The organism is Litorilinea aerophila (genome assembly GCF_006569185.2).
Taxonomy (GTDB): Bacteria; Chloroflexota; Anaerolineae; order Caldilineales; family Caldilineaceae; genus Litorilinea; species Litorilinea aerophila.
Genome location: NZ_VIGC02000003.1, coordinates 1 through 57,671 on the forward strand (window position 1 = coordinate 1; position 57,671 = coordinate 57,671).

Consider the following 57,671-nt stretch of genomic DNA (forward strand, 5'->3'; position numbering starts at 1 on the left):
GTCTCTTCCAACGCACCCTTGCCATTCCAGCCGCCCTGACCAATCAACGTCTGGAATGACACGATGTGCTGATGGTTTTCAGTTGTTAAGGTTCTCAATTCCCAACACGATGTGCTGATGTACGACATCTACCGACTACTGTCTACTGTCTACTGTCTACTGTCTACTGTCTACCATCTACCCTGCCCATCCTTGACCTACGCCGGACTGATCTTCAGCACCAGTGGGAAGCCCGTGGCCGGGCGCCCACTGACATCGACCCGCAGCCCATCCTGCTCCTGGTGCCAGGTGACCGGCTGGGGACTGCCCAACAGTTCCACCTGACCGATCCGGGGTGGACGTGTGGCGGCCTGGGTGCCCAGGGAATGGACGACCACCTGACCGTCGGCGGGCCAGTCCAACACATGGGCGTAGAGGGTGTTGCCCCGGGTGGTAAAGCGGATATCCGCGCTGGTGAAGCGGGCCCGGCGGGTGTCGGTGAAGGCGCCCTCCAGCACCTGGGTGGGGCCTTCACCGTGGGTGATCCAGGGGCGGGTGCCGTAGATGGCTTCGCCGTGGACCTGGAGCCAGCCGCCGATCTGGCGCAGGATCTCCACCTCCGGTTCCGGGATGGTGCCATCGGCCCGGGGGCCCACGTTGAGCAGCAGCGCGCCGTTTTTGCTGACCACGTCGATCAGGTCGCAGACGATGTCGTTGGCTTCCTTGTAGTCGTGATCCTGGATGTAGCCCCACGAATTCTTGGAGACCGAGGTGTCGTTCTGCCAGAAGAGGCCCCGGATGCTGCGCACCTGCCCCCGCTCGATGTCAAAGACCGCGGTGCCGGCGGGGAAGGCGTCGTACTTGTGGTTGATGGCCACCCCCTTCCCCCATGAGGCCGCCATGTTGTAGTAGTAGGCAGCGAACTTCTTCAGATAGGGCTTGAAGGCCAGGTTCATGATCCACCAGTCGAACCAGAAGAGCTGGGGTTGGTACTTCTCCACCAGCTCGCAGCAGCGCAGCAGCCAGTCCTCCAGAAAGGCCTGATCGGGGCTGTTGGCCAGGTATTGCTCGTGGGGGCGGGGATGTCGGGCCGGCCCATAGAAATCCTCGTACTGGGGATCCTGCACGTCTGAGTCAAACTCCCGTCCGCCGCCCATGAACCACCAGTGCTCGGCCCGGTGGCTGGAGACACCGAAGACCATCCCCTCCTCGCGGACCGCCTCTGCCAGCTCGCCGATGAGATCCCGTTTTGGGCCCATCTGGGCCGCGTTCCAGCGGGAGAGGTCGCTGGCGTACATCTGGAAGCCGTCATGGTGCTCGGCTACAGGTACCACGAAACGGGCGCCGGCCTCCTTGAACAGCCGGGCCCAGGCCTGGGGATCGTACTGCTCCGCCTTGAAGAGGGGGATGAAGTCCTTGTAGCCGAACTGGCGGTGGGGGCCGTAGGTGGCCAGGTGATGCTGGTATTCTCGGGAACCCTGGAGATACATGTTGCGGGGGTACCACTCGTTGCCGAAGGCCGGCACGGCATAGACGCCCCAGTGGATGAAGATCCCGAATTTGCCATCCTGGTACCAGTCCGGCACCTGGTAGGCTTCCAGGGAATCCCAGGAGGCGTTGAATGGGCCGGCGCTGATGCGGTTTTCAATCTGCTGAAGGCGGTCGGTGGTCATGGTAGTGGCCTCATCCTTTGTTGAATGTGTTGAATGCGTTTTCTGGCGGGCAATTCATGGGGGGCACCGTTGCCTGGGCAACTGGATACTTCCTGGTGCGATGGGTTCGACATAGGACCGAATGGAGGGCGGAAAGTTGCAAGGCAGAGAGCCGGCATGCCATCATCGGCTCACGGAGATTGTACGCGAGGGGGTGGGGCCTGTCAATTCTGATACGGTACGCGTACCATACGGGGTGGGTACCGGTGTACCCTGGGACTGCTATGTGGATGGCATCTGCCAGGATAGTGCCTGTCATGGTCTCTTTGTGTGGTAAAATAACTTTTACCATGATCACTTCGGTGCGCGCCCGTCTGAGCCTGCTCTTTTTTCTATTCTTGCTCCTGGTCCTGGCCTCGGTCACGGTGACCTACGCCGTCGTGGCAAGCCAGCACCATGATGCGCGACTGATCAACCTGGCCGGCCGCCAGCGCATGCTTTCCCAACGGATGGCCTGGTTGGCCCTCGTCGCGCCGACTGACCCCATGCTGGAGGCCGACCGCCAGCGCTTTACCCAGACCCTCGATGCGCTGCGTCAGGGCGGCACAACCCTGGATGTAAACGATCAATGGGTGGTGCTGCCTCCACCCGATAACCCGGCGATGCAGGCAGCACTGACGGACGTTTGGCACGCCTGGCTGCGTTTTAGCGTGGAGCTGGACCGCAGGATTGCAGCCCCTGGAGAACCCAACGTTGCGTTAACGGATGCGGCGCTGGTGCTGCTCGATACGCTGGACGTGGCTGTGGCACAGTTCACCGTGCAGGCTGAGGCAAAGGTGCGGCGCCTTCAGGTCATCCAGTTCATCTTTTTGCTTCTGGCCCTTCTGCTCTTGTGGATGGGATATCGGGTCACGCGGCAACACGTGGTGGATCCGCTGGCGTCCCTCGGCGAGTCTGCACAGCAGATAATCGCTGGCGAAATGGAAAAGGCTATCCCCTCCTTTGTGGATGAGGAATTACGTCAACTGGCCACTGTGTTGGACACCCTGCGCGTCGAGGTATTGGCGAGTCGACGCCAGCTGGAGGCACGTGTGGCCCAGCGGACCCAGGAATTAACCACTGCCTTTGAGTTTAGCCAGGAAATTGTGGCCCAGCTGGAGCTGGATAGCCTACTCAAGTCAGTGACCAACCGCGCCCGCTCGCTCTTGAATGGCCGCGCGGCTGCCCTCTGTCTGCTCGATGAACAGGGCACGACACTGCGCCTGGCAGCCAGCAGCGGCGTTGACCAGGCCAGGCCCGAACTGCGTCAACCCGCCACAGCAGACCTGCCTGCCAGGGTCATCGGTCAGGGCCAGACGGTGGTAGCTGAGACCGCGTGCGCCCGCTGTGGATTTCTGCGCGGGCTGGTCGGCGCTCACTGTGTGGCTACACCCTTGTGCGTGGGTGACGAAATCCTGGGCTCGCTCTGCGTAGTACGTTCTGGACAGGAGGCCTTCAGTCCCGAGGAGCAGACGGCGTTGGCACTTTTGTCCAACACCGCTGCGGTTTCCATTGTCAATGCGCGCCTGGTGGAGAGTGACCGTCGCCAGGCCCGACAGCTTGCCATCCAACAGGAGCGCGCCCGGCTGGCTGCTGAACTCCACGATAACCTGGCCCAGACGTTGAGTTTCCTCAATTTCAAGGCGGAGAGACTGAACGAGCTGATCGTCGAGGGTGCTATGGTCAACGCTGCTATGGAACTGGCCCAGATGCGGGGGGCCACCAGCCGGGCCTACAGCCAGGTGCGTGCCGCCTTAACCGGTCTCTACGCGGGCGAGCCCGAAGGACGGCCCCTGGCTGCGCAACTGGTCGCCTGTGTGGAGGAGTTGCGGACCGTCACCAGCCTTCCCATCGAGCTGGTGATTGCCGATGAGGACGCACTGGCCTTACCGGCCATTGCTCAACAGCAGGTGCTCCACATCGTGCGTGAAGCGCTGACCAATGTCTGGCGGCACGCGGAAGCCCAGCATGTGTGCGTGCACGTTGCTCAGATGAATGGTCAGGCATGTTTCAGCGTGCGGGATGATGGCCGCGGCTTTGACCCCGCATGTGTGGATAGTATGTCCCACATGGGGATAGCCATCATGCGGGCGCGCGCTGAACGTAGCGGTGGCTGTTTTACCGTCCGTTCTCGGCCAGGCGCCGGCACTGAAATCCTGGTCACCTTTACACTGCCCGCCAGTGCACAGCCGGCAGGAGAGGCATGATGGGTAGATGGTCGATTTTGCTGGCTGATGACCATGAGCTATTCCGGACCGGGCTGGCCGGATTGATCGATGGTCAGCCCGACCTGCAGGTAGTGGGGCAGGCCGGCGATGGCTTCGAGGCCTTGACTCTGGCGCGTACGCTCCACCCTGCCCTGATCGTGATGGATATCTCCATGCCGGTTTGCGATGGGCTGGAGGCCACCCGGCTAGTGCGCGCCATGCCTGAACTGGCCGATGTCCGCATCCTGATGCTGACCGTCCACGACGAGGACGAGAAGCTCTTTGAGGCTATCAAAGCCGGTGCTAATGGCTATCTGCTCAAAAATACCACTTCCGGGGAATTCTTGCGTGGGGTGCGATCTGTGCTGGCGGGCGAAGCCATCCTGCCCCCTCGGCTGGCAGCCAGGCTGATGGAGGAATTCGCCCGACTGGCAACCCGCTCTCCATCTGAGGAGAATCGCCAGCGGAATAGCCTGTCGGTGGACAACGCCCTGACCGTACGGGAACTGGAGGTGCTTGCGCTGATCGCCACGGGCGCATCTGATCGCCAGATTGCTGATCAGCTTTTCATCAGCCTTCATACCGTCAAAACCCACGTCCGCAATATTCTTGCCAAGCTGCACGCGGCGAACCGTCACGCCGCCGTAGACCAGGCGCGGCAGCGAGGTTTGCTCTAGCCCCTTCTGTCCAATCTGACCAAGAACTAATTCTTTCCTCCAAGAGCGATCGTGAAGATCGCTCTTTTTTCATGCCTGATTCTGATTGTGAGGGATAGCCCTTCACCTGTTTTGTTTTCTATACTGGGCAAGCATAGAGACCACAGGAGGTGCAGGGAAAATATGAGCGCTGCCGTACACAGAGTTCTGATCGTTGGCGACTCCCTCTTTGCTGAAGCCGTCGACCAACTGTTGCGACACAACCAGGCGTTGGAGGTGACGGGAATTGTGATGAATATGGCCGAAGCCTTGTCACAATTGTCCCTGACATTGCCGGATGTGGTCCTGGTATTGAACAGCGGCGGAGAAACGAGGCTGGATCCCTGTTCATTGTTAGTTGCCTATCCCGACTTGCCGGTCCTGTACGCCGATCTCACCGGCGCGGATTTCCGCATTCTTCGCAGTCAACCCATCGGTAGCCGAGCCGCTGACTTGCTGGCGGCCATTCAGGCCCTTCCCATTCGGAGGTGACAATATGACTGGATTGTCTCGTCGAGATTTTCTCAAGGTGTCGGGTGGCGCCGCCCTAGGGCTGGCCATGGCAGGTACACCCCTGGAGTGGCAGCTGTTGCAGCCGGTTAACGTGGAGAATCCGCTGGCAACCTACCCCAATCGAGGGTGGGAACAGGTCTACCGGAACCAGTACAGCTACGATTCGTCCTTCACCTTCGTCTGCTCGCCCAACGACACCCATGCCTGTCGGCTGCGCGCCTTTGTGCGTAACGGCGTCATCTTGCGCTGCGAAACCAACTATGACGTGGAGCGCTACAGCGACCTTTACGGCAATAGGGCCACTGCCCACTGGCACCCGCGCGGCTGCAAGAAGGGCCAGACCTTCCACCGTCGCGTCTATGGACCGCACCGCCTCAAGGGGCCGCTCATGCGCAAGGGGTGGAAGGAGTGGGCCGACGACGGCTTCCCTTTGCTGACGCCGGAGAACCAGGAGAAATACAGGTTCACCTCCCGTGGAACGGACGAGCTGCTGCCGGTGGACTGGGACACGGCCTATCGTTACATCGCCAAAGGCATGGTGGCCATCGCCCGCCGCTACTCCAGCGAGGAAGGCGTCGAGCTGCTGCGCCAGCAAGGTTACCCCGAAGAGATGATCGAGGCTATGGGCGGCGCGGGCACCCGTACCTTCAAGTGCCGCGGCGGCATGGGCCTGCTGGGCGTCATCGGCAAATACGGCATGTACCGCTTTGCCAATGGCCTGGCCCTCCTGGACGCGCACATCCGCGGGGTCGGCCCAGAGGAAGCAAAAGGCGGTCGCACCTGGTCCAATTACACCTGGCACGGCGACCAGGCACCCGGCCATCCCTTTGTCACCGGCCTCCAGGCCTCGGACGAAGATTTCAACGACCTGCGCAACTCTCGGCTGCACATCCAATGTGGCAAAAACCTCGTGGAAAACAAGATGGCCGAATCTCATTTCTTCGTAGAGTGCATGGAGCGGGGCGCCAAAATCGTCACCATCACACCGGAATATTCGCCGCCCGCCACCAAGTCGGACTACTGGATCCCCATCCGCCCTGCCACCGACACGGCCCTCTTTCTGGGCATCACCCGTTGGCTCATGGACAACAACCAGTACGATGACGACTTCGTCAAGCGCTTCACCGACCTGCCCCTGCTGGTGCGGCTGGACACGCTCAAGCGGCTGCGCGCCGACGAACTCTTTCCCGACTACCGACCCGGCCTCCACCCGGAGGGGCCGAGCTTTAAGCTCCAGGGCCTCAAACCAGAGCAGTACGAGCGGCTGGGCGATTACGTCGTGCGCGATGCGTCGGGCGAGTTCAAAGCTCTCACGCGCGACGACGTGGGCGAGGTGCTGGCGCAGAAGGGCATCGACCCGGTGCTGGACTGGAGCGGCGTGGTGACTCTGGCCGACGGCAGCGAGGTCGAGGTGATGACGCTGTGGGCCATGTACCGGGAACATCTGCAAGACTATGATCTGGATACCGTGGCGGAGATCACCAATGCCCCACGGCATCTCATCGAGCAACTAGCTAAAGACATCGCCACCATGAGCCCGGTGGCCCTCCACATCGGCGAAGGCATCAACCACTGGTTCCATGCCACCCTGGCCAACCGGGCGCAGTTCCTCCCCCTCATGCTCACGGGCAACATCGGCAAGCCGGGCGCCGGTTGTTACACCTGGGCGGGCAATTACAAGGCTGCGCTCTTCCAGGGCTCGCCGCAGACAGGGCCGGGCTTCAAGGGGTGGGTGGGCGAGGACCCCTTCAACCCCAACCTGGACCCCAACGCGCATGGCCGCGACGTCGTGGCCCACAGCTACACCAAAGATGAAGAGCCGGCCTACTGGAATCACTCGGAACGGCCCCTGATTGTGAATACCCCCAAATACGGCCGCAAGGTCTTCACGGGCCAGACCCACATGCCCACGCCCACTAAGGTGCAGTTCTTCACCAACGTCAACTTGCTGAACAACGCCAAGCACCACTACGAGATGATCAAAAATGTGAACCCCCACGTGGAGCTGATCATCACTGTGGACATTGAAATGACCGCCACCGTGGAGTATGCGGACTTTGCCCTGGCCGCCAATTCCTGGGCCGAGTTTGAAACATACGAGATTACCGCTTCCTGCTCCAACCCCTTCCTGCAGATTTGGAAGGGCGGCATCCCGCCCCTTTATAACACGCGCGACGACGCCCGCATCCTGGCCGAGGTCTCGGCGGCGCTGGCCGACGAGATCGGCGAGCCGCGGCTGCGAGATTACTGGAGGTTCATACTAGAAGGACGGCCCGAAATTTACATTCAGCGCCTGCTAGATTCGTCCCTGACCACCAGCGGCTACCGGGTCGAGGACATCATCGCCGGCAAATATGGCGAACCAGGCGCTGCCCTCATGCTTTTCCGCACCTATCCCCGCATCCCCTTCTGGGAGCAGATCCACGACTCCGTACCCTTCTACACCGACACCGGCCGCCTCAACAGCTACTGCGATATCCCAGAGGCCATCGAGTATGGTGAGAACATCATCAGCCACCGGGAGGGGCCAGAGGCCACGCCCTACCTGCCCAATGTCATCGTTACCCGCAGCCGTTTCGTGCGGCCAGAGGATTACGGCATCCCCGCCGACCATATGGGCTGGGAGGAGCGCACGGTGCGCAACATCGCCTTGCCCTGGAATCAGGTCAAAGAGACCAAAAATCCACTGTGGGCGCAGGGATTCCACTTCTACTGCCTGACCCCCAAGACGCGGCATCGCGTGCACTCCTCCTGGAGTACGGTGGACTGGACCATCATCCTGGACTCGAATTTCGGTGACCCTTACCGGGCGGATAAACGGCTGCCCGGGCCGGGCGACCATCAGCTGCACATGAACCCGCAGGCGGCCAAGGATCTGGGCATCGAGGACGGAGACTATGTGTATGTGGACGCCAACCCCGCCGACCGGCCCTACATCGGTTGGAAGCCCGACGATCCCTTCTACAAGGTGGCGCGGTTGATGCTGCGGGTTAAGTACAATCCGGCCTATCCCTACCACATCGTCATGCTCAAGCACGGACCCTTCATGGCCACTGAAAAATCGGTGAAAGCCCACGAAACCCGACCCGATGGTTTGGCCAAATCAGAGGGCACGGGCTACATGGCCAACCTGCGCTATGGTTCGCAGCAGTCCGTGACGCGCGACTGGTCCATGCCCATGCACCAGACCGACACCCTCTTCCACAAACAGAAGACAGGCATGCAGTTCATCTTTGGCGGCGAAGCCGACAACCACGCGCTCAACACCGTGCCCAAGGAGACGCTGGTGCGTATCGTCAAAGCTGAGGACGGCGGCCTGGACGGCAAGGGGCCGTGGGAGCCGACCAAGACCGGCTACACCCCGGCGCATGAGAACGAGTTTATGCTCCGCTATCTGGCGGGCGAAACGATCGAGGTGACCACATGACCGACGCAAGCCTGAACGTCTGCATCAATTGTGGCCGCAACGAAGCGGAGATTCCGCTGACTTCGTGGCGGCTGGCGGGAGAGATTTTCTGGATCTGCCCGGACTGCCTGCCCTTTCTGATCCATCGGCGCAGCGAAATCATGCCGAAATGGAGGCTGGCGGGATGGAAGGTTCAACAGAATGAGGGAGAAAGTGATGCCAAAAGATGAATTTGCCGTTGAAGACCCGATGGCGCTGGTGGGAGTGGTGTTGCCCGGTGAACCCGGGATGTTGGAGGCTATGGCGGAGGCTATCGTCGAGGAGTATGTGCGGCTGGGCTGGGACGAGCCGCGGCTGTTTGTCCTCTTCGTCAACCCCATGTTCATGGCCACCCATCGCATCTATCGACAGAAGGGTGAGGCCTACGTGCGGGAGCTGATCCGTCGGGTGCAGGCCCGGTGGGTTATTCCAGAAAGATCAGGGTCGTTGAGGTAGCCACTCGATGGGGATAAGATTGATCGGCGAGAACAGGACTGGCACTTCTCCCTTTTCGGCCTGCACCAGCCATGCCTCCACCTGCGCTACTCCGGTCTCGTCTTCGAGGTAAGCGAGCAGCGCAAAGCTGAAGATATAGGGAGCGTAGTCATGTTCTACTTCCAACGCAATCAGGAATACATTACCGACGATAAGTATCACAAACGTTAGGTCAACTAGAGGAGACACCCATGCCTGACGTCTACAACTGGCAAATCGGCCGCACCATGACCTATCCGTACCCCGAGGCGCATCCCAACCGGCAGTTTGTGGCCGTCTTCAACATCAACCGTTGCATTGGCTGCCAGACCTGCACCGGCGCGTGCAAAGCCACCTGGACCTTCTCCCGTGGGCAAGAGTACATGTGGTGGAACAACGTGGAGACCAAGCCCTATGGCAGCTATCCCCAACATTGGGATGTCAAAGCGCTCAAACTGCTCGATGAAGCCCATCAGGCCGCCGGCGTCAGGCCGAATTGGGATCGCACCCAGGCCAACGCGAAGGCGCCCTACGGCGTCTATAACGGCTTGACCTTGACCGAGGCTGCCGGCCCCAACGAGGTGGTGCTGGGCTATCTGCCCACTGAAGCCGAATGGCGCTCGCCGAATTTTTACGAAGATACCTCCACCGCCTACAAGGGCGGCCCCTTTGGCCTCAGCCCCAACGGCGCCGCGCTGCCTGAACACCAGGCCTGGTTCTTTTATCTGATGCGCATCTGCAACCACTGTACCTACCCGGCCTGCCTGGCTGCCTGCCCCCGCAAGGCCATTTACAAGCGGGAGGAGGATGGCATCGTCCTCATCGACCAGGAGCGCTGTCGGGGCTACCGCAAATGTGTGGAGGCTTGCCCCTACAAAAAATCCATGTATCGAGGCACCACCCAGGTCAGCGAGAAGTGCGTAGGCTGCTATCCGCGCGTCGAGGGCAGCGACCCCCTCAGCGACGGCGTGCCCATGGAGACCCGCTGCATGGCTGTCTGCCCGGGCAAGATCCGCCTCAACGGCCTGGTGGAGGTGGCCGAAGATGGCTCCTGGGTGGAGACGCCCCACCATCCCCTATACTACCTGGTGCGCATCGCTCAGGTGGCATTGCCCCTCTACCCCCAATTCGGCACTGAACCCAACATTTACTACATTCCCCCGCGCTGGGCACCCCGAGCCTATCTGCGCCAGATGTTCGGCCCCGGTGTCGACCAGGCCATCGAGCGTTACATCGCACCTTCCCGGGAACTTCTTGCCGTACTCCAGCTCTTCCGCACCACCCAGAAGATGATCTTTCGCTTCGAGATCGAGGAAGGACCCCTGGTTCGAGAAGTGGAAGTCAACGGCAAAGCCTGGCAAATGTACAATGACACGGTCATCGGCTTCGATGCCAAAGGTCGCGAAGCGGTGCGGCTTAGCGTGGTCGAGCCCTTGTATGAACGCCCGGCGGAGCGCCTGAACTCGATTTAAGTCTACACATTTCGGCGCCATGGATGAAGCCCCTAAAGCCCAGGAGAATCAAGTTCCCAACCAGGAGCATACCATGCAGATAGATCAGAGTATTGAATTGCGGCCAGGGATGGACGAAACAGTCCGCAGGCGTGCCGAGCAAGCCGTCTATCGCGCGCAGGTGTATGCTTTTCTCGCCGCTGTCTATCTCTATCCGATTAAAAATTGGAGCGAAGATTTGCCGCTGGTCGCTGCTGCTGCCGCGCGAGTGGACGGCGCCCCAGAGTGGCCGGCGTTGCAGCCGATGGAACTGAATGCGTTGCAGGCCGCGTACCGTCGCGCCTTTGGCGCCACTGGTTCCCTGTGCTATGAGACCGAATACGGCCTGCCCCATGAGTTTCGCCAGGCCCAGGAACTGGCCGATATTGCCGGCTTCTACCGTGCCTTCGGCTTCTCTGTAGGAAACGTGGTGCGGGAACGGCCAGATCACCTGGCCACGGAGCTGGAGTTCATGCACCTTTTACACTGGAAGGAAGCCCATGCCCTTTTGAGGGGTATGACCGAGCAGGCAGACCAATGTGTGGAGGCCCGCTCCAGCTTTATCGGTGCACACCTGGGCACATGGGTGGACCTTTTCGCCCAGAGCCTACTCCTCAACAGCCAGGAGCTCCCTTATAGCCTTCTGGCCTGGTTCACGGCGGCTTTGGTTCAGGCTGAAGCGACAGCCCTGGGCATCCCCTTGATTCGCCGCAGCCGACAGGATGTCCGTCCCACTCCCTTCGATCCCGATTTTTCCTGCGCTGCCTGTCCCCTGGTGGACCTGGTGCACTGATAGTGTCGCAAGCCTAGACAGGAGTGAACCATGTGGATCCACAGTCGACTCTCCATGTTTTTGGTGCTTGGCCTGGCGTTGGCAAGCCTCTTTTTTCAGGTACCTTTGGCCAGTTCCCAGGGCTTGACCATCACAGCCGTCGCCGTGGAGGGGGATCTGCCCATGGAAGAGCCTGATGCTGCCCTATGGCAACAGGCCACCGCCGTGGAGGTGCCCCTCAGCGCCCAGATGATCACCCGCCCTATCCTGCCGGATACCAACATCAAATCTATCACCGTACGGGCGTTACACAATGGCCAGTCCCTGGCTATGCTGTTGGAGTGGGCAGATGCCACCCGCAATGATTCAACCTTGGGGCTGACAGAATTCCGGGACAGTGTGGCTATCCAGTTCCCCCTGATAGAAGGTCAGCCGTTTTTCTGTATGGGGCAACAGGGGGGGGATGTCAATATCTGGCATTGGAAGGCCGACTGGCAGGCGGAATTGCTGGCTCGCCGCAGCCTCCAGGATGTCTACCCCAATATCTATGTGGACACTTATCCCTTCACCGAGCCGTCGGACAACCTGTATCGGGCCGCCTACGTAGATCCCAACTATCGCACGGCTGAAGCAAGCGGGAATCTGCTGGCCCGCTCGGCCCATTCGTCACCGGTGGAAGATCTGGTGGCTGGCGGCTTTGGCAGCCTTACCAGCCAGCCGCTGGAAGGACAAAACGTACAGGGCTATGGGGAATGGCGCGATGGTGTCTGGCGGGTGATCTTCAGCCGAAGCCTCATCTCTGCCGATGCGGGGGACGTCGTCTTGGCCCCAGGTAAGAACTACTCCGTGGCCTTTGCTGCCTGGGATGGCGCCAACCGGGAGCGCAACGGCGTCAAGTCTACATCCCAGTGGGTCTCCTTGCAACTGGCGGCGCCCGTTGTCACCGGAGGTGTGCCGGAGGGAACGACAGCTGTCACCCCTTTGCCGGCCATGAGACTGCCGCTATGGGCCTGGCTCGCCATCCTGGTTCTGTTGACCGGTGTGGTGGTTGTGACCCTTTTCTATTTCTATCTCGGGGAGAAGTCATAAGCCATGTCGGCATTGATTCGCACGATGAAGATGATGGGGCGGTCAGGCCAACGGCCAAAAAACGGGCACAACAACTCCATGGCACCGCCAGGGTCGATCCCCTGGCCCTCTCTCTGGCGCCTGCTGGTGGTGGCCATGATGGTGGACTGGTTGGTGACACGGACCTTCACGCGGCTGGCCATCTACATGCCCAAGACGTCGGCCATGATCGAGGGCTTTTGGTGGCTCAATTGGGGGGGACAGGCGGGCTCTGCCGTTGCCGCTGTGGCAGCGCTGGCCTGTCTGACGGGGGTGGCCCTGGCGGAATGGCGTGGACGGAGAAATCCCTGGCTGTCGGGCATTGCAGTCGGGCTTGGGGTCCCAGGAGTTCTCTTTGGTCTCTGGGCCCCTGGCCCGTGGCTGTTGTTCTTCCACGGGTTGACCCTGGCTTTTCTGCTGGGGCTGGGTGTACGCATCATGCGCCTGCGGGGGCCATGGGGAACGCACCTGGCCCTGATAACGCCGGGGCTGGCCATGGGAGCAGCGACACTGTATCAGGCCATACCTGCGCTCTATGTGGTTCTCCAGTGGTCGGGCCCCCCACCCTGGAGTCTTCACCTTTTTTACGCCGGGGAGGCGCTGGTGGTTGCCGGCGCCGGAGCTCTATGGTGGGTATATGGCCGTAGCAGCGACTTTAGACTGTGGTGTCTGGCGGCCTTACCGGTTTTGTTGGCTACCTTTGTCTACCTGGCTGCGCCGGCCATGACCGCAACGGTGATTATTTGGTCCCACGGAGTGACGCTCTTCCTGCCCTGGTGGCTGTATGGAGCAGCCCTCTGGCTATGGGGCGTGACCCTGCTGTGCCTCTGGAAACAGGGAGCGGAGGCACAATGCTGTGCCCTCCTGCTGTTGATGGCGTCCGGCTACGCGCCTCAGCTCAGTAGCCAGCTTGTGGGAGGGCTCTTAAGTTTATGGCTGTTTGAGCACAGCGTTTGGGCGGGCAGTTGGAACCCGCGTGCGGACACGCGAGAACATGCGTACACGCGACACGCGATCTGGATTTGACATCCCCTTGATAATAGGGTAGTATGGTGATTACAAGATGTTGTGGGTTTGACGCAAGTGTGTAGAAGCGGTGCCTTGGATAGCAGTCTGGGTGTACGAACTCTAGCATTTGTTGGAAAACGCAACGTTTTGTGCGAAACAAGTTTTGTAGTATCTAGGAAACAACAAGGAGTTTTCCAACAATGACTAGCGAACGTGTAACTGGCACCGTCAAGTGGTTCAACGATCAGAAGGGTTACGGCTTCCTCTCCCACGATGGTGGCAAAGATGTCTTTGTCCATCACTCTGCCATCGTTGCTATGGGCTATCGCACCTTGAATGAGGGCGACCAGGTCGAGTTCTCCATCGAGAACGGGCCTAAGGGCCCAGCAGCCGTCAACGTCCAGAAGATCTAAGAGCATCTTCACGACGAGGCTGAAAGAAACAGGTCCAAGCGGTGAAACCACAGGGACCTGTGACAGATAAAAATGACTGCCGGACCGTGGTCCGGCAGTCGTTTTTTGATGGCCCCTGGGCCTCTTCGGCAAGACCCCGGTCATCCTTCAAAGGTATTGGGGGCCAGGATAGGTGCCGGGCAGTTCACCACAAAGCCCTCCGGGTGGGTGTCCGGCACGCCGTTGAACTCCTCCAGATCTCCCGCAGCGATCAATTCCCGCACTTCTGCAGACGAGCGCAGAACCCGGGCCTTGCTCTCGTCCTTCCACAACACCGTGTAGTGATCCCAGAAGGGGCTCCAGGCGGGCTGGCCGGCCTTGTTGTCGAAGATGGCCGGCTGGAAGCCCATCACCCCTGGTCCCTGGATGCCGTTGCCAAAGACCCAGATTTCGTCGGTGCCCCCTTTTTCCTTCAGCTGCTGCATGGGCACCGAGGCCGGCACATTCATCATAGGGGCCATGGGCGCAGATGACGTGTCGGTTAAGATGTAGCGGCTGCCCGGGAAACATTGATGCAGCTTCATGGTCACGGTCATGTGCTCCAGGTCCGGCTCGTCGATCAGCTGGCCGCCGGGTAGCACCTCCTTGAGCTCCGGATCGACGGTAAGGCCGCCTCCAGGCCACCGGATCAGGGGATAGTTGACGAATAGTAGGCGTGGTTCCAGGCGCGCCTGGCCGGCCTCTACCGCGCCCAGGAGCGCCTCCTCCGATTCCAGGACGAGACTCTCATCCTCCACGGTCACGTCGAAGACCTGAAACAGAGAACTGTACTGTTCATCCCCAGGAATCATGGAGAGGACCGGCAGACGATCGCCCCCCAGCCGGTAGTACTTGTTGAGCTGTTCGATCCCCTGGGCCGCGTTGAGCAGAGGCACATAGACCAGCCCCACTTCTTGCGCGAAATTTGGGTCTGAAGCATCGGTGCGGATGTAGTAGACCGGTTCGCCCTGGTAGCGACCTTCGTGTAGCCGGAAAGTCACGGAGCCGTAGGGTCCCTCCCAGCCTTGGGGCTCCAGGTGATATTCCACCACATCTCGCACCAAGACCTGGACGTCATCGTGGCCGGCGTCCGCCGTGGCCGTGGCCTCGTGGGTTGCCTCCGCGGTCGCCTCGCCGTGGGCTTCCGCGGTGGCTTCTTGGGTCGGGTGTTCCTCAGAGGTGGCTGGGGCCACCGTTGGGGGGGCACAGGCCACCAGCAGCAGCCCGCCGGTGCCGGTCAGGCTCCAACGCAGGAAAGTCCGTCGAGAGAGGGGTGGATGAGTGGAGTGGGTCGGCATACTTCCTCCTTGTTTTGTGAACGCAAGCTGGAAAACCGTTTTGCCCATCGCCTACCCGTGTGCGAACCTGGATGGCTGCTGGGGAAGCAGGCCAGGCCGGGCACAGGAGGGGATGAGCCAGCCGTGGGGTGGATCGATCAGGAGGAGGTGCACCGTTTGAGGGCCGCTTGCCGGATGCCCGCTGCCTCGTGTACAATACACACGCCTCGGACGACGCGTTCCAGCGTCCTCCGGTGCACCCCGCAGTGTCCACCGGGTCCCGGCCAAAGGCTGGTGGGCACTGCGCCCCTTCTGCCTACCTTATCCGATTCTGGCTGCCCGGTTCGTAGGGGAACCTACGTTACCTGCACCGTTTTTTCTCAACCACCTAACGGGAGGAACGTCTTATGCAACGCTCGTCCAGAATTTCCCTTTTCCTGACTCTGTTCACCGTCCTGGCTGTCCTGCTGGCCGCCTGCGCCACAGTCCCGGCGGCGCCCACGGGCAATACCCAGGCGTCCGACACCCAGGCCGCCGGTGAATCCACTGCGGAAGCCCCGGCCCGGGAAGGGGGCTTCGTCATCGGCGTTAGCAACACCCTGGTGGGGAACGGCTGGCGCGAACAGATGATCTGCGCCATCAAGGCCGAGGCCCGGGCCAGCGGTGTGGTGGACCGGGTCGTGGTCGTGAATCGCAACGGCGGCCCCACGGAACAGATCGCAGACCTGGAAGGGCTCATCTCCCAGGGCGTGGATGCCATCATCCTCAATCCCACGGACCGGGAGGGCCTGAACGCGGTGATTGAGTCCGCCATTGCCCAGGGCATCGTGGTGGTGGCCGTGGATCAGGCCGTGACGGCCGAGGGCGCGTACATCGCCACCAATGACCAGGTGGCCTACGCCCGGCTGGGCGCCGAGTGGCTCTTCGAGAAGCTGGGTGGCTCCGGCAAGGTGGTGGAGATGCGGGGCATCGACGGCGTGCCCGCCGATACGGACCGGCATAACGGTTTCCTGGAAGCCCTGGCCAAGTATCCGGACATCGAGGTGGTGGCCGAAACTTTCACCGGCTGGGACCCCTCCACCGGCGCGCAGCAGGCCCTGGACTTGATCACCACCATGGAGATCGACGGCATCTGGACCTCTGGCATCGACTACCCGGTGGTGGAGCAGTTCCAGGCGGCCAACGTGCCCTTCGTGCCCATCGTCGGCGCGGACAACAACGGCTTTATCAAGCAGCTGCTGGAGCTGGCTGACCAGGGCCTGGTGGGCGCCGCGGTGACCAACCCGCCCGCCATCGGCGCGGTGGGGACCTCCATCGCCATCGACGCGTTGATGGGCAAGAACCCCCCCCGAGAGACCATCCTCACCCCCAAGGTCTTCTCCACCGACAACCCCGAAGAGCTGGAAGCCCTCTACGCGCCGGATGAGCAGCCGGGCTGGAGCACTTACGTGGATATTCCTCCCTACACCCACTACAACGGCAGCGCGGATGTCTCCGCCTGCAAGGGGCCGGGCGAGTAGGGCATGATGGGAATGGGTAACGGGTGATCCGTAGGGCGGAGGACCAGGGACGGCATCGATGTAGTCGTCGAGCCGTCCTTATCGGTCCTCCGTCTTCTGTTCTCCGTCTTCCGTGCTTCGTCGTCCGTCGCCTGTCCAACCACGACTCAAGGAACGAGACGATTCCCATGAGCGATCCAAATCTCCTGCTGGCCACATCCGGCATCGCCAAATCCTACGGCCCGGTGGTGGCGTTGACGTCCGTGGACTTCGCTGTCCGCCCCGGCGAGATCCACGCCCTGTTGGGCGCCAACGGCGCAGGCAAGAGCACCCTGGTCAAGATCCTGGCCGGCGTCCAACCGGCAGATGCCGGGACGGTCTACATCCGGGGCCGGCCCGTCCATTTCCGCACCCCGCGCGAGGCCATGGCCGCGGGGGTCGCCACCGTCTTTCAAGATCCATCCCTCATCCCCGACCTCACCGTCCGGGAGAACCTCCGCCTCAGCGACGTGGGCGAGGAGACCTTCCGGCGCTGGCTGGACCGGTTCGACCTGGGCGCATTGGATCTGGATGCCCTGGTGCGGGAGCTGCCCCTGGACATCCTGCGCATGGCGGATTTGGCCCGGGCCCTGGCCCGGGAGCCCCACGTGTTGCTGCTGGACGAGATCACCGCGGCCCTGACGGCTGAACAGGCGGAGCGGATCTTCGCCCTGCTGGCCGACTGGCGGGCGCAGGGGCGTTCGGCTGTGCTCATCACCCACCGGCTGGCCGAGGTGATGCAGGTGTGCGATCGGGCCACCATTCTGCGGGATGGCCGCAACGTGGCGCTGCTGGAAACCCGGCAGGTGAACGAGCATCGGCTGGTGGAGGCCATGCTGGGCGCGCCGGCGGAGTCCACTGCGGCCGCGGCGGGGCCTGCCAGCCGGGCCGACCGCAGCCAGGTCGCCTTTGAGGTGCGGGGGCTCAGCGCCGGCGACGCGGTGCAGGATGTCTCCTTCTCGCTGCACGCGGGGGAAATTTTGGGCCTGGTGGCCCTGGAAGGGCAGGGGCAGGATCGGCTCTTCGAAGTGCTGGCCGGCGACCGGCGTCCCTCGGCCGGGGAGATCTGGGTGAATGGCCGGCCTCGCCGCTTTGCGTCTCCTGCGGATGCGGTGCGGGATGGTGTGGTCCTGGTGCCTGGCGACCGGCTACTGGCGCTGCTCCCTAACCAGTCGGTCCACCATAACCTGGCGCTGCCCCTGTTCAACCGGGTGACGCGCTGGCTGGGCATCCCAGCCGATGAGCCCCGGCGTGTGGCGGAGGCCATCCGCCGGCTGGCCATTGATACCCGCGCCGCCTCTCAGGTGCGTCGGCTGTCGGGCGGCAACCAGCAGAAGGTGGTCATCGGGCGCTGGCTGGTGGCCGGTTTTCGCACCCTGCTCTGCTTTGACCCGACCCGGGGGATCGACATCCAGACCAAGCGGGAGATCTATGCGTTGCTGCGGGAGCTGGCTGCCAACGGCGCTGCCATCCTCCTCTACACCAGCGAACTGGCGGAGATCCCCCTGGTTTGCGACCGGGTGCTCGTCCTCCACGCGGGCCGCATTGTGGACGAGCAGGACGCGGCTACGGCGACCGAGTCTTCGTTGCTGACGGCGGCCCACGGCCTTTCCTACGAATCCTTCCACGAATCTCGTCCTGATGGGCATGATGTTGAGGTGTTGGCATGACGGTTGTCACCTTGTCGGGCCGTGGCCCTTCCTGGGGGCGGGCCCTGCTGCGCAACAGTTGGGTATTGGGCGTCTGGCTGTTGCTGGCTGTGCTGCTCTTTTGGTACTCCACCCTTATCCCCCGCTTTGGCCAGTTCCAGGTGGTTTCCATCAGCAAAAATAGCCTGCCCCTGGTCTACCTGGGTGTGGGCCAGGCCATCATCGTCATCGCAGGTGGCATCGACCTGTCCCTGGGGGCTCTGTTGTTGTTGGGCAATGTGCTGGCTGCTCGCTTCATGGAAGGTCAGCCCATGGGCGTGGTCCTGGCTGTCGGGCTGGCGATTGTGGTGGGGCTGGCCGTTCTCAATGGTTTCACGGGCTACATCATCAGCGTCTCTCGGGTGCCGGACATTGTGGTGACCCTGGCCACCAGCTACATCTGGTCGGGCCTGGCCCTGTGGATCCTGCCTTCGCCCGGCGGGGGGACGGCCCCCGGCTTTCGCTTTCTCTTCACCGGCTCGCCCTCGGGCATCGGCGGTGTCTTCTACATGCCCTTGCTCATGATGGCGATTCCGGTGCTGGGGGTCTTCCTGTTGTCCCGGCGCACGCGGTTGGGGCTGAGCTTGTATGCGGCCGGCAGCGATGCCAACGCGGCCCGGCTGGCCGGCCTGGACGTGCGGCGGGCCAAGATCGCCTCCTATGCCATTGGCGGCGCCCTGGCTGCCCTGGCCGGCCTGGCCACGGTAGCCATCACCGGGACCGGCGACCCCCGTTTCAGCGTGGGGGCCAACGCCACCTTGAACAGCGTGGCCGCGGTCGTCCTGGGGGGCATTGCCCTCACCGGCGGTGTGGGCAATGTATTGGGGGTGGTGGCGGCTGCGACCATCCTCATCATGCTCAACCCCATCCTGAGCGCGGTGGGCATTGATCCCAACAGCGCCCAGGTGATCCAGGGGGTGTTGATTGCCGGCGTGATGATGGTGGGTGGACTGGTAACCATTCTGCGGGAAAGGGCAACATGAACGAACCAACCGTATCGGCCCGGGCGAGTACGCCGGAGCGGGGAAGGGCCAGGTCTGGCCGACGATGGCGGGAACTGGCTGCCGAACATCCCACCTGGGTGCTGACCGGCGTTCTGGTTTTCCTCATCTTGTTGACGGGCAGCATTCAGCCCAACTATCTCTCCGTGAGCGGTGCGCGCAATACCCTGTTACAGGCCGCGCCCCTGGGCATCCTGGCCGGCGCCCAGACCTTGCTGATGCTCACTGGCGGCATCGACCTGTCGGTGACCATGATTGCCACTGGCTCTGCCTACGTGGCGGCCAACCAGTCGCCCAATGGCGCGGCTGTGGCCATTCTTCTGGGGATCGCGGTGGGTCTGATCGCGGGCAGCGCCAACGGGGTTGGCGTGGCCGTTTTCCGGGTGAATCCCCTCATCATGACCCTGGCCATGTCGGGGATCCTGTTGGGGCTCTTCACCGCGTGGACCCAGACCATCCTGCAGGGTTCCACCACGGTGGCGCCGTTCATCAAGCTGATGGGGGGTGGCTCCTTTTTGGGCAACCGCATCCCCTACAGCGTGGTGGTCTGGCTACTGGTGGCGGTGGTGCTCATCTGGCTGCTGCGGCGGACGGGCTGGGGGCGGCTGCTGTATGCGGTGGGGGACAACGAAGTGGCGGTGCGGCTGGCGGGCGTGCGGGTGTGGCAGGTGCGCATCAGCGCGTACGTGGCTGCGGGCGTCCTGAGCTCCATCGCGGGGATCCTGCTGGCGGGGCGCACCGGCGCGGTGGATCTGCAGCTGGCCAACGCGTTTCTCCTGCCTTCGGTGGCTGCGGCGGTGATCGGCGGCACCTCCATCTTCGGCGGCGTGGGCCGCTACGAGGGAACCATTCTGGGCGCGCTGATCTTGAGCGTGCTCAACTCCATGCTGACCTTTCTGAACGTGGGGCAGGCCATCCAGCAGATGGTCTACGGGTTGATCGTCCTGGCCCTGGCCTGGGGCTATGCGGGCCTGACCCGGCAGAACTGAGGGAGAGGGATAAGGAGGAGAAAATGTCAGGCACCAAGTCGCAAAGCGAAAGGATTCCGAAACAGGTGGAGCCGCGCTACCTGGAGATTACGGCATGAACCGATGCGGTATGCCGGGAACACCTCAACGAAGAGATTGCGTATGAGCGAGGCCTGATTCCGTACATCCCGGCAGAGCGTGAGGGTCAGTAAACGATCCACACCGATTGCCAGGGGCCTTCGCCCCGAAAACCCACCGGAGCAGACACTGCCCTGCGGCAGGCTGCGCCGGGGTACGGATCACCGTCTGCATCTGCTACCCCGTAAGGAGCTCATCGCTATTCCAGAGGCCAAAGATGAATGCTGATTCCTATTCTATGTCTGATGTGCTCTCCCAATACGTTGCAACACACCAGGTATCTGAAGAGCTGGCGAACATATTAGTGGAACTGGCAACGAATGGCATCCCGCCTGAAAACCCCCAAGAATTGATAAGTAGGATCAAGCTATTAAATAGGATCAAGCTATGGCGCGAGACCGATTACAATCATCAAAGCCAGGTGCTCGATATGGTTCTCTATTACATAAGGACCTGCATTCGAGACCATGAGCTATCCCAAGTTGAAATGGACGATCTTCAAGACCTCTTACTCCTTTTTCGAGTTAGGGAGGGCGATTTCTACCGACTTCGGCGTGGCGAAGTCGTCGAGTTACTCAAGATGGAGGTGGGCCGGCTCATTTTAGATGGACATCTGGAGGAGGAAGAGGACTTTTATCAGACACAGCTACAAAAGGTGTTAGGGTTAAGCTATGATCAATATGTCGGATTGACCAGGGATTATGTGATGGAAATCCTGGAGATAATAAGTGCATCCCCCCAGGCTGACCCACGTCAGATCAGAATCATTAAGACAGCGTTTCTGATTCCACACTGAGTTAGGAAGATGCCGTCCGTAGAATGTATGCCTGAAGCGTATCTATCCTCCTAGAGTTTTTCTTCCCCCTGGCATTTGCCCTATCCGGTTCTGTCTTCTGTTAATGTCAACCGTTGAGTATGAGCCCGAAGCGACGGGAATGTCACTCCGTTTATGGCAAATCTCAGGTTTTTCCCCGAAAGGTTGGCACGCCGTGACGAATGAAGTTCGCCCACCTCAACCAGGGAAACGCCGGTTGCTGCGAATGATATTGCTGCTATCTGCGCTGGTGACGTCGCCACTGCTTTGTTACGGCGCGATTTTGATGGCGGACCTTTTGCCCTCCTCGCTGTTGCCCTCTGGCCTCGATTTTTTTGTGAACCTTTTCGAAGCCCGGGCGGAAGTTCAGAACAGAACCGGGGAGACGCTGTATGTTACCGCCATCACCACCACGTATGGGCGCCCCATGGTCATCTCCCAAAACATAGCGTTCCGACAGCGAGATATTCCACTGCAGCCAAACACGTCGGTCGTGCTGACATATGACTCTGCGGATTTGCCCCTCTCTGGCATTGCAGTATGTCGGGTAGGGGATGACTGTAGACTATTGGTCGTTAACGGCACGGGCAGGTACTCTGTGGATTCTGTTGAAACTTTATCGCGGTTAGATCCGGGCTGGCTCGCTGCGATCCGGTCACATCCCCTGTACAATGACCGCGCTGTGCAAGCTCTTGCCCTGAGCCTGCTGCCGATCCTGTTGCTCTTCGCCTCGTGGTACGTTGGCCGCCTGGAAAGACAGATCGCAGGTTAGTACCCAAATCCTGGCCTCCGGTTATTGGGCCGGGCAGCACACCCTTTTGTCGAGCCCCCTTTTTACACGAAGGAGCCACTCCCATGAATGCGGACGAATTACGTTCCATCCAGGCCCCGCTCAAGGACCGCTACCGCCAATCCCCGGATGCCGCGCTGGTCACGTTGCGGGCCCAGGGTCGACTCGCCGAAGGCGTGAGTTGTAAGATCGAGACCGGTAAAGCGCTTGTGACGGCCGGCTTGCACCCGGCCACCGGGGGGAGTGGGCTCCATGTCTGCTCGGGGGATATGCTGCTCGAGGCCCTGGTTGCCTGCGCAGGCGTCACCCTCAACGCAGTGGCCACGGCCCTCGGCATCGAGCTGCGTGATGCCTTGCTGCAGGCCGAAGGCGATCTCGACTTTCGCGGCACCCTGGGCGTGTCCAAGGAGGTTCCCGTCGGCTTCCAGAATATCCGCCTCAAGATGACGCTGGACACCGATGCATCCGATGAACAGTTGGCCACGTTGCTGCGCCTGACCGAGCGCTACTGCGTTGTCTACCAGACTCTCCTATCGTCGCCCACGGTGACCGTCACGCGACAGCGTGTTGACGCCTGAGGGCAGCGCCGTCAGCTGCTCACGCCTTGTCCCATCGACTATCCCAACACGCAACCCACCAACCCAATGAGGTGCCATGATGCATACAATGTTTGAGGAGAGCCCATCCCCTGGTTGCGCTTTGCACCCCGTTTTTGCGTAGATTCCACATCCTGGTAGAATGGATGTCGTCAGCGGCTCTCCTGCCATTCCACCTGTGGCAATCCCGGGATGTGGCGCGGCCCCCCAGTACCTTGTTGGATTTCACCGGTTCCATCGGCGCACTCCAGATGCGATCCAGAATGGCGGCCGGTGTTGCACAGCTACGGCCTCGCTGCAGCCCGGAAAATGACAGTCCGGCGTAATGACCATGGCAGAACGCGGCAACATGGCCCCCGGACAGAACCTCGTCGAATTCTGCGTGGATTCCTGCCGGGGGTGGTTACCCTTGTGCACTGTGAGCCACTCCAAACCAGCCAATCAAAAGGGATCATATGCCGATACCAAAAGTCATAGGACAACCTGAGTCGACCCAGCACCTCCTGATGGGCATCAATGCACTGGCGGATCTGTTGGCGCCGACGTTGGGGCCGGTGGGTGGCGTAGTGGCCAATCAGCGGGACCACCAGCGGCGCCCAGAGCTGCTGGACGATTCGGCCACCACGGTGCGCCGGATCCTGAACCTGGGCGATCCCCGGGCCGATGTGGGCGCCATGCTCATGCGCAGCCTGGTCTGGCGGGTGGTCCAGCGGGCGGGGGACGGCGGCGCCACGGCCGCTATCCTGGCCCGGGCCATGTACACCGAGGCCATTCGCCTCATCTCCGCGGGCGCCAACCCCATGCGCCTGGCCCGGGGCGTCAACCTGGCGGTGGACGCAGCCACCCAGGCCCTGAAGCAGCAGGCCCGCCCGGTGACCCACGAAAACGAGCTGGCCGCCGTGGCCCTCACCGTCATCCGGGAGCCCGCCCTGGCCGCCGTCCTGGGCGAGATGAGCTACCTCCTGGGGCCGGATGCCCACGTCACCATCGAAAAATACGTGGCCTCCTACCTCCAGCAGTTCTACCACCCCGGCGCCAACTACCGGGCCCAGATCGCCAGCATGTACCTCTACACCGATCCCATCCACAAGCGGGCCATCATCCCCGGCGGGCTCATCGCCCTGGTGGATGGCAAGCTGGAGAATGTGGACCAGATCGCAGCCCTCCTCAATGCCGCGGTCAAAGCCGGCAGCCGGGCCCTCACCATTGTGGCCGGCCACTTCAGCGAAGATGTCATCGGCGTGATGACGGCCAACTGTCAGGCTCAGGAAAAGGACGAGAAAAAGAGGCGCAACAAGCTGGCCCTGGTGGGCGCCAAGTTCAAGGATGTGGGCGAGGCCCGGCGGGCCGCCTACGATGACCTGGCCCTCCTCACCGGCGCCACCGTCCTGGGCCGGGGCTGGACCAAGCCCGTGGAGCAGGTCCAGCCTGAGGACCTGGGCAAGGTCCAGCGGGTGGAAGTGGACGCCGACGCCATCCACGTGGTGCCTGAATGGCAGACCTCTGCCCAGGCCCAGGCCAAGGTGGCGGAGCTACGGCGCCAGCTGGCTGCCATGCCCCTGGACGACGAGGATCGCCCGGTCCTGGTCAAGCGCCTCTCCGCCCTGAGCGGTGGCATGGGCGTCTTGAAGATCGGCGCCGAAAGCAAGCTGGACCGGGAAGTGCGGGCAGAAAACGCCGAGCGCACCCTGAAGGTGCTCTCCAAAGCCCAGCTCAGCGGTGTGGTCCCCGGAGGCGGCGCGGCCTACCTCCACTGCATTCCCGCCCTGGATGAGCTCCAGGCGGAGGACGACATGGCCTTTGGCGTGCAACTGGTGCAGCGGGCCCTGGTCGCACCTCTGCGCCAGATCCTGGAAAATGCCCACGTCTCGGCCCCCGGCGTGGTCATCGACCAGGTGCGGCAGGCCGGCCCCACCGCCACCTATGACGTCTTCAACAGCCAGGTGGTGGACGCCTTCGAGGCCGGCATCCTGGATGTGACCGACGTGCTCATCACCGTGCTGCAGACCGCAGCCAGCGGCGCCATGATGGCGACCACCACCGATACCATCGTCTACCACCGCAAGCCTCAGGAAGCGTTGAGTCCATAACCATGCCTATCATCCTGTCCCTTTCCAAAAATCAAGATACCCTCTGGGCCGCGGGGCCCGAAGGCCTGTTCCGCGTCACCGACGCCGGCCTGGAAGCGGTCCCCCAGCCCCAGGAACACCTCTACTGCTGCTGCGCCATCCACGACCGCATCCTGGTGGGCGGCCTGCCCCACGGCGTGGCCTACAGCCTGCAGATGGGGGAGAACTGGCAGGCCGGCTGGATGGACAACGTGGAGGCGCCCGTGGTGGCCCTGGCGCCCGATCCCCAGGTGGAGCAGAGCGGCGTCCTCCTGGCTGCCACCGACGGCGGAGGCATCCTGCGCACCACCAACCGGGGCCAACACTGGTACCTGCGCAACTTCGGCCTGCGCAGCTTCACCGTCCTGGCCCTGGCCTGGGCGCCGCCGGCCCCGGCCGACGCCTGGCCCCGCTGGCAGTACGTCTTCGCCGCCACCGAAGAGGGCGTCTACCATTCGCCCAACGGCGGCCGGGGCTGGAAGCGCAGCGAGTGCCCGGAGGCCATCTACCAGACCCTGGCCGTGGACCCGGATTTTCACCGGACGGGGGTGGTGCTGGCCGGCACCGAAGGGCAGGGCCTCTTCCGCTCCACCGATGCGGGCCACTCCTTCCAGCCCGTGCCCGACACGCCCGCCCAGGTCAACGCCCTGCTGGCCACGCCCACGGGCTGGCTCCTCAGCGACGAGAGTCAGCTCTGGCACTCTGCCGATGGCCTCCACTGGACGCCCATGCCCGGCAGCCAGGCCGCGCTGGTCTTCCTGGCCGACGGCGAACGAGTCTGGGCGGGCAACGATGAGGGCATTACCACTGTGGGGCTGGCTGTGGAGATCTAATCCATGCAGACCCTGATCCTCCAGGAACCTGGCCACTTCCGCCTGACCGAAACGGAACCGCCGCCCCAGCCCGGCCCCGGGGAGGCCCTGGTCCGGGTGCATCGGGTGGGCATCTGCGGCACCGACCTGCACGCCTTCCGGGGCCGGCAGCCTTTCTTCAGCTATCCCCGCATCCTGGGCCATGAGCTGGGCGTAGAGGTGGTCGCCCTGGGCCCTGCCACCGAGACGGCCTCGCCCGGCAACCTGGCCGTGGGCGACCGCTGCGCGGTGGAACCCTACCTGAACTGCGGCCGCTGTGGCGCCTGCCGCCGGGGCAAGACCAACTGTTGCGAGCGCCTCCAGGTGCTGGGCGTCCACGTGGATGGCGGCATGCGAGAGTTGCTGGTGGTGCCCGTCCACAAGCTCCACAAGTCGGAAACATTGCCCCTGTCGCATCTGGCGCTGGTGGAGATGCTCTGCATTGGCGGCCATGCGGTGCGGCGGGCCCAGGTGGAGCCCGGGGAGCAGGTGCTGGTCATCGGCGCCGGCCCCATCGGCCTCTCTACCATTCAGTTTGCCCAGATCGCCGGTGCCGAGGTGAGCGTGCTGGAGCTGAACCCTGGCCGCCTGGCCTTCTGCCAGGAGCAGCTTGGGGTGGCCCACGGCCTCGACGGCAGCGTGGATCCCGTGGATGCGCTGCGGGAACGGCTGGATGGCGAGCTGCCCACCGTGGTCTTCGACGCCACCGGCAACGTCCACTCCATGCAGCAGGCCTTCCAGCTGGTGGCCAACGGCGGCAAGCTGGTCTTTGTGGGCCTGGTCCAGGCGGACATCACCTTTCACGATCCAGAATTCCATCGCCGGGAGATGACCCTGCTCAGCAGCCGGAACGCCACCGGCGAGGATTTCCAGTTCGCCATCCGCATGTTGGAGGAGGGCCGCATCAACGTGGCCCCCTGGATTACTCACCACACCACCCCGCAGGAGCTACCGGCCGTCTTCCCCACCTGGCTGGCGCCGGAGGCGGGGGTGGTCAAAGCCATGCTAGATTTCTAGTAAATCCCGGCAGAAATTCGCCGATCGTATCCATCAGAGCTAGTGCGCCCAGAGGGCACCTGGGATTTCTGCCGTGGTATTTACGCCAGACTGTACTAGAGGAGACCATGAGCACCACATCCTTTTTGAGCCAGTTCTCCCTGGCCGGCAAGACCGCCGTGGTGACCGGCGGCACCGGCGTCCTGGGGGGCGCCATGGCCCGGGGACTGGCCGCCGCCGGCGCCCGGGTGGCCATCCTGGGCCGCCGGGAAGACAAAGCCACCGAAGTCGCCGATGCCATCCGGCGGGAGGGCGGGGAGGCCATGCCCCTGCCCGCGGATGTGCTGGACCGGGAGCGGTTGACCCAGGCCCGGGATAATCTCCTGGCCCGCTGGGAGACGGTAGACATCCTGGTCAACGCCGCGGGCGGTAACGTTCCCGATGCCACCGTGGTGGGCGATTTGACCTTCTTCGACCTGACGCCCGAGGCCTTCCGACGGGTGGTGGACCTGAACCTGTTGGGTACCCTGCTGCCCAGCCAGATTTTTGGTCAGGTCATGGCGGAGAAGGGCCAGGGCAGCATCGTCAACATCTCGTCCATGGCCGCCCAGCGACCCCTGACCCGGGTCATCGGCTACGCGGCGGCCAAGGCAGCCATCGACAACTTCACCCGCTGGTTGGCGGTGGAGCTGGCCACCAAATACGGCGAGGGTCTACGGGTCAACGCCATCGCGCCGGGCTTCTTCATCGGCGAGCAGAACCGGGCCCTTCTTCTCAACCCGGACAACAGCCTGACGCCCCGGGGGCAGACCATCATCGACCACACGCCCATGCGGCGCTTCGGCGAGCCCGAGGAGCTGGTGGGCACCCTGGTCTGGCTTTGCAGCGACGCCTCCCGCTTCGTGACCGGGATCGTGGTGCCGGTGGACGGCGGCTTCTCGGCCTTCGGGGGGGTGTAACGATGACCGAGCTCCTTCCCTGGTTGGACCAGGTGGAACTGGCGCCGCCCCTGGCCGAAGAGGCAGCCGCTGCTGTGGCGGGCGCCCTGGGGGAGCTGGCTCAAGGCCAGGTCTACCCCCGTTCCCTGGCCGCTGCCCATGGCGGTCTCTTTTTTCTGATGCGCCGGGGCCTGGACAAATTCCTGGGCTGCCTCAGCGCCGATGCCGGCCTGGGGCAACGCTTCACCGGACAGCACAGCCAGGTGCAGGTGGATGGGCGCACCCTCCAGCTCACCGTAGCGCCGACCACCGGGGCCAATGCCGCGGCCCTGCGGACCCTGCTGCCCTACCTGGTGGCCCGCCCTCTGGGGCTGCGTAAGTCCGCCGGCTGCGGTGACCGCCTGGGCCTGGCCACCCCCGGCCACATACGCGCCCTGCGGGCTACCTTCGGCCGGGATGAAGACGCCGCCATGGCGCCCATCTTCGCCCAGCAGTCCATCCGGGAAAATGCCCGCACCGGGCGCACCCCCCAGGAGGTCATGGACGACGCCATGTGGGGCGTCTTCCAGGAAGGGTGGCGCGCTGGCTTCGGCGCCGACGCCGATCACCTCAAGACCCTGGCGGACGTGGACATCTGCGCCGCGGCCGGCTATACCTTCTACACGGTGGATCCGGGCGATCATGTGGACGATGAAGCCAACACCGCGGCCTTCCCCGCGCTGGAGGCCAGGGTGGATGCCTTGCCCTGGGACGTGCTGGACAGCTCGCCGGCCGACCTGGCCGCGCGGCTGGCCGACCGCCCCATCGACCTGGGCACCCTGAAGGTGACCCTGGATCGGGAGACCCTGTGGCGCGCGGCGGCCAAGTATGGCCGGGCCGTAGCCCACACGGTGACCATGTACCGCCACCTGGCCGGGGCCATGGGCGAGCGCCCCTTCGAGTTGGAGATGAGTGTGGACGAGACCGCCACGGTCACTTCCCTGGCCGAACACGTCTACATCGCCGCCGAGCTCCAACGTCTGGGCGTGCGCTGCGTGAGCCTGGCCCCTCGTTACGTGGGCACCTTCGAAAAAGGGGTGGATTACATCGGCGACCTGGACGCCTTCGAGCAGTCCATCGCCCAGCATATGGCCGTCTCCCGGACCTTTGGCCCCTACAAGTTGAGCCTCCACTCCGGGTCGGACAAGTTCAGCATCTACCCCATCGCCAGCCGGGTGGCCGGCGACCTGGTCCATCTGAAGACCGCGGGGACCAGCTATCTGGAGGCCTTGCGGGCCATCGCGGCCATGGCGCCCGACCTCTTCCGCCAGATCGTGGCCTTTGCCCGGGAGCGCTACCCCACCGACCGGGCTTCCTACCACGTCTCCGCCGAGCTGGAGAAGATGCCCGACATCGCCGGCTGGCCCGATGACCGCCTGCCCGAACTGTTGAACGATTTCCACGCGCGGGAGATCCTGCACGTGACCTTTGGCTCGGTGTTGAACCATCCTCCCTTCCGGGAGCCGTTCTTCACCGCGCTGCGCACCCATGAGGAAACCTACAGCGAAATGCTGGAGCGCCACTTCTGTCGACATTTCGCGCCATTCGCAGGGTAACTGGGGCTATCACGGCCGGGAACATCCGTCCGTGGTAGCCAGGGAGCCAATCCACCATGGAATCGGTCAAGACCATGCCCAGCGCCGGAACTGCCCCGGTGCCGCCGCCCGCCTTCCACGTGATGATGAAGCCGCGTGGCGCTATCTGCAACCTGGATTGCAAGTACTGCTACTTCCTCTCCAAGGAGGCCCTCTACCCGGGCAGCCGCTTCCGCATGGGCGAGGATCTGCTGGAGGAGTACACCCGCCAGTACATCGAAGCCCAGCAGGTGCCGGAGGTGACCTTTGCCTGGCAGGGCGGTGAGCCCACCCTGATGGGGCTGGACTTCTTCAAGCGGGCGGTGGAGCTCCAGCAGAAGTACCGCAAGCCGGGCATGCGCATCTACAACGCCTTCCAGACCAACGGCGTGCTCCTCAACGACGACTGGGGACGCTTCTTCCACGAGCACGACTTCCTCATCGGCATCAGCATCGACGGGCCGGAGGATATCCACGACTTCTACCGGGTGGACAAGGGCGGCCAGCCCACCTTCCGCCGGGTGATGGCCGGCCTGGAGATCCTGAAGAAGCACCGGGTGGAGTTCAACGTCCTCACCACCGTCCACGCGGCCAACGCCCCCCATCCCCTGCGGGTCTATCGCTTCCTGCGGGACGAGGCTGGCGCTCGCTTCATCCAGTTCATCCCCATCGTGGAGCGGGACAACGGCACCGGCTTCCAGGAGGGGGACCGGGTCACCGAACGTTCGGTCACCGGCCGCCAGTATGGTGAGTTCCTCTGCGCCATCTTCGACGAATGGGTACGCCGGGATGTGGGCCGGGTCTTCGTCCAGATCTTCGACGTGGCGTTGGCGGCCTGGTCCGGCCATCGGCCCGGCCTCTGTGTCTTCGAAGAGACCTGCGGCAATGCCCTGGCCCTGGAGCACAACGGCGATCTCTACTCCTGTGACCACTTTGTGGAGCCCAACTACCGCCTGGGCAACATCCAGGAGATTCCCCTGGTGGAGATGGTGGCTTCGCCTCAACAGCGCCAGTTCGGCCTGGACAAGCGGGAGACCTTGCCTCGCTACTGCCGGGAGTGTGAAGTGCGCTTCGTCTGCAACGGCGGCTGCCCCAAGAACCGCTTCATCACCACGCCCGACGGCGAGCCCGGCCTGAACTACCTGTGCGAAGGCTATCGGCTCTTTTTCAACCACATCGACCGGCCCATGCGCATCATGGCCGCGGAGCTGCAGGCCCACCGGCCGCCGGCCAACGTCATGGGCATCCTGGCCCGGGAGGAGGCGGAGCTGCAGCGGCGCCTGGCCCGGGCCCAACGCAACGATCCCTGCCCCTGTGGCAGCGGCCGCAAGTTCAAGCACTGCCATGGCCGCGGGGTAAAGGTCGCTTCCAGAAGCTGACATCCATCGAAAGGAACATTGCCTGCCATGAAAGTCATCCAGGTCGGCATCGGAGGCATGGGCGGTACCTGGCTGCGGGCTGTGCTGGCCTCGCCCCATGTGACCTTTGCCGCGTTGGTGGAAGTGAACGACGCCATCGCCGCCCAGCAGGTGGAGAAGTTCGGGCTCCAGGGTGTGCCGGTCTTCAAGTCCCTGGACGAAGCTTTGAAGCAGGTGGAAGCCGACGGGGTCATCAACGTAACGCCGCCCCAGTTTCACAAAGAGATCTCCCTGATCGCGCTGGAGGCCGGCCTGCCCGTGCTGTCGGAAAAGCCCCTGGCCGACACCCTGGAGTCCGCCCTGGCCATCGTGGAGAAGTCCACGAGCACGGGGGTGCTCCACATGGTGGCCCAGAACTACCGCTACCGCCGGGCCACCCAGACCCTGAAGCGGGCCCTGGCCACGGAGGATCTGGGTCCCATCGGCTCGGCCACGGTGGAGTTCTTCCGGGGGCCCCACTTTGGCGGCTTCCGGGAAGAGATGGCCTACCCCCTGATCATCGACATGTCCATCCACCACTTTGATCTCATGCGTTTCTTCCTGGAGAAGAACCCGGTGGCTGTCTACGGCAAGAGCTGGAACCCGCCGTGGAGCTGGTTCAAGGGGGATGCCTCCGCCGCTGTCACTTTGGAGTTTGCCGACAACGTGGTCATCTCCTACACCGGCTCCTGGTGCTCCCAGGCCCGGGAGATCAGCTGGAACGCCAACTGGCGCTTCGAGTGCGCCCGCGGGGTGGTGGTCATGGAGGATGATCAGGTCTACATCCAGCGTACGGGCCAGGAGCCGATTCAGGTGGAGCCGGTGGCCATGCCCCTGGAAGGCCAGGACTACCTGCTCCAGGAGTTCTACCAGGCTGTCACCCAGGGCACCACGCCGGCCACCACCTGCCAGGACAACATCAAGTCCCTGTCCATCGTCTTCGACGTGGTCCGCTCCTTCGAGACGGGCCAGGTCGTCCAGAGTTCTGCGTGACGGGCAATACCGATCGCCGAATCAAGCGGCACAGTAGGTCACGTTGTCATGCGTGACCGCGTGTCCGGTAGGGAAACCGGACCTACGGAATCATGGGCGCCACTCCCTCCGCCAATGGGCAACCATCGTGAAGTGCTGAAACCGTTACCATCGCACTGTTACTAGACATAGGAGGAAAATCATGCCACGACCTGTGACCTTATTCACCGGACAGTGGGCCGATCTGCCCCTGGAGACCCTGGCCCAGAAGGTCAGTGAGTGGGGGTTTGACGGCCTGGAGCTGGCCTGCTGGGGCGACCATTTTGAGGTGGACAAGGCCCTGGAAAAGGACAGCTACGTGCGGGAAAAGCGGGATCTGTTGGAGAAGTACAACCTGAAGTGCTTCGCCATCAGCAACCACCTGGTGGGCCAGTGTGTCTGCGACCCCATCGACAACCGGCACAAGGCCATCCTGCCGCCCCGCCTCTGGGGGGACGGCGATCCCGAGGGCGTGCGCCAGCGGGCTGCCGAGGAGATGAAAAACACGGCCAAAGCTGCCAAGTTGTTTGGCGTGGACGTGGTCAATGGCTTTACCGGCAGCAGCGTCTGGGCCAAGCTCTACTTCTTCCCGCCCACCAGCCAGGCGGACATCGACGCCGGCTACCAGGACTTCGCCGACCGCTGGATTCCCATCCTGGACACCTTCCAGGAGCAGGGAGTCAAGTTCGGCCTGGAAGTTCACCCCACCGAGATCGCCTACGACATCATCACCTTCGAGCGGGCCCTGAAGGCCGTCAACAACCACCCGGCCTTCGGCATCAACTTCGACCCCAGCCACCTGATCCACCAGTTCATCGACCCGGTGGAGCTGATCAACGCCTTCCCGGATCGGATCTTCCACGTCCACGTGAAGGACTCCCGGGTGCAGCTCACCGGCCGCAACAGCATCCTCTCCTCCCACCTGGACTTCGGCGACCATCGCCGGGGCTGGGACTTTGTCTCGCCCGGCCATGGCGACGTTCGCTGGGATCCCATCATCCGGGCGCTGAACCGGATCGGCTACCAGGGTCCCCTCTCCATCGAGTGGGAGGACAGCGGCATGGACCGGGAGTTCGGCGCGCAGGAGGCGCTGCAGGTGGTGCGCAAGGCCGACTTTGCCCCGTCGGCCGTGGCCTTTGACGCCGCCTTCGCCAAGGAATAGCCCCACGGGTCGTAGGGGTGTCGCTGGAATCAGAAAACAACAGATACTCTCAAACAAGGAGATGATCCCATGGCAGAAGGATCCGGTTTCACCTCCATGGCAGCCGGCCGCACCGAGGGGCAGGCCCCTGAGATCGGTGTTGGCATGCTGGGCTACGCCTTCATGGGCAAGGCCCACAGCAACGCCATGCGCAAGATTCCGTACATGATGTACCCGCCGCCGGCCATCCCCAAGCTGGTGGGCATCTGCGGCCGCAACGAGGAAGCCGTGGCCGAGGCGGCCAAGCGCTTCGGCTACGCCCACTACTACACCGACTGGCGGGAGATGCTGGCCAACGACGAGATCCAGCTCTTCGACAATGGCGGCCCCAACGACGCCCACGCCGAGCCCTGCATCCAGGCCGCCCAGGCAGGCAAGCATATCCTCTGTGAAAAGCCCCTGGCCCGCACGGCCGAGGAGGCCAAGACCATGCTGGACGCGGTCCAGAAGGCCGGCATCAAGCATATGGTGGCCTTCAACTACCGTTTCGTCCCCGCCATCCGCCAGATCCGGATGCTGGTGGACAGCGGCCTGCTGGGCCAGATCTACCACTTTCGGGCCGTCTACCTGCAGGAATGGGTCATGCCCCACTACAACCTGCCCATGATCTGGCGCCTCCAGAAGAAGGTGGCCGGCAGCGGCGCGCTGGGCGACCTGGGCGCCCACATCATCGACCTGGGCCGCTATCTGGTAGGGGAAATCAGCTCGGTGAGCGCCATGACCAAGACCTTCATCAAGGAACGGCCCTGGCCCGACGGCACCATGGGCACGGTGGATGTGGACGACGCCTTCGCCGCAGTGGTGGAGTTCGAAAACGGTGCCCTGGGAACCCTGGAGGCGACCCGCTTTGCCGCCGGCCGCAAGAACAGCCAGGTGATCGAGATCAACGCCGAGAAGGCCAGCATCCGCTTCAACCTGGAGCGGCTGAATGAGCTGGAGGTCTTCTGGGTGGGCGAAGAGCCCAAGGAAACCCAGGGCTTCCACAACGTGCTGGTCTCAGAGCCCTACCATCCCTGGTGGGAGAACTGGTGGCCCCAGGGGCACATCATCGGCTGGGAGCACACCTTCGTCCACGAGATCACCCACCTGTTGGACTGCATCGTCAACGACAAGCCTGTCGCGCCCATCGGCGCGGACTTTGAGGACGGCTACCGGGCCGCGGTGGTCTGCGACGCCATCCTGGAGTCGGCCGAGAACAAGCGCCAGGTGGACTGCAAGTACTGAGGTTCAGGTTTCCAGACCGAAATGCAGGGGGGCGGCAGTTCATCTGCGAACTGCCGCCCCTTCACCTGCCTGGGTCCTGAGGACAGCGGTCGGCTGGGAGCCACCTCTACAGGTCTGGCACCATTGTGCGGCCGGAGACCGCACCTACGGCAAGGGCCGCCTGTGCGTTTGGATACAACGGGACGTAGGGCGGGCCTCTGGCCCGCCAGCGGTGGCCGGATCGCTGGGGTGCCAGCGTTTGTCGGGGCCTGGGGACAACGGGCGAGCACGGGGGGCCCCCCTACCACACTATGCCTTCCCGCTCCGGGCTGCCTGGATGGCGTTCTCCACCACCCGCAGCCGGTCGAAGTTGGGCAATTTCAGGTAATGGGCCGCCGCCTGGAGCATGGCTTCCTGGGGGATGAGACCGATGAGTTCGCTGCGGTCGACGGCGGTGCCATGTTCGGCGGCCAGGCGGCTCACCGCATCCATCACCACGTGGAGGGGCGTCCGGGTGTAATCCACCAGGTTCATGCTCACCTGGGCCTGGCCGTCCACCAGCAGGCCCATGGCCTTCACCGCGGGGAAGCCGCCGCTGCTCTCCCGGATGGCCCGGGCAATGGCCTTGGCCACCTTCACATCGTCGGTCTGCAGGTAGAAGTTGTAGGCAATGAGGAACGGCCGTGCCCCCACGATGACCGCCCCGGCCGGGCCCACCTGGGCCGGGCCAAAGTCCGGCTGCCGTTCGGGCAGGTGAATCTCCTCCACCAGCTTTTCAAATTCGCCCCGGCGCACATCGGCCAGGTTGCGCCGTTCCGGGCGGGTGGCGGCCGCTTCGTATAGGTAGACGGGCAGGTGTAGCTCCTCGCCGATGCGCCGGCCCAGGTCCCTGGCCAGCGCCACACAGCCCGCCAGGTCGATGTTCTGGATGGGGATGAGGGGAACCACGTCGGTGGCCCCCAGGCGCGGGTGGGCACCCCGATGCTGGAACATGTCGATCAGGGACGCCGCCCGTTCCACCGCCCGGTACAGCCCCTCCACCACCGCGTCCGGCGGCCCGGCGATGGTGACCACTGTGCGGTTGTGATCGCTGTCGCTGCTCCAGTCCAGCAGCAGGACGCCCGGCACCTGGATCGCCTGGAGGATGGACTGGACCACCTCTGGACGGCGGCCTTCGGAGAAGTTGGGGACAGCTTCGATGAGTACATCTTCTGCCCCGCGATTGAGGTCTTCTCGGTCGTGTTGGACGTTCACAGTTCTTCCTTTCTCCCTGGATTGACTTGCGATTTTTGCGAGACACCGCCACCACGTCGCAGGCATAGCTCCGAGCTGCATATGCGTCGTCGCCCCTGCATCCGTCCGGGGCTGGCGACATGGGGCGGGCCCCCGTGCCCGCCCCTACGGGAACCGGCGCACCTTCCGGTCCTGGCGACACCGAACATGGGGCCGGATGAACCGGCCGATCTGGCAAGATATGGTATCATAGCAGCCATGAAACCGGCGATAGAGACCTGCTACTCCGTGTACAAACCCGACGATGCCCGTTGGGATCGCTTTATGTCCAGCCATCCCGCCGCCCACTTCCTGCAGAGCAGCCGGTGGCGCTGCCTGAAGAGCCGCTTTGGCTGGTGGGGTGCGTGTGTGGCGGTGGGCGATCCAGATGGTACCCTGCGGGCCGGGGCCTCCGTGCTGTTCCGGCGGATGGCCGGCCTGACTCTGGCCTATGTGCCCCGGGGGCCCGTGACCGATTGGACCGACCCGGCCCTCACCGCCGCCCTCCTGGCTGCGCTGGAAACATGCTGCCGCCAACACCGGGCCGCTGTGCTCAAGATCGAGCCGGGCCTGGTGGATACACCTGAGCACCGCGCCCTGCTGGCGGGCCAGGGCTTCCAGCCCAGTCAGCACACGGTCCAGCCCCGCAGTACCATCGTCCTGGACATCCAGGGCGAGGAGGAGGCCATCCTCCAACGGATGAAGAGCAAGTGGCGCTATAACATTCGCCTCGCCGCCCGCAAAGGGGTGACGGTCCGGGAGGCCACCCGGGCGGACCTGCCCCACATCCACGCCCTGATGGCCGAGACCGGCGAGCGGGACGGCTTTGGCGTGCATGCACCTGAGTACTACACGGCTGCCTTTGACCTCTTCGTGCCCGAGTCCGGCGTCTTCCTTCTGGCCGAATACCAGGGAGAGCCCCTGGCCGCCATTGTGGTATTGTTGAGCGGCGACACCGCCTACTACGTGTGGGGGGCCAGCAGTAACCGGGAGCGCAACCGCATGCCCAACCACGCGCTCCAGTGGGCTGCCATCCGGTGGGCGCGGCAGCGGGGCGCCCGCCGTTACGACCTGTGGGGCATCCCCGATGAGCTGGGCCAGGTGGCCTATGGGCTGGATGGGGGGCGCGGCCAGCCTGTCCCTGCCGAACAGTTGCCCGTGGATCTGGAACAGTTGCCCGGTGAAGGGCTGTGGGGCGTCTACCGCTTCAAGCAGGGGTTCGGGGGCCACGTGGTCCGCTGGGTTGGCGCCTGGGACCGGCCCTTGCAGCCCGTGGGGGCCCGGCTCTACCAGGCGGGTGTGGCCCTCCAGGGGGCACGCCTGGCCGTAGCCCGGAAGGGAATCCGCCAGGAAGGCATGGCGCTGCTCCGTCGCCACATGCCGCGTAGCCCAGGGCTCTCTACACGGGTGGTGCCGGTGACCGACCCGGTGCGCTGGCGCTGGGTGCTGGCCAACTTGCCGGATCCCCACGTGCTCCAGAGCTGGGAGTGGGGAGAGGTCAAACGCCAGACCGGCTGGAACGCCGGTCGTTTTGTGTTGACGGGGGAAGGGGATCGTCCCCAGGGCGCCTTCCAGTTTCTCTGGCGCCAGCCGCTGCCCTTTCTCCCCCTGCGCATCGGCTATGTGCCCAAGGGGCCCCTGCTGGACTGGGAGGAGCCGGGTTTGGTCGACATCCTGTTGGGCCAGGTGGAGGCGGTGGCTCGCCAGCATCGATGCCTGCTGGTGAAGATCGATCCCGACGTGCGGGAGGACAGGCCCGCCGGCCAGCAGCTGATCCGGACCCTGCGCCGGCGGGGGTGGCGCTTCAGCCAGGAGCAGATCCAGTTCAAGAACACGGCCTATACGGACCTCCGGCCGGATGAGGCAGAACTGCTGGCCCAGATGAAGAGCAAGTGGCGCTACAACATTCGGCTGGCCGAGCGCCGGGGCATCGAAATTCGCCAGGGCGGGGCGGCGGATTTGCCCGCTTTCTATGCCCTCTATGCCGAGACGGCCCGGCGGGATGGGTTTCTGGTGCGGCCCTACGCTTACTACGAGACGGCCTGGCTGACCTTTTTGCAGGCCCAGGCCGATGCCCAGAACCCGGCCGGAGGTGTGTTGCTGCTGGCCGAACACCCAGAAGAAACAGAGCCCCTGGCCGGCGTCTTTCTCATGCGGTACGGCGAGCGATGCTGGTACTTCTACGGCGCCAGCAGCAGCCGCCGGCGGCGGGATATGCCCAACTATCTCCTCCAGTGGGAGGCCATGCGCTGGGCCCGGCAAGAGGGATGCACCTGGTACGATTGGTGGGGGGCGCCCACCTGCCTGGACGATCCCGACGATGCTATGCAGGGGGTCTGGTATTTCAAGCAGGGATTTGGCGCCGAATTCCAGCCCCATGTGGGCGCCTGGGACTACGCCGTGCAGCCGTGGCTCTACCGGCTCTACGTCCAGGGCATGCCCTGGCTGCTGGCTCTGATGCGCTGGCGGGGCCGCCAGACGACCTGAGCCCGGGGCCGGTCAGTGGGTTCGGTGGCCGTTGGCCGCCTTGCGCAGGGCCTCGATCAGGTCCGGGAGCCGAACGGGCTTGCCCACGTGGTCGTCCATCCCCGCTTGCAGACAGGCCTCCCGGTCGCTGGTCAGGACGCTGGCGGTCATGGCGATGATGTAGGGCTGGCGCTCGCCGGGCAGGCGGGTCCGGATCTGCCGGGTGGCTTCCAGACCGTCCACCTCGGGCATGTGGACATCCATGAGGATGACATCGTACGACTTCCTGGAGAGGGCCGCCAGCACCTCGGCACCGTTGGCGGCCACGTCGGCCCGATAGCCCATCCGGCGCAGGAGCTGAAGGGCCACCTTCTGGTTCACCAGGTTGTCCTCGGCCAGCAGGATGTTGAGGGGGTGTTGGTTGGCCAGGGTCGCCGGCAGACTCTGCGCCGGAGATGTGGCTGAGGATGTGGCCGGACGCTTCGCCGGCTGACTCTCCCGGACGGCGCACAGGGCCTGGAAGAGCGGGGCTGCCTTGATGGGTTTGGTCAGCACCGTCTCGTGCCCGTCCGGGGCATTTTCTCCCTGGTTCCCTGCCTGGCCCACGGCGGAGTATCGGATTATGGTTATCCCCTGGGGTGAAGTTTCCTGTTGTAATCTCTCGCTCAATTCCAGGCTGTTGATGCCAGGTAGCTGCCCGTCCAGCAGGGCCACGTCGTAGCCCTGGGGCGCCTCCCGAAGCTGTTGTAGGGCCAGCTCGCCATCGGCACAGGCATCCACCCGGCACCCCCAGCTCTGCAAGAGACGTTGTAAGATAGCCCGTTGGGTGGCATTGTCTTCCACCACTAACACCCCCAGGCTGGCCAGCCGTTCCCGGGCCTGATGGGGCTGAATGGCCGTGACAGGGGCTTCGTCTGCTTGGGCGGCAGCCGTGTCCTGGGCCAGGTGGGGCGACTTGATGAGGAAGTGGAAGACCGTGCCCACCCCCTCCTGGCTTTCCACCCACATGCGCCCGCCCATGAGCTCGGCCAGGCGCTGGCTGATGGTCAGGCCCAGGCCTGTGCCGCCGTAGCGGCGGGTGGTGGAAGCATCCACCTGGGAGAAGGATTTGAAGAGGCGCTTGAGGCGATCCCGGGGGATGCCGATGCCCGTGTCCCGCACCGAAAAGTGGAGGATATGGCCCTCGCCGCTATCGACGGCGTTCACCGTGACCACGATCTCTCCCTGGTCGGTGAATTTAAAGGCGTTGCTGATCAGGTTCAACAGAATCTGTCGCAGCCGGTTGGGATCGCCCACCACCGTCTCCGGCACGCCGGCCTCCAGCTCATAGCAGAGGTCCAGGCCTTTGCGGGCCACCTGGGGTGCAAACAGGTCCAGGACATCCTCTACACAGCCCCGGAGGGAAAAGGGAATCCGCTCCAGTTCCAGATGGCCAGCCTCGATCTTGGAGAAGTCCAGGATGTCGTTGATGACGGCCAGCAGGGCTTCCCCGCTGGAGCGAATAATCTCCAGGAAGTCCCGCTGTTCCGGGGACAACCGGGTATCCAGCAGCAGAGTGGTCAGGCCGATGACTGCGTTCATGGGTGTGCGGATCTCATGGCTCATGTTGGCCAGGAAAGCCGTCTTGGCCCGGGCAGATTCCTCGGCAGCCTCCTTGGCCTGCTGGAGCAACTGCTGGGCCGCCCGGCTTTCGGTGATGTCTCGCAGCACCAGCAGGGAACCGGTGGACGTCTGCTCCTTTTGCAAGGGCGTGACCCGTACATCATACCAGCGGGTTCCGGGGCCTTGACCCATGGCCAGCTGGCCGGTGGTGTCATCCTGGATGGGGTAGCCTTCGAAGAAGGGGACGCGGTCGATGGGGCGACCCAACAGACTGTGGAGGCTGGTCTGGAGGATCTGTTCGGCGGCGGGGTTCATGTCCACGATCCGGCGCCGGGCATCCAGCACAATCACGCCGTCGGTCATGCTGCGGAAGACCGTCTCCCGGGCCACGGGCGTGATGTCCAGGATGCGGTAGCGGAAGAGGCCCCAGGCCACCAACAGGATGCTGGCGCTGAAGGTGTACGGACCCGGGTCGCCCGTCCGGGCCAGGATGCCCACCTGGTTCAGGTAGAGGATGTCCCCGATCCAGGGGATGAACATGGCGATGAGGAAGAGAAGGCTCTGGCGCCGGTAGTAAAAACCATCCCCCCGCCGGATATTGTCGATCAGGATCAGGCCGCTGATGGCCACCAACAGGTAGCAGTAGCCGAGGTAGGCCAGCAAGGCAGGTCCGTACTGGAAGTCCAGGATGGTGAGTTCCCCCTCTCGAAAGAGGACATATCCCCTGGCGACCAGGCCGTGATGGGGGTTGGTCCACAGGAGGAAGATCATCACCAGGGTCGGCACCGCCAATGCGCCGTAGGCCCACCGGGGCAGGCGATGGTCGAAGCCGGAGAACTGGAGCACAAAGACGAACCAGAGGATGGCCACCCCGGTAAACGAGAGTACGGTCAGCCCGTGCCAGGCCGCCTTGACCGCCAACTCGTGGGAGTAGGCCTGGACGATATAGGCCAGAATGCCCACGGCCAGGGTGGCGGTCAGATAGGCAAAGGTGCGCGAGCCGATGACGGCGCGCTGGGGCCAGGCATAGAGGGTGAGGGTGATGGAGATAACCGCGCCCATGAGGAGCGGCAGCAACAGGAGAGAGACTTGCCCGCTCATGCAATCGGTTTCCTGTTTGCGCAATGATGGAAATGAGAACGTTGGGATAAAGTCACGTGTCGGTCAGCGTACACCTGTCATCTTTGTAAACGGCTGCTCCTTTTGCCGCCATTGTACCCCAAATCTCCGGTCCGAGGTAACGACAAATGGCGATGCCAGACTGCCACAAAAGACGGAAATGCCGGCTTCATCCGGAAGCGGAAAGCCGCGTTGTACAGGTATCTGGGGTTTGCGGGGCAGTTGCCAGCCGATGGGCCCTTGGAGTAGAATGGCAGGATAGTACACGCCTGGGAATCCCCTTGCCGTTGGATCGGTTGCCGCGATGAACGAGGAAACCCTACCCGACTCTACCCTGGATGAACTCCGCCGCCTGGCCGGGGAAGGCATGGTACTGCCCACCTGGCTGCGCAACAGCACCGAGCTGTTGACCCGGGCCTCCGATGAGTCCCTGCCCCTCCCAGCGCGGCTGACCGCGTTGGGCGCCTTTGCTCGCGCCCTGGACGAGCTGTTCGTGGTCCATCTGCCCGGCCTCACCCGGGCGGGCGCATCCGGCGGCGCGGATGACCTGCAGCTGGCTGCGGCCCTGCCGGGCCGGGTGCGCCTCTTGGTGACCCAGGCGGCCCGGCTGCTGGAGTTTTCCCTGCTGCCCGCACTCCAGCAGCATGGCTTCCGCATCCTCCCCGTCAGTCAGCTTACTCCGGCCCAGCAGGGCTGGCTTCACAGCTACTTCTCCACCCGGGTCTACCCCTTGTTGACCCCCCTGGCTGTGGATCCGGGCCACCCCTTTCCGTTCATCAGCAGCGACAGCCTGAACCTGCTGGTGCAGATGCGAAAGCCGGGTGTGAGCCCCTACGAAGGGGGAAGCCTCTTTGCCCGGGTGAAGATTCCCCGGATCACCCCCCGGCTGCTCAAGCTGCCGGCCGAACTGAACGACCCCGTGGGCTCGGGGCCTGCCGCGCAAATTTGCGTCTGGAGCGGTGACCTGGTACGCCATTTCGTGTACCAGCTCTTTCCCGGCATGCCCATCCAGCGGGTTCACTACTTCCGGCTGCTGCGGGCACAGCCGCCCAATGGCCTCGCGACCTCCCTCAACGGCTCCCCGGCCCGTCCCCGCCGCCTCTCCTTTCAGCCGGTAGTCCGGCTGGACGTGGAGGAGGAGATGGCGCCGGCCATGCTCAGCTGGCTGGTAGATCACCTCCACGTGCCCATGACCAACGTCTTCCGCTATACCCTGCCCCTGGAGCTCATGTGCCTGGGCCATTTCGCTGAGTTTGCCGCCCGTTGCCTGGCCGGCCGTCAGCCCTGAGGGATAGGGGCTGAACAGCCCCATTTCAATAAAATTTTAGGTATTTTGAATAAATTTTTCGGGGTTGACAACCTGAAAATTTATTTGTATACTAGCATACAGTTCTGCGGTAAACGTTTACCCCCAGGTTCCTAAATCCTTTCTGTCTGGCCAATTTCAGGTTTGCCTATGCCCGTCACCCTGGAGGAGATCGCGCGCGCGGCCAATGTCTCCATCGCCACCGTCTCCCGAGTCTTGAATAACAGTGACCACCCGGTGAGCGAGCGAACCCGGCAGCGCATCAAGCGGCTGGCGGCGGAGATGGGCTATCGGCCCAACTGGATGGCCCGCAGCCTGCGCACCGACCGCACCCATACCATCGGCATCATCGTAGATGACATCGTCACGCCCTTCAGCCCGCTGATTGTCCGCGGGGTGCAGGATGTGTTGACCCGTCATGAGTACCTGGGGCTGGTGGTGAACACCGACCGCAGCCAGGCCCTGGAGAAGGACGCCATCGCCACCCTGATCAGCCGGCCGGTGGATGGCTTCGTCTTTGTGGAGTCAGTCTATCGCAAGGTCACCGACGAGCTGGAGCGCTCGGGCAAGCCCTACGTCTTTGTCCACCGCCTCTTCGATTCCTCCATCCAGAATTCGGTGGTGCCGGACGACTACAACAACGCCGCCCTGGCGGTCCGCCACCTGTTGGGGCTGGGCCATCAGCGCATTGCCCACATCCGGGGGCCAGAGGGCTGGCACCCGGCGGAGCGGCGGCTGGCAGCCTACCTGGATGAAATGGCCGCAGCCGGTCTTCACCCCGATCCGGCCTACGTCCAGCTTAGCACCTGGGAGGCACCCGGTGGCTACGAGGCCTGTCGGCAGCTTCTGGCCCTGCCCGAGCGGCCCACGGCCATCTTCGCGGCCAACGACTGGATCGCTTTGGGCGCGATCTACGCCATCCAGGATGCCGGCCTGCGGGTGCCTCAGGACATTGCTGTAGTGGGCTACGACAATCAGGAGTTCACCGGACGAGTTCGTCCGCCCATCACCACGGTCAGCCTGCCCGCGTACCGGATGGGCATGCGGGCAGCGGAGATCTTGTGGGAGAAGCTTGAAGGCGCCCAGGGAGATGTGGACGAAGAAAAGGTCCCTGGCCGGCTCTACGTGCGTTCCTCCTGTGGGGGCAATCCGAACCCGCCGCGCTGGACCAGTACGTCGCCAACGGCGGATGCCTTCCCCCACGAGCGCTTCGTGCCCCGCTGCCGGGAGGATGGGTGAGAGAAAAAGGGCAGGGACCTGTCGCGATCTTGGCGGATGGGACAGGTCCCTGCGGGGAAGTGGCGCTGAAACCAGGGACGATCCCGGTCGGGGTGGATGCCCCGGCCGTGGGCCGTCTCCTGGTTCAGCCCTCCGATTGTATCACTGGACTGGCCGGCGACAAAACCTGGCCGAATAATTGGGCGGTTGCCCCTCTGGGGGCGACTGTGGTTCGTTGCCGCGGGTATGCTGCCAGTCTGGGCATCTGCTCCCTTTTTGGGGATATCCCCTCTGCCTCCTGACCGCCGTCATGGCCCTTAGGCGGTGGTCCCTGCCTGGTCGATTGTCCGGGCTGGGATGCCAAGAGGCGGCGCCGGATGCAGGGGTGGGTTGTTTTGGGTTTCTACCCGTTTACCTTTCACCACATCGGAGGATGAAGCGATGAATACCCGGAAGCTGTCTCGACGAACGTTCCTGCAGATGACCGGCCTGGCCGTAGCCGGGTCAGCTCTGGTTGCCTGTTCCCCGGCACCTGGTGCCGGCAGCCAGACGGGCGCCCAGGCGGGCGCTGCCCAGGAAGTGGTTGAAATCTCGTTCATGGGCTGGGGTAACCCGGGCGAGGATCAGGGGGTGCGCAATGCCATCGCCAAGTTTGAGGAAGAAACCCCCGGCATCAAGGTGAAGTGGCTCCACACGCCGGAGAATTACCAGGAGAAATTCCTGGCCAACGTGGCCGCCGGCACGCCGCCCGACACGGCCTTCATCGGCAGCGGCGACTTCCGCACCTACGCCCGGGACGGCCTGCTGTTGGACATCACCGACAAGCTGGAGGCAGATCCCCTCTTGGGGGCGGAAGACTACTTCATCCAGCCCCAGGAGCGGGATCGCTGCACCTACCAGGGCCGCTGGTATGGGATCGGCTCCTGCTGGGTGGCGCCCCATCTCTACGTAAACGTGGACATCTTTGAGGCGGAAGGCATCGAGCCGCCCAGCAACGACCCCGATGAGGCGTGGACCTGGGACTACTTCCTGGAGGTGGCCCGGCAGTTGACGGTGGACGCCAACGGCAACCATCCAGGCGACAGCGGCTTCGACGTGGAGAACGTGGAACGCTGGGGCGTCCACTGGCCCACCTGGTGGATCCCCCTTCACGCCGCCATCACATCCAACAAGGGCGATTGGATCGACCCGGACACCCAACTGTTGATCCTGGATCAGCCGCCGGCCATCGAAGCCATCCAGGCCATCGCTGACCTGATGCTGGTCCACCAGGTGATGCCCCAGTCCACCGTGATGGAGAGCCTGGGCATGAGCAATACCCAGATGTTGGACACGGGCAAGCTGGCCATGGCCGTGGATGGCTCCTGGGCGCTGGACTGGATGAAGGAAATCGAGTCTACCCTGGGCACGGGTGTGCTGCCCATGATGGTGGAGCCAGCCACCAATATGCAGGCCCATCTCCACAGCGCCCTGGCGGCTACGAAACACCCCGAAGAGGCCTGGCAGTGGGTTCGCTTCCTCTCCACCCCCTTCTACCAGACCCAGTTCTGCCGCACCGGTCTCTGGCTGCCCAGCCAGACGGCGCTGCTGACCGAGGAAGGGCTGAAGACCTGGATCACCGAAGGCGTACACCCGCCCGAGTACGAGAAGATCGCCACCGAATACCTGCCCCGCTTTGGCCATGTCCTTTACATGCCGCCCGGCTATCCCAAGGTGGACGCCATCATCACCCCGGCGCTGGACGCGGTCTGGGTGGGTGACATGACCGCCGAGGAGGCCCTGACCCAGGCGGTGCCAGATGCCAACGCCATCCTGAGCGAAGAGCTCTCCCGGAGCTGACCCCGTGGATCGGGGCGGACAGGGTGGCCGGATGCCGGGGCGGGCGCCAGGCCGTCCGGCTCCCCTGTCCCGTGGCCCCCTGTTCCCTGACGCCATGAGAACCCTGCGCGGGAAGGAGGACGCCGTTCCATGACTGCCATCACCCACTGGATCCATCGCCTGTCCCCCCAGACGCTGGCCGGCAGGCGCACGTTGGTGGGCTACATCTTCATTTCGCCCTTCATTTTGGGCTTCCTGCTCTGGTTCCTGCTCCCGGCCGTCACGGCCCTCTGGCTGGCGGTGAACGACTGGAACCTGATCCGACCGCCCCGCTTTGTGGGGGCGGACAATTTTCTGAAAATGGGCACGGATAGGCTCTTCTGGCAATCCCTGAAGGTGACCACCGTTTTTTCCATTATTTCCGTGCCCGTGGGGCTGGTCTTGAGTTTTCTGCTGGCCCTGCTCATGAACACCAAAGTGCGGGGGATCGCCTTCTTCCGCACCGTCTACTACCTGCCCAGCATTGTCCCTGCGGTGGCCAGCGCGGTGCTGTGGGCCTGGATCTTGAACACCGAGTTTGGCCTGCTCAACGTGCTGCTCCAGGCCCTGGGGCTGCCCAAGGTGCCCTGGCTGCAGGACCCGGAATGGGCCTTGCCTGCGCTGATCCTGATGAGCCTGTGGGGCCTGGGCGGCAGTATGATCATTTACCTGGCCGGCCTCCAGGGCATCCCCGAGACCTACTACGAGGCCGCGCGCATCGACGGCGCGGGCCGCTGGGCCCAGCTCCGCCACATCACCATTCCCCTCATGTCGCCCATCATCTTCTTCAACCTGATCATGGGGATCATCGGCTCGTTTCAGATCTTCACGGCCGGTTACCTGGTGACCAACGGTGGGCCGCAGAATGCCACCCTGTTCTACGTACTCTACCTCTACCGCAACGGCTTTGAGTACCTGGACATGGGCTATGCCGCTGCGTTGGCCTGGATTCTCTTTTTCATCATCCTGGCCCTGACCCTCTTCGTCTTCAAATATGTGGGGCGCATGGTGCATTATGAGATTTCCCCGTGAATCTCGCCCTGATGCCCTGGCAGTGGAAACAACGATCTGGCACATGGAGAATCGGCGATGACTCGAATCAGTAAAGCGTCCCCGGCATCCGCCTCTATGGCCGTGGGGCAGACCCGGCCTCGCCTGGCTCAGGCCGTGGACATCCTGGCCGATGGTGAACGTTGGTGGCGTCTGCTGGTGTGGCTAATCCTGGTGGCCGGCGCCGTGGTCATGGCGTTGCCCTTTGTCTGGCTGGTGAGCAGCTCGTTGAAGCTGGAGAACGACATCTTCGTCTTTCCGCCGGAGTGGATTCCCAATCCGGTTCGCTTCCAAAACTATGTGGACGCCCTGACCTACAAGCCCTTTGGCCGCTACATCGCCAACACCCTGCTTATCGTCCTCCTGAACGAAATCGCCATCCTGTGGTCGGCTTCCTTCTGCGCCTATGGCTTTGCCCGCCTGCGCTTCCCCGGCCGGGATTTCTGGTTTTCCCTGCTGCTGGCCACCATGATGGTGCCCTATTTCGTCCTCATGGTGCCCCAGTTCGTCATTTTTACCCGCCTGAACTGGATCGACACCTTTCTGCCCCTGACGGTGCCCTTCTTCTTCGGCGGCGGCGCCTTCAACATCTTCCTCCTGCGCCAGTTCTTCCGTTCCCTGCCGGAGGAGCTGGCCGACGCGGCCCGCATCGATGGCTGCAACGAGTTCCTGATCTACGGACGCATCATGCTGCCCCTGGCCAAGCCGGCCCTGGCCACCGTGGCCATCTTCACCTTCCTGAACGGCTGGAACGACTTCATCGGCCCCCTGCTCTACCTCAACTCGCCGGAGAAGTTCACCGTGGCCATCGGCCTGGCCACCTTCCGCAGCGTCATGCGCACCCGCTGGGACCTGCTCATGGCCGCCTCCACCGCCATGATCGTCCCGGTGGTCTTGCTCTTCTTCTTCGCCCAGCGCTATTTCATCCAGGGCATCGTCTTGACCGGGTTGAAGGGCTGATCTGCCCAACCCAGTTGGCCGTCCCCACCTGGGATGTGCCCGCGACTGTCCTGTTCGCATGAAGGATTGAACCATTCGACCCTATCGCAATGAGGAGCTTCTTATGGCATTAGGACCGGTTGACACCACCCGCAGCCCCTACGCACGTTGGAAGACCATCCCCCTGGAAAGCTTCACCCTGGGTGAAGGTTTCTGGGCCCACAAGCAGGACGTCAACCACCGGGTGAGCCTGCATCACGGCTTTGAGCAACTGGAGAAATTCGGCAATTTCAACAACCTGCTCCTGGCTGCGGGCAAGGGAGAAGGGAGTTACCGCACACCTGTCTTCATGGATTCCGACGTCTATAAATGGCTGGAAGCGGTGGCCTACCAGCTGGCCCAGGGGCCCGATTCCTCCCTGAGCGAGAAGGCGGACTACGCCATCCGCCTGATCCAGGAGGCCCAGGCCCCCGACGGCTACCTCAACTCCTACTGGCAGGTGGTGGAGCCGGAGCGGCGTTGGGCAGACCTGCAGCACGGCCACGAACTCTACTGTGCCGGCCATCTCTTCCAGGCCGCGGTGGCCTACCACCGGGCTACCGGCGATGACCGGCTGCTCAACGTCTCCCGCCGCTTCGCCGACTACATCGACAGCGTCTTCGGCCCGGGCAAACGGGCCGGAACGCCCGGCCACCCTGAGATCGAAATGGCCCTGGTGGAGCTCTACCGGGAGACGGGCGAGCGTCGCTACCTGGATCTGGCCTGCTACTTCGTAGACCAGCGGGGCCGGGGGCTCCTGGGTGGCCACCGGCTGGGTTCTCCGGCCTACTACCAGGACCACGTGCCGGTGCGGGAGGCCACCACCGTGGAAGGGCACGCGGTGCGCCAGCTCTACCTGACGGCCGGCGTCACCGACATCTACCTGGAGACCGGCGAGCAGGCCCTCTTCGATGCCCTCCTGCGCCAGTGGCACGACATGGTAAGCCGAAAGCTCTTCATCACCGGGGGCGTGGGCTCCCAGCACGCGGGCGAAGCCTTTGGCGAGCCCTACGAGCTCCCCAATGAGCGCTGCTACTGTGAAACCTGCGCCCAGATTGCCAGCATCATGTGGAACTGGCGCATGTTGCTGGCTACCGGCGAAGCGCGTTACGCCGACCTCATGGAGCGGACCCTCTACAACGGCTTCCTGAGCGGCGTCTCCCTGGACGGCCGGCGCTACTTCTACGTCAACCCGTTGTTGAGCCATGGCCAGGAGCCCTGGATGGGCCGCAAGCACATCGTGCGGCCTGAATGGCATGGCTGCGCCTGCTGCCCGCCCAACGTGATGCGGATGCTTTCGGCCATCGGCCACTACTTTGCCTCCGCCGATGAGAGCGGCGTCCAGATCCACCAATACGCGGCCGGCACCCTGAATCTGCCCACCCTCCGGCTGCGGCTGGAGACGGAATACCCGTGGCAGGGAGCAGTGCACCTGACGGTGGAGGAGGCCGCGGGCCATGAACAGAGCCTGTCGCTGCGCATTCCCGGCTGGTGCACGGCGCCGTCCCTCCAGGTCAATGGCGCCGACGCCCCGGCAAGCCGGGCGGATGGCTACTGGACGGTCACCCGGGTCTGGCAGGCCGGCGACCAGCTCCACCTCTCCCTGCCCATGGCGCCCACCCTGGTGGCCGGCCATCCTCGGGTGGACGCCACCCGGGGGAGTGTGGCCATCCAGCGGGGCCCCCTGGTCTACTGCCTGGAGCAGGCCGACCACGACCCCGCGGTGGACCTCCACGACGTGGCCATCGAACCGGACGCGCCCCTCCAGGCCAGCTGGCGGGGAGATCTGCTGGAAGGGGTGATGGTGGTGCAGACCCAGGGCAAGCTGCTGGATCCCAAGCCCTGGGGCGATGCCCTCTACCGCCCCCTGGCGGAAAGCCAGACGCCGGTGCGGAGCCCGGTGGCCCTCACAGCGGTTCCGTATTACGCCTGGGCCAACCGGGGCCCCGGCGTGATGCGGGTCTGGATTCCCCGGGCCGGGTAAAGGGACGGGAGAATCCGGTCCCCTCGCTTCATCTTGCCGCATTCTTTCCCAACAATGAAACAGGCTGGCGTGGTCTCTGAAACCACGCCAGCCTGTTTGTTTTGCCAGATGACTGATGTAGGGGCCGGGGCGCTCCTGGTTCTACGGGGCGGATTCTGCTGCAGCTGCCGGCACGTAGAGGGTGGACCCCAACAGGATGGTGTCGGACGTCAGGCAGTTGACTTCCTTGAGCAGGGAGATGGTGGTCTCCCCTCGCTGGGCCAGGACCGACAGGCTGTCGCCGATGCGCACTTCGTAGGCCACCCAGCCTTCGGGCACGGCGGCGCCGCAGTAGCGGCCGGTCCCGTCCTGCTCCACCGCCTGGGCCGGCAGGTAGAGGGTGGCGCCGATGAGGATGGTGTCGCTGTCCAGGCAGTTGACCGCCTTCAGCTCGTCGATGCTCACGCCGCCCCGCTGGGCCAGGAAGGTCAGGTTGTCGCCCGCCTTGACGTTGTAGGGCTGCCACCCTTCGGGCGGGCTCACGGTGCAGGCGCCAGCTTCGTCGCCGTCGGCTGCGTCTTCCACGGCCGGCACATCGGGCGCGATGGGTGTCACAGGCGCCGGCGGTTCATCCAGGACCCGCAGGCGAATGCCCTGGACGGTGTCGCTCTGGCCGGGCATGATCTGGTAGACCAGGGCCACCTGGGCACCGGGCACCAGCTCGCCTTCCACCTCCATGGGCTTGAAGAGTTCCACGTTGGCATCCGGCTGGTAGCGGTCCATGACCATCAGCCCCCCGATCTTGAGGAGACGGCCGCTGCGGCCGTAGTAGATCTGGGTATCTTCGGCCTGGATCACGGCGCTGTTCATGTCGGCTTTGGCCGCAGCCTTGCGCACATCTTCGGCCAGCTCTCGTTCCTGGGCCAGGCGCACGGCCTCCCGCACTTCGGCAGGGGCCAGCTCCAGCTCCTGTTTGCGGATCCACTGCTTGAAGCTGTAGGCCAGGTCCCCGGGTACCGAGGCCTGGGCCATGGTAACCAGGGTGGAGGTGCTCAGGAGCACCAGGGCCAGCAGCGCGATGAGGGGCGCCAGCCGCAAGGTGCGGATGGTGAAGAAGTTTTGGATGGCCGCGACGACCCGTTCCAGATAGGTCGCCAGGGGGGAGCGGGACCGGCTGGCCAGGCGACGCGGGGCCGAGACCACGATGGGCGCGGCCTCGGAGCGGGTTCGCATGGTGGCAGCCGCGCGCAGGAACTCCCGCTTCGACCGGGCCTGCCATTCGGGTGAAGGTGGCGGCACGGGCGAACGTTGAAGTTCGGCCGCGGCGGCCACGATGGCGAGCATCTCCCGCAGTTCCGCCTGGTGCTGGCGTGGGTATGCGGTGACGATGGCCTCCACCGGTTCGCCTGCTTCCAGGCGTGCCACGGCCTCGGCAAACATCTCCTCCGGTTCGGGTTCAAAGGTGGTCGAATTGGTGTTCATGGTACTGTTCTCGCTGTGATCCGATCAGTAGGCTCCTTGGGATGTCGGGTTTCCTTGGTCTGTCCGGTGTACTACTGAAATTGTTCATGGGCCAGCAATTGACGCAGGGTGCTCACAGCCCGATGCTGGAGCGCCTTGACGGCGCCCTCTGTTTTGTCCATCATGGCGGCGATTTCTGCAAAGCTGTATCCTTCCAGAAAGCGCAGGCTGATCACCTGGGCCTGCTCCTCGGTAAGTCGGTTGATGGCTGAACGCAGATATTCCGCCGTCAGCTGGATTTCGGCTGCCCGTACCGGGTTCTGTTGTGCATCCGGCATGAAGGGTGCCTCGTCCAGGGAAATTTGCTTCTGCCGATCTCTGCTCCGGTAATAATCGATGACCAGGTTATGGGCAATACGATACAGCCAACCGGAGAACGAACTGTGCCAGGCCCGCTCGTTGCGAATGGCCTCCAACATCTTCAGGAAAACCTGAGCGGTCAAGTCCTCGGACAGCGCCTGGTCACTGGTGCGCCGGTAGATATAGCTGTATATCTTCAGTTCGTACCGATCGTAGAGTTCGCTGAGGGCCGCTTCGTCCAGATTGATCGCACCCGCCAGCAACTCTTCTTCCGTACAATCTTTCAGCGATTTTCGGTTCATCGATGCATTCTGTCCGCGGAGCATTCTCACCCTTGAAGACGTCCGGTGCCGGGAAAAATTACGGCCAATTTGCGCTTTCGGGTGAAAGGCAAATTGGCCGCAGAGGGACCGGGTGCCAGGCGCAGGGCGCCTGGAGGAGCGGGGGATGGTAGGCATGGACACCCCACGCCGGGGTGGGCGCCCTTCCCGGCGGAATGTGGCTGAGGGAAACCCCTGTCGGCCATGGGGTGGCGGTGGCCGCACCCATGGCCGCGGAAGCGGTCCTGTCCATCATCCCTGAACCGGCCAGTTGTCGTTGGGCTTCACCACCTTGGAATTGGCGACGTGGTTGGCCACGGGCGCCTGGGGTTGGTTGGTTCGCCAGTAGACCTCGTAGATCCGCTGCAGCGCGGTGAAGTTGGTGAAAATGGCCAGGATCCAGAGGATCGGCAGCATCCAGCCGGTGAAGAGGCCCAAAATGAGCAACACCACCCGTTCTGGCCGTTGGAGGATGCCCGCCTTGCATTCCACCTTCAGGGCTTCGGCCCGGGCCCGGGTGTAGCTCACCATCAGCGAGCCCACCAGGATCACAAAGATGAGCACCAATTCGGTGCGGGTCTGAAGGCGGGTGGAGTAGTAGTAGGCGAGGGCCAGAAAGGTAACGCTTTCAGAATAGCGGTCCAGGGTACTGTCCAGGAAGGCGCCGAAAGTGCTGGACTGATGGGTGAGGCGGGCCAGGCTGCCGTCCAGCATGTCGAAGAGGGCGGCGAACAACAACAAAATCGCACCCAGTCGAAAGTAACCGCCCGCCAACACCAGGGCCGTCCCCACCGTCAGGATGAAGCCGAAGTAGGTGAGCCCATTCGGCGTGACACCCCAGCGGTGTAAAAGGTCGACCAACCGTGCCAGCGGTTCTGCAGCGAGTTGACGCCCATATTTTGATAACATGGATCCATTCCTGTCCCAAATGGGCAAGAAAAAGTTCAGACAAGCAAGCCGACGGGGGTGGAGGAGTGACCTGATGCCACCTCCTCCGGACGATACAGGTTCATCTTACACGCTGCCCATGGCGAAGTCAAGCATTAACCAGCACTTCCTCCCGTACGCAGGCGCCGCTCGCAGCGGCGCATCGGTCGCCGTTCTTTCTTCCGCCCGGGGCTGGCGACAGCGGGCGGGCACGGAGGCCCGCCCTTACGATCACCGTCATCGTTCTTTCATCTGCCTGGGAGGGGCGGCAGCGGGCGGGCCAGGGGCCCGCCCCTACCACTACGGTGCAAAGGGATCGTAGACGCCCACCACAGGCAGGTAGACACGCTCCGGCGCCCGGAAGATGGTCACCGGCAGGCTGAAGACCGTGCCCACTCCCGCGGTCGTGTCGGGCACCAGCACCACCATGGCCAGGTGGAAGTCAAAGTCGTTACCCAGAGACGAGGGGTTCACCGTGACCGTCAGGATGTCCGGCACGATGGCCGACGTGGAGGTGGCGCTGATCACCCACGGCACATCCAGCACCGGCCAGTCCACCGCCTCCACCGCGCTGGCGGCCACATCCTGGGTCCCCGGCACCGCCTGGGAGGTGTCCGGCATGGGGATGACCCGGCTGTTCCCGGCCCCGTCGGTCAGCACCAGGTCGCCGTTCTCATTCAGCCTGGCCGCTGCGATGCCGCCGTTGGCTTCGATCTGGGCTGCAGCCGCTTCGGGCACGCCCAGCACGGCGGCCTTGTACTTCAGCCCCACGGTGCCGTTGATGGAGACGTCCATGCTCTGATCCATGTCGACGGTGCTGGTGTAGATGAAGCTGGCAACGGCCGGCCGCGGGGTGAGGGTGGCCGGCTCCACCGTCAGGACCAGGTCCACGTAGTAGGGGCTGTTGATCACCCGGCTGTCACCCCGGATCTCCAGCCGGGTAGAGTAGGTGCCGATGTCCAGGTTGGTGGCATCGAAGGTCACCCGCAGGGTCGCGGGCGTCTGGGTGACCGTGGGGGTGACCTGGACCCAGGAGGGCAGGCCGGAACCGACGATCACCTGCACGGATTCACTGGTGCTGATGTTGGTGACCTGGATGGTGTAGGGGCCGCTGGTGGTGCCCACGGCAATGGCGGCCTCGATGCGGTTCTTGTCCACGCCGAACTGGGGACCCTCGATAAAGCCCCGGCTGTCCAGGTCGCCGATGGCCAGGGCATCTTTGTTGGTGCTCAGGTCGTAGACGTTGACCACCTGCTGGTTGTTCACCGGCGTGTCGGGCTGGGTGAAAAGCAGGAGGCGATTGTCCCGGATGACCACCACCTCATCCTTGCCATCCCCGTCCACATCGCCGCCCTTGCAGACCCGATAGCCGTTGTCTCCCCCGCCATACTCCTTGAGCGAGAGCTCGATGGTGGGCGTCCGGTCCCGGTCATCGCCCCATTCGTCCCGCATGATGAAGCGCCTGCCATCTTCGCTGGGGTGCTTGCGGGTGAAGAAGATCTCCTTGTCGCCGTTGCCGGTGATGTCCGCCAGGCAGACCTCCTCTGGCTGGGGCGCGAAGGCGAACTCGTCATCGCTGTCGGAGTCCAGCTCTTTGTTGCTGTTCATGCGGTAGACGATCAGGCTGGGCTTGTCGGCCCGGTCCACGCTCTTGACGCCCACCACTTCGTCCCGTCCGCCGGCCATCACCTGGCCGACGGCGGCCCGCCGCCAGGTATCGCTGTCGGTCTTCTTGCCGTCCAGGCGGGCGAAGTCGTTGTCTACCGTGTAGACGTCGATGCGGGTTTCCGTGCTGTCGTCGTCCACCAGCACCACATCGGCCGAGCCCACATCGTCCAGGTTGCCGCTGGCGCCATAGCTCCAGGGATAGTCGAAGTCCTTGGAGAGGTGGACCTTCCAGTTGCGGCCGTTGGGGCTGCCGTTGGATTCCAGCCGGCTGGCGTTGAGGACCACCACTGTAGAGAGGCCGTTGCTGCGGCGGTAGCTGTAGAGGATTTCGTCGCCAGGGATGTTGGCGTCGAAGTCGTCAGACAGGATAATATCCGCCCGGGCGGGCAGGGTGGTTTCGTAGAGGGTATCCCACGGGATGCCGTTGATCTTCTTGTTGGGGTCCACCGCACCGGAGGCGATCACCGGGTCAAAGACGGCCAGCTTGGCCACGCCGTTTTCCTCGCCCACGGCGATGATCTCCAGATCGCCGTCATTGTTCACATCGCCCAGGGCCAGGTTTTGCCAGCCGCCGGTGGGGCTGAACCACTGCACCAGCGGGCTGCCCTGGGTATCCAACACCCGGATCACGCCATTGGCGTCGATGTAGACGATCTCCTGGGCTGGATCGGCGCTGGTGGCGGCCTGTGCGGTCCCCACATCTCGCACCAGCCCTTCCAGCGCGCTCAGGAGGATGGCCAGCAGCATGGCTGCCACGAAGGTCCTGCGCATTTTGGGAACGGGTTGCATTGACATCCATCTCCTTGGGTAGCGGCACCGGTGACCTGGGAAGGCGACCTGGCGCTTTCGCCTGTTTCCATGGGCCTTCCAGACCTCCGGCGCGTTGATTAATTGTTGGAATAGCGGTATGCTAAAGCTATCGGCCACGAGGCCCTATTTTACAACAAACCAAATTGGCACAAAATTAACGGCGTCAACATGGAGCTCCCTCCCCCGGGAATTCCATCTGCCGAACACCCACAAAAGGAGCATCACCATGACTTCTCCCATTCGTGTGGCCGTCACCGGTGCAGCCGGCAACATCGGCTACGCCATTCTGTTCCGCATCGCCAACGGCGACCTCTTCGGCCCCGACCAGCCGGTCATCCTCCAGATGTTGGAAATTCCACCAGCCATGAAGGCCCTGGAAGGCGTGGCCATGGAGCTGGAGGACTGCGCTTTTCCCCTGCTGCAGGACATGGTCCTGACCGATGACGCCAACGTGGCCTTCAAAGACGTGAACTGGGCACTGCTGATCGGCGCCCGCCCCCGCTCCAAGGGCATGGAACGCAAGGATCTCCTGGGCGCCAATGGGGCCATCTTCAAGCCCCAGGGGGAAGCCCTGAACAGGCACGCCGCTTCGGATGTGCGGGTGCTGGTGGTGGGGAACCCGGCCAACACCAACTGCCTCATCGCCATGCGCAATGCACCGGACATCCCCCCGGAGCGCTTCACCGCCATGACCCGCCTGGATCACAACCGGGCCATCAGCCAGCTGGCCCGGAAGGCCGGCGTGCCCGTCACCGCAGTCAAAAAGGTCACCATCTGGGGCAACCACAGCTCCACCCAGTACCCGGATGCCTACCACGCCGAGATCAACGGCCGCCCCGCGCCGGAGGTGATCAACGATGATGCCTGGATCCGGGAGACCTTCATCCCCACGGTTCAGAAGCGGGGAGCGGCGGTCATTGAGGCCCGGGGCCAGAGCAGCGCGGCCAGCGCCGCCAACGCAGCCATCAACCACGTGCAGAGCTGGTACCACGGCACCCCGCCGGGTGACTGGGTCAGCATGGCCATTCCCAGCACCGGCGCCTACGACACGCCCGAAGGAGTCATCTTCAGCTATCCGGTGACCATCCAGAATGGCCAGTACCAGGTGGTGGAAGGCCTCTCTCTGAGCGACTTCGATCGGGCCATGTTGGCCGCCACCGGCCAGGAACTGCTGGAGGAGCGGGCGGCCATCGAAGAGATGTTGGGCTGAAGCCAATCGCCTGCCACGGCCCAATCTGGCATGGTGCGTGGTGCGTGGTGCGTGAACCTTTTCGCTGTATGACAGCGCGGTGACACGTTGTTTGACGTACCACGCACCACGCTCGCGTTATGACCAACGCCGCAGCGGTCTCTCCGGTTCCCAAAACAAGTGCCGATTTCAGGCATCCGCCAGGAGTTGGGCGCTCATGCGTCGGGTATGGCGCATGAGCGCGATGTGGGTGCCCAGGGCTTCGGGGCTGTCCGGTGGCAGATGGTGGGGGGTGCGCTGGCGGTAACGGCCATCCGGCAGCATTTCCCAGCCCTGGCGGTGGTCGTTGAGGGAGGTCTGGAGGATGTGGTAGAGCTGTTCCTGGAGGTACGGGTCTTCAATGGGCACCACTGCCTCGACCCGGTTGCTGAGGTTGCGGCGCATCCAGTCGGCGCTGCCGATGAAATAGCGGGGCGCGCCGCCATTCTCAAAGTACCAGATGCGGGAATGTTCCAGAAAGCGGCCGATGATGCTGATGACCCGGATGTTTTCGCTGATACCGGGGAGGCCGGGGCGCAGGCGACAGTTGCCCCGGACGATCAGGTCGACGGCCACGCCGGCCTGGCTGGCTTCGTATAGTTTCCGCACCAGGAAGGGATCTTCCAGGCCGTTCATCTTGGCGATGATGCGGGCGGGCCTGCCCTGCAGCGCGTTCTCGATCTCGCCGTCGATGAGGGCGCCAAAGCGCTGGCGCATGTTGACGGGCGCGACCAGGAGCTTGTAGTACTCGGTCTGGCGGCTGTAGCCCGTCAGGTAGTTGAAGAGATCCATCAGGTCGGTGCCGATATCCGGCCGGCAGCTGAAGAAGCCGATGTCGGTGTAGAGGGCGGCGGTCTTGGGGTTGTAGTTGCCCGTGCCGATATGGTAGTAGGCCCGCAGGCCGTCCTCCTCCTCCCGGATGACCAGGGAGATCTTGGAATGGGTCTTGAGCCCCACCAGGCCGTAGGCCACGTGGCAGCCGGCATTCTCCAGGGCCCGGGCCCATTCGATGTTCTGCGCTTCGTCGAAACGGGCCTTCACCTCCACCAGCACAGCCACCTGTTTGCCCCGCTCGGCCGCCTGGATCAGCGCGGCCACCACGGGCGAGTTGGCGCTGGTGCGGTAGAGGGTCTGCTTGATGGCCAGTACCTGGGGATCCCGGGCCGCGGCCTCGATGAAATGTTGGGTGCTCACGCTGAAGCTGTGGTACGGATGGTGAACCATCAGGTCGCCCTGGCGGATGATGGAGAAGATCTCCCCGCTGCGGGAATCCCGGTCTAGCCCGGCCAGACGGGGCGGGGTGATGGGCGTCCACGGCTCATACTTGAGGTGGGGCAGGTTCAGGTCGGCCAGGGGGAAGAGATCGGCCAGACGCAGGGGCCCGTGGACCGGGTAGATGTCGTTCTGTTCCAGCGCCAGTTCACTCTGCAGCAAGGCCCGCACAGAGTCCGGCATGGAGGCGTCGATCTCCAGGCGCACCACGTCGGCAAAGCGCTGTTCCCGCAGCTCCTCACTGATCATCTCCAGCAGGTCGTCGGCCTCCTCTTCGTTGCGGGCGATGTCCGCGTTGCGAGTGACCCGGAAGGGGTAGGCCGCGATGACCTCCATCCCCGTGAAGAGGGTGTCCAGGTTGTGGATGATGATCTGCTCCAGGGGGACGAAGTGGAGCGGGTTGTCCAGGGGCACCCAGCGGGGCCGATTCTGGGGCACCTTCACTCGAGCAAAGCGGCGCTCGTGGCTGATGGGATCCTGCAGGAGGACGCCCAGGCTCAGGCTCAGGTTGCTGAGAAACGGGAAGGGGTGACCCGGATCCACGGCCAGGGGCGTCAGGATGGGGTAGACTTCCCGCAGGTAGTACTGGCGCAGCCGGGCTTGCTGGGAAGGCGTCAGCTCAGGATAGTCCAGCAGGCGAACGCCATGTTCAGCCAGCCGGGGCAAGATCTCCTCCAGCAGACAGCGGCTCTGGGTTTCCACCATGGGGCGGACGGCCTTGGCGATCAGTTCCAGCTGGACGTCTGGCGTCCACCCGGGCAGGTTCAGGTGGGCCATGCCCGCGGCCTTCTGGCGCTTCAGGCCGCCGACCCGCTTGCGGAAGAATTCGTCCAGGTTGCTGGCTGTGATGGCCA

Annotated in this window: 45 protein-coding genes (1 of these 45 running past the window's edge); 35 read left to right on the forward strand and 10 right to left on the reverse strand. The window is 63.6% G+C overall.

The window, feature by feature from the left end; genetic code table 11:
• Positions 1-197 precede the first annotated feature (197 nt).
• Complete coding sequence (locus tag FKZ61_RS02550; RefSeq protein ID WP_141608509.1) at positions 198-1,652, reverse strand: alpha-L-fucosidase; 1,455 nt, start codon at positions 1,650-1,652, stop codon at positions 198-200.
• 329 nt (positions 1,653-1,981) lie between these two features.
• Here FKZ61_RS02550 and FKZ61_RS02555 point away from each other — a divergent pair, with 329 nt between their 5' ends.
• The 6 genes from FKZ61_RS02555 to FKZ61_RS02580 all read left to right on the forward strand — a co-directional run bounded on the left by FKZ61_RS02555 (position 1,982) and on the right by FKZ61_RS02580 (position 8,986).
• Positions 1,982-3,877, forward strand: coding sequence for an ATP-binding protein (locus tag FKZ61_RS02555; protein ID WP_170199137.1), 1,896 nt, complete (start codon positions 1,982-1,984; stop codon positions 3,875-3,877).
• The gene (locus tag FKZ61_RS02560; RefSeq protein ID WP_141608690.1) at positions 3,877-4,554 is read left to right on the forward strand and encodes a response regulator; all 678 of its coding nucleotides are present in this window, start codon (positions 3,877-3,879) and stop codon (positions 4,552-4,554) included. The genes FKZ61_RS02555 and FKZ61_RS02560 overlap by 1 nt, the downstream gene beginning before the upstream one ends.
• 162 nt (positions 4,555-4,716) lie before the next feature.
• Complete coding sequence (locus tag FKZ61_RS02565; RefSeq protein ID WP_141608511.1) at positions 4,717-5,064, forward strand: helix-turn-helix domain-containing protein; 348 nt, start codon at positions 4,717-4,719, stop codon at positions 5,062-5,064.
• A gap of 4 nt (positions 5,065-5,068) precedes the next feature.
• On the forward strand, positions 5,069-8,512 hold the full coding sequence (locus FKZ61_RS02570) for a molybdopterin-dependent oxidoreductase (RefSeq protein WP_141608512.1): 3,444 nt from the start codon (positions 5,069-5,071) through the stop codon (positions 8,510-8,512).
• On the forward strand, positions 8,509-8,721 hold the full coding sequence (locus FKZ61_RS02575; RefSeq protein ID WP_141608513.1) for a hypothetical protein: 213 nt from the start codon (positions 8,509-8,511) through the stop codon (positions 8,719-8,721). The genes FKZ61_RS02570 and FKZ61_RS02575 overlap by 4 nt, the downstream gene beginning before the upstream one ends.
• Complete coding sequence (locus FKZ61_RS02580) at positions 8,708-8,986, forward strand: hypothetical protein (protein WP_141608514.1); 279 nt, start codon at positions 8,708-8,710, stop codon at positions 8,984-8,986. Before FKZ61_RS02575 ends, FKZ61_RS02580 begins: the two co-directional genes overlap by 14 nt.
• On the opposite strand, the gene FKZ61_RS02585 is transcribed toward FKZ61_RS02580, so the two are convergent.
• Positions 8,969-9,187: a hypothetical protein gene (locus tag FKZ61_RS02585; RefSeq protein ID WP_141608515.1), complete on the reverse strand. Its 219-nt coding sequence runs from the start codon at positions 9,185-9,187 to the stop codon at positions 8,969-8,971. The genes FKZ61_RS02580 and FKZ61_RS02585 overlap by 18 nt on opposite strands.
• A 29-nt stretch (positions 9,188-9,216) precedes the next feature.
• Between FKZ61_RS02585 and FKZ61_RS02590 the strand changes: the two genes are divergently transcribed.
• The 5 genes from FKZ61_RS02590 to FKZ61_RS02610 all read left to right on the forward strand — a co-directional run bounded on the left by FKZ61_RS02590 (position 9,217) and on the right by FKZ61_RS02610 (position 13,794).
• Entirely contained in the window at positions 9,217-10,476 is a 1,260-nt protein-coding gene (locus FKZ61_RS02590) for a 4Fe-4S dicluster domain-containing protein (RefSeq protein ID WP_141608516.1), read from the forward strand.
• Between the two features lie 73 nt (positions 10,477-10,549).
• Positions 10,550-11,287: a TorD/DmsD family molecular chaperone gene (locus FKZ61_RS02595; RefSeq protein WP_170199139.1), complete on the forward strand. Its 738-nt coding sequence runs from the start codon at positions 10,550-10,552 to the stop codon at positions 11,285-11,287.
• A 30-nt stretch (positions 11,288-11,317) separates the two neighbouring features.
• On the forward strand, positions 11,318-12,355 hold the full coding sequence (locus tag FKZ61_RS02600) for an ethylbenzene dehydrogenase-related protein (protein ID WP_141608518.1): 1,038 nt from the start codon (positions 11,318-11,320) through the stop codon (positions 12,353-12,355).
• A gap of 78 nt (positions 12,356-12,433) precedes the next feature.
• Entirely contained in the window at positions 12,434-13,399 is a 966-nt protein-coding gene (locus FKZ61_RS02605; protein ID WP_141608519.1) for a hypothetical protein, read from the forward strand.
• A 182-nt stretch (positions 13,400-13,581) separates the two neighbouring features.
• Positions 13,582-13,794: a cold-shock protein gene (locus FKZ61_RS02610; protein WP_141608520.1), complete on the forward strand. Its 213-nt coding sequence runs from the start codon at positions 13,582-13,584 to the stop codon at positions 13,792-13,794.
• 140 nt (positions 13,795-13,934) lie between these two features.
• On the opposite strand, the gene FKZ61_RS02615 is transcribed toward FKZ61_RS02610, so the two are convergent.
• Positions 13,935-15,110, reverse strand: a complete 1,176-nt coding sequence (locus FKZ61_RS02615; protein ID WP_141608521.1) for a twin-arginine translocation signal domain-containing protein — start codon at positions 15,108-15,110, stop codon at positions 13,935-13,937.
• Between the two features lie 386 nt (positions 15,111-15,496).
• Here FKZ61_RS02615 and FKZ61_RS02620 point away from each other — a divergent pair, with 386 nt between their 5' ends.
• The 16 genes from FKZ61_RS02620 to FKZ61_RS02695 all read left to right on the forward strand — a co-directional run bounded on the left by FKZ61_RS02620 (position 15,497) and on the right by FKZ61_RS02695 (position 33,961).
• Positions 15,497-16,609 carry an ABC transporter substrate-binding protein gene (locus FKZ61_RS02620; RefSeq protein ID WP_141608522.1) on the forward strand — a complete coding sequence of 371 codons (1,113 nt, stop codon included), beginning with the start codon at positions 15,497-15,499 and terminating at the stop codon, positions 16,607-16,609.
• Between the two features lie 167 nt (positions 16,610-16,776).
• Complete coding sequence (locus FKZ61_RS02625; RefSeq protein WP_141608523.1) at positions 16,777-18,297, forward strand: sugar ABC transporter ATP-binding protein; 1,521 nt, start codon at positions 16,777-16,779, stop codon at positions 18,295-18,297.
• Positions 18,294-19,298, forward strand: a complete 1,005-nt coding sequence (locus FKZ61_RS02630) for an ABC transporter permease (RefSeq protein ID WP_141608524.1) — start codon at positions 18,294-18,296, stop codon at positions 19,296-19,298. The genes FKZ61_RS02625 and FKZ61_RS02630 overlap by 4 nt, the downstream gene beginning before the upstream one ends.
• Positions 19,295-20,305, forward strand: a complete 1,011-nt coding sequence (locus tag FKZ61_RS02635) for an ABC transporter permease (protein WP_141608525.1) — start codon at positions 19,295-19,297, stop codon at positions 20,303-20,305. The genes FKZ61_RS02630 and FKZ61_RS02635 overlap by 4 nt, the downstream gene beginning before the upstream one ends.
• Positions 20,306-20,639: 334 nt before the next feature.
• Entirely contained in the window at positions 20,640-21,218 is a 579-nt protein-coding gene (locus FKZ61_RS02640) for a hypothetical protein (protein ID WP_141608526.1), read from the forward strand.
• Between the two features lie 193 nt (positions 21,219-21,411).
• Positions 21,412-22,008 carry a hypothetical protein gene (locus tag FKZ61_RS02645; protein WP_141608527.1) on the forward strand — a complete coding sequence of 199 codons (597 nt, stop codon included), beginning with the start codon at positions 21,412-21,414 and terminating at the stop codon, positions 22,006-22,008.
• 83 nt (positions 22,009-22,091) lie between these two features.
• Positions 22,092-22,604, forward strand: a complete 513-nt coding sequence (locus FKZ61_RS02650; protein ID WP_141608528.1) for an OsmC family protein — start codon at positions 22,092-22,094, stop codon at positions 22,602-22,604.
• A 524-nt stretch (positions 22,605-23,128) separates the two neighbouring features.
• A complete protein-coding gene (locus FKZ61_RS02655; protein WP_170199141.1) occupies positions 23,129-24,712 on the forward strand; it encodes a TCP-1/cpn60 chaperonin family protein in 1,584 nt (527 codons plus the stop codon).
• 2 nt (positions 24,713-24,714) lie between these two features.
• Positions 24,715-25,563, forward strand: coding sequence for a sialidase family protein (locus FKZ61_RS02660; protein WP_141608530.1), 849 nt, complete (start codon positions 24,715-24,717; stop codon positions 25,561-25,563).
• Positions 25,564-25,566: 3 nt separating this feature from the next.
• Positions 25,567-26,598, forward strand: coding sequence for a zinc-binding alcohol dehydrogenase family protein (locus FKZ61_RS02665; RefSeq protein ID WP_141608531.1), 1,032 nt, complete (start codon positions 25,567-25,569; stop codon positions 26,596-26,598).
• A 107-nt stretch (positions 26,599-26,705) separates the two neighbouring features.
• Complete coding sequence (locus tag FKZ61_RS02670; RefSeq protein ID WP_141608532.1) at positions 26,706-27,536, forward strand: SDR family oxidoreductase; 831 nt, start codon at positions 26,706-26,708, stop codon at positions 27,534-27,536.
• 2 nt (positions 27,537-27,538) lie between these two features.
• Positions 27,539-29,110 (forward strand): tagaturonate epimerase family protein, encoded by a 1,572-nt coding sequence (locus FKZ61_RS02675; RefSeq protein ID WP_141608533.1) that lies wholly within the window; start codon positions 27,539-27,541, stop codon positions 29,108-29,110.
• Positions 29,111-29,166: 56 nt separating this feature from the next.
• The gene (locus FKZ61_RS02680; protein ID WP_211358384.1) at positions 29,167-30,507 is read left to right on the forward strand and encodes an anaerobic sulfatase maturase; all 1,341 of its coding nucleotides are present in this window, start codon (positions 29,167-29,169) and stop codon (positions 30,505-30,507) included.
• Between the two features lie 27 nt (positions 30,508-30,534).
• Positions 30,535-31,518 (forward strand): Gfo/Idh/MocA family protein, encoded by a 984-nt coding sequence (locus FKZ61_RS02685; RefSeq protein WP_141608534.1) that lies wholly within the window; start codon positions 30,535-30,537, stop codon positions 31,516-31,518.
• 181 nt (positions 31,519-31,699) lie between these two features.
• A complete protein-coding gene (locus FKZ61_RS02690) occupies positions 31,700-32,698 on the forward strand; it encodes a sugar phosphate isomerase/epimerase family protein (protein WP_141608535.1) in 999 nt (332 codons plus the stop codon).
• A 69-nt stretch (positions 32,699-32,767) separates the two neighbouring features.
• The gene (locus FKZ61_RS02695; protein WP_141608536.1) at positions 32,768-33,961 is read left to right on the forward strand and encodes a Gfo/Idh/MocA family protein; all 1,194 of its coding nucleotides are present in this window, start codon (positions 32,768-32,770) and stop codon (positions 33,959-33,961) included.
• Positions 33,962-34,249: 288 nt separating this feature from the next.
• Here the strand turns inward: FKZ61_RS02695 and ftcD are convergent, their stop codons facing one another.
• Positions 34,250-35,194 (reverse strand): glutamate formimidoyltransferase, encoded by a 945-nt coding sequence (ftcD, locus tag FKZ61_RS02700; RefSeq protein ID WP_229964113.1) that lies wholly within the window; start codon positions 35,192-35,194, stop codon positions 34,250-34,252.
• A gap of 237 nt (positions 35,195-35,431) precedes the next feature.
• Here ftcD and FKZ61_RS02705 point away from each other — a divergent pair, with 237 nt between their 5' ends.
• Positions 35,432-37,699, forward strand: a complete 2,268-nt coding sequence (locus FKZ61_RS02705; RefSeq protein WP_326838554.1) for a lipid II:glycine glycyltransferase FemX — start codon at positions 35,432-35,434, stop codon at positions 37,697-37,699.
• Between the two features lie 12 nt (positions 37,700-37,711).
• On the opposite strand, the gene FKZ61_RS02710 is transcribed toward FKZ61_RS02705, so the two are convergent.
• A complete protein-coding gene (locus FKZ61_RS02710) occupies positions 37,712-40,381 on the reverse strand; it encodes a histidine kinase N-terminal 7TM domain-containing protein (RefSeq protein WP_141608539.1) in 2,670 nt (889 codons plus the stop codon).
• A 322-nt stretch (positions 40,382-40,703) separates the two neighbouring features.
• Here FKZ61_RS02710 and FKZ61_RS02715 point away from each other — a divergent pair, with 322 nt between their 5' ends.
• The 6 genes from FKZ61_RS02715 (at position 40,704) to FKZ61_RS02740 (ending at position 48,792) form a co-directional block, all read left to right on the forward strand.
• On the forward strand, positions 40,704-41,687 hold the full coding sequence (locus FKZ61_RS02715) for a polyphosphate kinase (protein WP_141608540.1): 984 nt from the start codon (positions 40,704-40,706) through the stop codon (positions 41,685-41,687).
• Positions 41,688-41,855: 168 nt separating this feature from the next.
• Entirely contained in the window at positions 41,856-42,944 is a 1,089-nt protein-coding gene (locus tag FKZ61_RS02720) for a LacI family DNA-binding transcriptional regulator (RefSeq protein ID WP_141608541.1), read from the forward strand.
• Positions 42,945-43,364: 420 nt separating this feature from the next.
• Positions 43,365-44,762, forward strand: coding sequence for an extracellular solute-binding protein (locus tag FKZ61_RS02725; RefSeq protein WP_170199151.1), 1,398 nt, complete (start codon positions 43,365-43,367; stop codon positions 44,760-44,762).
• A gap of 129 nt (positions 44,763-44,891) precedes the next feature.
• A complete protein-coding gene (locus FKZ61_RS02730) occupies positions 44,892-45,812 on the forward strand; it encodes a carbohydrate ABC transporter permease (protein WP_170199153.1) in 921 nt (306 codons plus the stop codon).
• A gap of 57 nt (positions 45,813-45,869) precedes the next feature.
• On the forward strand, positions 45,870-46,790 hold the full coding sequence (locus tag FKZ61_RS02735) for a carbohydrate ABC transporter permease (RefSeq protein WP_229964114.1): 921 nt from the start codon (positions 45,870-45,872) through the stop codon (positions 46,788-46,790).
• A gap of 103 nt (positions 46,791-46,893) precedes the next feature.
• The gene (locus FKZ61_RS02740) at positions 46,894-48,792 is read left to right on the forward strand and encodes a glycoside hydrolase family 127 protein (RefSeq protein ID WP_141608543.1); all 1,899 of its coding nucleotides are present in this window, start codon (positions 46,894-46,896) and stop codon (positions 48,790-48,792) included.
• Positions 48,793-48,933: 141 nt separating this feature from the next.
• Here the strand turns inward: FKZ61_RS02740 and FKZ61_RS02745 are convergent, their stop codons facing one another.
• The 4 genes from FKZ61_RS02745 to FKZ61_RS02760 all read right to left on the reverse strand — a co-directional run bounded on the left by FKZ61_RS02745 (position 48,934) and on the right by FKZ61_RS02760 (position 54,296).
• Positions 48,934-50,253 (reverse strand): LysM peptidoglycan-binding domain-containing protein, encoded by a 1,320-nt coding sequence (locus FKZ61_RS02745; RefSeq protein ID WP_141608544.1) that lies wholly within the window; start codon positions 50,251-50,253, stop codon positions 48,934-48,936.
• Positions 50,254-50,324: 71 nt separating this feature from the next.
• Positions 50,325-50,894 (reverse strand): sigma-70 family RNA polymerase sigma factor, encoded by a 570-nt coding sequence (locus FKZ61_RS02750; RefSeq protein WP_170199156.1) that lies wholly within the window; start codon positions 50,892-50,894, stop codon positions 50,325-50,327.
• 270 nt (positions 50,895-51,164) lie between these two features.
• On the reverse strand, positions 51,165-51,821 hold the full coding sequence (locus tag FKZ61_RS02755) for a CDP-alcohol phosphatidyltransferase family protein (RefSeq protein ID WP_141608546.1): 657 nt from the start codon (positions 51,819-51,821) through the stop codon (positions 51,165-51,167).
• Between the two features lie 318 nt (positions 51,822-52,139).
• Positions 52,140-54,296 (reverse strand): hypothetical protein, encoded by a 2,157-nt coding sequence (locus FKZ61_RS02760; protein ID WP_229964115.1) that lies wholly within the window; start codon positions 54,294-54,296, stop codon positions 52,140-52,142.
• 247 nt (positions 54,297-54,543) lie between these two features.
• Here FKZ61_RS02760 and FKZ61_RS02765 point away from each other — a divergent pair, with 247 nt between their 5' ends.
• Positions 54,544-55,527, forward strand: coding sequence for a malate dehydrogenase (locus tag FKZ61_RS02765; RefSeq protein ID WP_141608548.1), 984 nt, complete (start codon positions 54,544-54,546; stop codon positions 55,525-55,527).
• Between the two features lie 168 nt (positions 55,528-55,695).
• Here FKZ61_RS02765 and ppk1 read toward each other — a convergent pair whose 3' ends face one another.
• Positions 55,696-57,671, reverse strand: the 3' portion of a protein-coding gene (gene ppk1, locus FKZ61_RS02770) for a polyphosphate kinase 1 (protein ID WP_141608549.1). 274 nt of this gene lie beyond the right edge of the window; 1,976 of the gene's 2,250 nt are visible here — the last part of the coding sequence; its start codon lies beyond the right edge, outside the window — the gene reads right to left on this strand; the stop codon is at positions 55,696-55,698.

Bases quoted from the DNA above. Each gene is read 5' to 3' on its own strand.
- FKZ61_RS02635 (WP_141608525.1), top strand. From the start codon at position 19,295: ATGAACGAACCAACCGTATCGGCCCGGGCGAGTACGCCGGAGCGGGGA.
- FKZ61_RS02750 (WP_170199156.1), bottom strand. From the start codon at position 50,894: ATGAACCGAAAATCGCTGAAAGATTGTACGGAAGAAGAGTTGCTGGCG.
- FKZ61_RS02720 (WP_141608541.1), top strand. From the start codon at position 41,856: ATGCCCGTCACCCTGGAGGAGATCGCGCGCGCGGCCAATGTCTCCATC.
- FKZ61_RS02715 (WP_141608540.1), top strand. From the start codon at position 40,704: ATGAACGAGGAAACCCTACCCGACTCTACCCTGGATGAACTCCGCCGC.
- FKZ61_RS02705 (WP_326838554.1), top strand. From the start codon at position 35,432: ATGAAACCGGCGATAGAGACCTGCTACTCCGTGTACAAACCCGACGAT.
- FKZ61_RS02675 (WP_141608533.1), top strand. From the start codon at position 27,539: ATGACCGAGCTCCTTCCCTGGTTGGACCAGGTGGAACTGGCGCCGCCC.
- FKZ61_RS02655 (WP_170199141.1), top strand. From the start codon at position 23,129: ATGGGCATCAATGCACTGGCGGATCTGTTGGCGCCGACGTTGGGGCCG.
- FKZ61_RS02595 (WP_170199139.1), top strand. From the start codon at position 10,550: ATGCAGATAGATCAGAGTATTGAATTGCGGCCAGGGATGGACGAAACA.
- FKZ61_RS02660 (WP_141608530.1), top strand. From the start codon at position 24,715: ATGCCTATCATCCTGTCCCTTTCCAAAAATCAAGATACCCTCTGGGCC.
- FKZ61_RS02570 (WP_141608512.1), top strand. From the start codon at position 5,069: ATGACTGGATTGTCTCGTCGAGATTTTCTCAAGGTGTCGGGTGGCGCC.
- FKZ61_RS02665 (WP_141608531.1), top strand. From the start codon at position 25,567: ATGCAGACCCTGATCCTCCAGGAACCTGGCCACTTCCGCCTGACCGAA.
- FKZ61_RS02690 (WP_141608535.1), top strand. From the start codon at position 31,700: ATGCCACGACCTGTGACCTTATTCACCGGACAGTGGGCCGATCTGCCC.
- FKZ61_RS02695 (WP_141608536.1), top strand. From the start codon at position 32,768: ATGGCAGAAGGATCCGGTTTCACCTCCATGGCAGCCGGCCGCACCGAG.
- FKZ61_RS02630 (WP_141608524.1), top strand. From the start codon at position 18,294: ATGACGGTTGTCACCTTGTCGGGCCGTGGCCCTTCCTGGGGGCGGGCC.
- FKZ61_RS02610 (WP_141608520.1), top strand. From the start codon at position 13,582: ATGACTAGCGAACGTGTAACTGGCACCGTCAAGTGGTTCAACGATCAG.
- FKZ61_RS02680 (WP_211358384.1), top strand. From the start codon at position 29,167: ATGGAATCGGTCAAGACCATGCCCAGCGCCGGAACTGCCCCGGTGCCG.
- FKZ61_RS02580 (WP_141608514.1), top strand. From the start codon at position 8,708: ATGCCAAAAGATGAATTTGCCGTTGAAGACCCGATGGCGCTGGTGGGA.
- FKZ61_RS02615 (WP_141608521.1), bottom strand. From the start codon at position 15,110: ATGCCGACCCACTCCACTCATCCACCCCTCTCTCGACGGACTTTCCTG.
- FKZ61_RS02755 (WP_141608546.1), bottom strand. From the start codon at position 51,821: ATGTTATCAAAATATGGGCGTCAACTCGCTGCAGAACCGCTGGCACGG.
- FKZ61_RS02565 (WP_141608511.1), top strand. From the start codon at position 4,717: ATGAGCGCTGCCGTACACAGAGTTCTGATCGTTGGCGACTCCCTCTTT.
- FKZ61_RS02650 (WP_141608528.1), top strand. From the start codon at position 22,092: ATGAATGCGGACGAATTACGTTCCATCCAGGCCCCGCTCAAGGACCGC.
- FKZ61_RS02575 (WP_141608513.1), top strand. From the start codon at position 8,509: ATGACCGACGCAAGCCTGAACGTCTGCATCAATTGTGGCCGCAACGAA.
- FKZ61_RS02560 (WP_141608690.1), top strand. From the start codon at position 3,877: ATGGGTAGATGGTCGATTTTGCTGGCTGATGACCATGAGCTATTCCGG.
- FKZ61_RS02725 (WP_170199151.1), top strand. From the start codon at position 43,365: ATGAATACCCGGAAGCTGTCTCGACGAACGTTCCTGCAGATGACCGGC.
- FKZ61_RS02740 (WP_141608543.1), top strand. From the start codon at position 46,894: ATGGCATTAGGACCGGTTGACACCACCCGCAGCCCCTACGCACGTTGG.
- FKZ61_RS02685 (WP_141608534.1), top strand. From the start codon at position 30,535: ATGAAAGTCATCCAGGTCGGCATCGGAGGCATGGGCGGTACCTGGCTG.
- FKZ61_RS02765 (WP_141608548.1), top strand. From the start codon at position 54,544: ATGACTTCTCCCATTCGTGTGGCCGTCACCGGTGCAGCCGGCAACATC.
- FKZ61_RS02745 (WP_141608544.1), bottom strand. From the start codon at position 50,253: ATGAACACCAATTCGACCACCTTTGAACCCGAACCGGAGGAGATGTTT.
- FKZ61_RS02760 (WP_229964115.1), bottom strand. From the start codon at position 54,296: ATGCAACCCGTTCCCAAAATGCGCAGGACCTTCGTGGCAGCCATGCTG.
- FKZ61_RS02550 (WP_141608509.1), bottom strand. From the start codon at position 1,652: ATGACCACCGACCGCCTTCAGCAGATTGAAAACCGCATCAGCGCCGGC.
- FKZ61_RS02625 (WP_141608523.1), top strand. From the start codon at position 16,777: ATGAGCGATCCAAATCTCCTGCTGGCCACATCCGGCATCGCCAAATCC.
- FKZ61_RS02710 (WP_141608539.1), bottom strand. From the start codon at position 40,381: ATGAGCGGGCAAGTCTCTCTCCTGTTGCTGCCGCTCCTCATGGGCGCG.
- FKZ61_RS02605 (WP_141608519.1), top strand. From the start codon at position 12,434: ATGGCACCGCCAGGGTCGATCCCCTGGCCCTCTCTCTGGCGCCTGCTG.
- FKZ61_RS02620 (WP_141608522.1), top strand. From the start codon at position 15,497: ATGCAACGCTCGTCCAGAATTTCCCTTTTCCTGACTCTGTTCACCGTC.
- FKZ61_RS02735 (WP_229964114.1), top strand. From the start codon at position 45,870: ATGACTCGAATCAGTAAAGCGTCCCCGGCATCCGCCTCTATGGCCGTG.
- FKZ61_RS02730 (WP_170199153.1), top strand. From the start codon at position 44,892: ATGACTGCCATCACCCACTGGATCCATCGCCTGTCCCCCCAGACGCTG.
- FKZ61_RS02640 (WP_141608526.1), top strand. From the start codon at position 20,640: ATGAATGCTGATTCCTATTCTATGTCTGATGTGCTCTCCCAATACGTT.
- FKZ61_RS02590 (WP_141608516.1), top strand. From the start codon at position 9,217: ATGCCTGACGTCTACAACTGGCAAATCGGCCGCACCATGACCTATCCG.
- FKZ61_RS02670 (WP_141608532.1), top strand. From the start codon at position 26,706: ATGAGCACCACATCCTTTTTGAGCCAGTTCTCCCTGGCCGGCAAGACC.
- FKZ61_RS02555 (WP_170199137.1), top strand. From the start codon at position 1,982: ATGATCACTTCGGTGCGCGCCCGTCTGAGCCTGCTCTTTTTTCTATTC.
- FKZ61_RS02600 (WP_141608518.1), top strand. From the start codon at position 11,318: ATGTGGATCCACAGTCGACTCTCCATGTTTTTGGTGCTTGGCCTGGCG.